At 64.4% G+C, this 54,321-nt stretch carries 47 protein-coding genes, 1 tRNA gene and 2 pseudogenes; 23 read left to right on the plus strand and 27 right to left on the minus strand.

What is annotated here, in order from left to right; translation table 11 throughout:
* Positions 1-142: 142 nt before the first annotated feature.
* On the plus strand, positions 143-1,000 hold the full coding sequence (locus AC5Y49_RS22690; protein ID WP_499891588.1) for an HAD-IB family hydrolase: 858 nt from the start codon (positions 143-145) through the stop codon (positions 998-1,000).
* A 431-nt stretch (positions 1,001-1,431) separates the two neighbouring features.
* On the opposite strand, the gene AC5Y49_RS22695 is transcribed toward AC5Y49_RS22690, so the two are convergent.
* The 5 genes from AC5Y49_RS22695 to AC5Y49_RS22715 all read right to left on the minus strand — a co-directional run bounded on the left by AC5Y49_RS22695 (position 1,432) and on the right by AC5Y49_RS22715 (position 7,157).
* Positions 1,432-2,172, minus strand: a complete 741-nt coding sequence (locus tag AC5Y49_RS22695; RefSeq protein WP_499891509.1) for an oxidoreductase — start codon at positions 2,170-2,172, stop codon at positions 1,432-1,434.
* A 64-nt stretch (positions 2,173-2,236) separates the two neighbouring features.
* Positions 2,237-3,820, minus strand: coding sequence for a dipeptide ABC transporter ATP-binding protein (locus AC5Y49_RS22700; protein ID WP_499891510.1), 1,584 nt, complete (start codon positions 3,818-3,820; stop codon positions 2,237-2,239).
* Positions 3,808-4,638 carry an ABC transporter permease gene (locus AC5Y49_RS22705; protein ID WP_499891511.1) on the minus strand — a complete coding sequence of 277 codons (831 nt, stop codon included), beginning with the start codon at positions 4,636-4,638 and terminating at the stop codon, positions 3,808-3,810. Before AC5Y49_RS22705 ends, AC5Y49_RS22700 begins: the two co-directional genes overlap by 13 nt.
* The gene (locus AC5Y49_RS22710; protein WP_499891513.1) at positions 4,631-5,557 is read right to left on the minus strand and encodes an ABC transporter permease; all 927 of its coding nucleotides are present in this window, start codon (positions 5,555-5,557) and stop codon (positions 4,631-4,633) included. The genes AC5Y49_RS22705 and AC5Y49_RS22710 overlap by 8 nt, the downstream gene beginning before the upstream one ends.
* Position 5,558: 1 nt before the next feature.
* Positions 5,559-7,157: a peptide ABC transporter substrate-binding protein gene (locus AC5Y49_RS22715; protein ID WP_499891515.1), complete on the minus strand. Its 1,599-nt coding sequence runs from the start codon at positions 7,155-7,157 to the stop codon at positions 5,559-5,561.
* Positions 7,158-7,211: 54 nt separating this feature from the next.
* Here AC5Y49_RS22715 and acs point away from each other — a divergent pair, with 54 nt between their 5' ends.
* Positions 7,212-9,170, plus strand: a complete 1,959-nt coding sequence (acs, locus tag AC5Y49_RS22720; RefSeq protein ID WP_499891516.1) for an acetate--CoA ligase — start codon at positions 7,212-7,214, stop codon at positions 9,168-9,170.
* 3 nt (positions 9,171-9,173) lie between these two features.
* On the opposite strand, the gene AC5Y49_RS22725 is transcribed toward acs, so the two are convergent.
* Positions 9,174-9,896 (minus strand): chymotrypsin family serine protease, encoded by a 723-nt coding sequence (locus AC5Y49_RS22725; RefSeq protein WP_499891518.1) that lies wholly within the window; start codon positions 9,894-9,896, stop codon positions 9,174-9,176.
* A 159-nt stretch (positions 9,897-10,055) separates the two neighbouring features.
* On the opposite strand from AC5Y49_RS22725, the gene AC5Y49_RS22730 reads away from it, so the two are divergent.
* Both AC5Y49_RS22730 and AC5Y49_RS22735 read left to right on the plus strand, forming a co-directional pair.
* On the plus strand, positions 10,056-10,595 hold the full coding sequence (locus tag AC5Y49_RS22730; RefSeq protein ID WP_499891520.1) for a phage holin family protein: 540 nt from the start codon (positions 10,056-10,058) through the stop codon (positions 10,593-10,595).
* Entirely contained in the window at positions 10,596-11,561 is a 966-nt protein-coding gene (locus AC5Y49_RS22735; RefSeq protein WP_499891522.1) for an alpha/beta fold hydrolase, read from the plus strand.
* Here AC5Y49_RS22735 and marP read toward each other — a convergent pair.
* Genes marP through nth form a run of 4 tightly spaced genes read right to left on the minus strand, consistent with a single transcriptional unit; the run spans position 11,554 to position 14,928 of the window.
* Positions 11,554-12,744, minus strand: coding sequence for an acid resistance serine protease MarP (marP, locus tag AC5Y49_RS22740; protein WP_499891524.1), 1,191 nt, complete (start codon positions 12,742-12,744; stop codon positions 11,554-11,556). The genes AC5Y49_RS22735 and marP overlap by 8 nt on opposite strands.
* Positions 12,744-13,586, minus strand: a complete 843-nt coding sequence (locus tag AC5Y49_RS22745) for an NUDIX hydrolase (protein ID WP_499891592.1) — start codon at positions 13,584-13,586, stop codon at positions 12,744-12,746. The genes marP and AC5Y49_RS22745 overlap by 1 nt, the downstream gene beginning before the upstream one ends.
* The gene (locus AC5Y49_RS22750) at positions 13,586-14,224 is read right to left on the minus strand and encodes a TlpA family protein disulfide reductase (RefSeq protein ID WP_499891525.1); all 639 of its coding nucleotides are present in this window, start codon (positions 14,222-14,224) and stop codon (positions 13,586-13,588) included. Before AC5Y49_RS22750 ends, AC5Y49_RS22745 begins: the two co-directional genes overlap by 1 nt.
* A 23-nt stretch (positions 14,225-14,247) precedes the next feature.
* On the minus strand, positions 14,248-14,928 hold the full coding sequence (nth, locus tag AC5Y49_RS22755) for an endonuclease III (protein WP_499891596.1): 681 nt from the start codon (positions 14,926-14,928) through the stop codon (positions 14,248-14,250).
* 222 nt (positions 14,929-15,150) lie between these two features.
* On the opposite strand from nth, the gene AC5Y49_RS22760 reads away from it, so the two are divergent.
* Positions 15,151-15,453, plus strand: coding sequence for a hypothetical protein (locus AC5Y49_RS22760; RefSeq protein ID WP_499891599.1), 303 nt, complete (start codon positions 15,151-15,153; stop codon positions 15,451-15,453).
* 126 nt (positions 15,454-15,579) lie between these two features.
* Positions 15,580-16,254 carry a cAMP-activated global transcriptional regulator CRP gene (gene crp / locus AC5Y49_RS22765; RefSeq protein WP_036362963.1) on the plus strand — a complete coding sequence of 225 codons (675 nt, stop codon included), beginning with the start codon at positions 15,580-15,582 and terminating at the stop codon, positions 16,252-16,254.
* Between the two features lie 73 nt (positions 16,255-16,327).
* On the opposite strand, the gene AC5Y49_RS22770 is transcribed toward crp, so the two are convergent.
* The 3 genes from AC5Y49_RS22770 to sp36 are packed head-to-tail and all read right to left on the minus strand — an operon-like array spanning position 16,328 to position 17,719.
* Positions 16,328-17,146: an MBL fold metallo-hydrolase gene (locus AC5Y49_RS22770; protein ID WP_499891528.1), complete on the minus strand. Its 819-nt coding sequence runs from the start codon at positions 17,144-17,146 to the stop codon at positions 16,328-16,330.
* On the minus strand, positions 17,106-17,561 hold the full coding sequence (locus tag AC5Y49_RS22775; RefSeq protein WP_499891530.1) for a RidA family protein: 456 nt from the start codon (positions 17,559-17,561) through the stop codon (positions 17,106-17,108). The genes AC5Y49_RS22770 and AC5Y49_RS22775 overlap by 41 nt, the downstream gene beginning before the upstream one ends.
* Complete coding sequence (gene sp36, locus AC5Y49_RS22780; protein WP_099539648.1) at positions 17,558-17,719, minus strand: Sp36 family protein; 162 nt, start codon at positions 17,717-17,719, stop codon at positions 17,558-17,560. Before sp36 ends, AC5Y49_RS22775 begins: the two co-directional genes overlap by 4 nt.
* Positions 17,720-17,766: 47 nt before the next feature.
* Between sp36 and bagA the strand changes: the two genes are divergently transcribed.
* On the plus strand, positions 17,767-18,792 hold the full coding sequence (bagA, locus tag AC5Y49_RS22785; protein WP_499891532.1) for an ATPase BagA: 1,026 nt from the start codon (positions 17,767-17,769) through the stop codon (positions 18,790-18,792).
* Positions 18,789-19,922, plus strand: coding sequence for an ATPase BagB (gene bagB, locus AC5Y49_RS22790; RefSeq protein ID WP_499891535.1), 1,134 nt, complete (start codon positions 18,789-18,791; stop codon positions 19,920-19,922). The genes bagA and bagB overlap by 4 nt, the downstream gene beginning before the upstream one ends.
* A gap of 43 nt (positions 19,923-19,965) precedes the next feature.
* Here the strand turns inward: bagB and AC5Y49_RS22795 are convergent, their stop codons facing one another.
* On the minus strand, positions 19,966-20,319 hold the full coding sequence (locus AC5Y49_RS22795) for a WhiB family transcriptional regulator (protein WP_499891537.1): 354 nt from the start codon (positions 20,317-20,319) through the stop codon (positions 19,966-19,968).
* A 333-nt stretch (positions 20,320-20,652) separates the two neighbouring features.
* Between AC5Y49_RS22795 and ponA2 the strand changes: the two genes are divergently transcribed.
* From ponA2 to AC5Y49_RS22815, 4 genes are all read left to right on the plus strand, one after another.
* Complete coding sequence (gene ponA2 / locus AC5Y49_RS22800; protein WP_499891540.1) at positions 20,653-23,088, plus strand: transglycosylase/D,D-transpeptidase PonA2; 2,436 nt, start codon at positions 20,653-20,655, stop codon at positions 23,086-23,088.
* Positions 23,089-23,143: 55 nt separating this feature from the next.
* Complete coding sequence (locus tag AC5Y49_RS22805) at positions 23,144-24,103, plus strand: metallophosphoesterase (RefSeq protein ID WP_499891544.1); 960 nt, start codon at positions 23,144-23,146, stop codon at positions 24,101-24,103.
* Complete coding sequence (gene cds1, locus AC5Y49_RS22810) at positions 24,100-25,221, plus strand: L-cysteine desulfhydrase Cds1 (RefSeq protein WP_499891549.1); 1,122 nt, start codon at positions 24,100-24,102, stop codon at positions 25,219-25,221. Before AC5Y49_RS22805 ends, cds1 begins: the two co-directional genes overlap by 4 nt.
* Before the next feature lie 346 nt (positions 25,222-25,567).
* Positions 25,568-25,641: transfer RNA gene (locus tag AC5Y49_RS22815), tRNA-Pro, on the plus strand.
* A gap of 209 nt (positions 25,642-25,850) precedes the next feature.
* On the opposite strand, the pseudogene AC5Y49_RS22820 reads toward AC5Y49_RS22815, so the two are convergent.
* Positions 25,851-26,864, minus strand: a pseudogene (locus AC5Y49_RS22820) (tyrosine-type recombinase/integrase); the annotation flags it as partial.
* Between the two features lie 166 nt (positions 26,865-27,030).
* On the opposite strand from AC5Y49_RS22820, the gene AC5Y49_RS22825 reads away from it, so the two are divergent.
* From AC5Y49_RS22825 to AC5Y49_RS22835, 3 genes are all read left to right on the plus strand, one after another.
* Positions 27,031-27,228, plus strand: coding sequence for a helix-turn-helix transcriptional regulator (locus AC5Y49_RS22825; protein ID WP_499891552.1), 198 nt, complete (start codon positions 27,031-27,033; stop codon positions 27,226-27,228).
* 134 nt (positions 27,229-27,362) lie between these two features.
* Positions 27,363-28,925 carry an AICE element replication initiation protein gene (locus AC5Y49_RS22830; protein ID WP_499891555.1) on the plus strand — a complete coding sequence of 521 codons (1,563 nt, stop codon included), beginning with the start codon at positions 27,363-27,365 and terminating at the stop codon, positions 28,923-28,925.
* A gap of 87 nt (positions 28,926-29,012) precedes the next feature.
* On the plus strand, positions 29,013-29,414 hold the full coding sequence (locus tag AC5Y49_RS22835) for a transposase (protein ID WP_499891557.1): 402 nt from the start codon (positions 29,013-29,015) through the stop codon (positions 29,412-29,414).
* A 1,102-nt stretch (positions 29,415-30,516) separates the two neighbouring features.
* Here AC5Y49_RS22835 and AC5Y49_RS22840 read toward each other — a convergent pair.
* The 3 genes from AC5Y49_RS22840 to AC5Y49_RS22850 all read right to left on the minus strand — a co-directional run bounded on the left by AC5Y49_RS22840 (position 30,517) and on the right by AC5Y49_RS22850 (position 32,956).
* Positions 30,517-31,197 (minus strand): 8-oxoguanine DNA glycosylase OGG fold protein, encoded by a 681-nt coding sequence (locus AC5Y49_RS22840; RefSeq protein WP_499891558.1) that lies wholly within the window; start codon positions 31,195-31,197, stop codon positions 30,517-30,519.
* Between the two features lie 292 nt (positions 31,198-31,489).
* Complete coding sequence (locus AC5Y49_RS22845) at positions 31,490-31,639, minus strand: hypothetical protein (protein WP_499891560.1); 150 nt, start codon at positions 31,637-31,639, stop codon at positions 31,490-31,492.
* Between the two features lie 624 nt (positions 31,640-32,263).
* Positions 32,264-32,956: a TetR/AcrR family transcriptional regulator gene (locus AC5Y49_RS22850; protein WP_499891562.1), complete on the minus strand. Its 693-nt coding sequence runs from the start codon at positions 32,954-32,956 to the stop codon at positions 32,264-32,266.
* Positions 32,957-33,056: 100 nt separating this feature from the next.
* Here AC5Y49_RS22850 and AC5Y49_RS22855 point away from each other — a divergent pair, with 100 nt between their 5' ends.
* From AC5Y49_RS22855 to AC5Y49_RS22865, 3 genes are all read left to right on the plus strand, one after another.
* Positions 33,057-33,572 (plus strand): PaaI family thioesterase, encoded by a 516-nt coding sequence (locus AC5Y49_RS22855; protein WP_013471000.1) that lies wholly within the window; start codon positions 33,057-33,059, stop codon positions 33,570-33,572.
* A complete protein-coding gene (locus tag AC5Y49_RS22860) occupies positions 33,569-34,240 on the plus strand; it encodes a TetR family transcriptional regulator (protein ID WP_499891564.1) in 672 nt (223 codons plus the stop codon). Before AC5Y49_RS22855 ends, AC5Y49_RS22860 begins: the two co-directional genes overlap by 4 nt.
* A gap of 78 nt (positions 34,241-34,318) precedes the next feature.
* Positions 34,319-34,783 (plus strand): DUF6188 family protein, encoded by a 465-nt coding sequence (locus AC5Y49_RS22865; protein ID WP_499891565.1) that lies wholly within the window; start codon positions 34,319-34,321, stop codon positions 34,781-34,783.
* A gap of 48 nt (positions 34,784-34,831) precedes the next feature.
* Here the strand turns inward: AC5Y49_RS22865 and AC5Y49_RS22870 are convergent, their stop codons facing one another.
* Positions 34,832-35,881 carry an LLM class flavin-dependent oxidoreductase gene (locus AC5Y49_RS22870; RefSeq protein ID WP_499891567.1) on the minus strand — a complete coding sequence of 350 codons (1,050 nt, stop codon included), beginning with the start codon at positions 35,879-35,881 and terminating at the stop codon, positions 34,832-34,834.
* Positions 35,878-36,474, minus strand: a complete 597-nt coding sequence (locus tag AC5Y49_RS22875; protein ID WP_064403595.1) for a TetR/AcrR family transcriptional regulator — start codon at positions 36,472-36,474, stop codon at positions 35,878-35,880. The genes AC5Y49_RS22870 and AC5Y49_RS22875 overlap by 4 nt, the downstream gene beginning before the upstream one ends.
* Before the next feature lie 73 nt (positions 36,475-36,547).
* Between AC5Y49_RS22875 and AC5Y49_RS22880 the strand changes: the two genes are divergently transcribed.
* From AC5Y49_RS22880 to AC5Y49_RS22890, 3 genes are all read left to right on the plus strand, one after another.
* Positions 36,548-37,744: a cytochrome P450 gene (locus tag AC5Y49_RS22880; RefSeq protein ID WP_064403594.1), complete on the plus strand. Its 1,197-nt coding sequence runs from the start codon at positions 36,548-36,550 to the stop codon at positions 37,742-37,744.
* 170 nt (positions 37,745-37,914) lie between these two features.
* The gene (locus AC5Y49_RS22885) at positions 37,915-38,367 is read left to right on the plus strand and encodes a PaaI family thioesterase (protein ID WP_064403593.1); all 453 of its coding nucleotides are present in this window, start codon (positions 37,915-37,917) and stop codon (positions 38,365-38,367) included.
* Between the two features lie 58 nt (positions 38,368-38,425).
* Positions 38,426-39,316, plus strand: coding sequence for an alpha/beta fold hydrolase (locus AC5Y49_RS22890; RefSeq protein ID WP_064403592.1), 891 nt, complete (start codon positions 38,426-38,428; stop codon positions 39,314-39,316).
* Positions 39,317-39,446: 130 nt separating this feature from the next.
* Here AC5Y49_RS22890 and AC5Y49_RS22895 read toward each other — a convergent pair whose 3' ends face one another.
* Positions 39,447-40,316, minus strand: a complete 870-nt coding sequence (locus AC5Y49_RS22895) for a metal-dependent hydrolase (protein WP_064403591.1) — start codon at positions 40,314-40,316, stop codon at positions 39,447-39,449.
* Positions 40,317-40,420: 104 nt separating this feature from the next.
* Between AC5Y49_RS22895 and AC5Y49_RS22900 the strand changes: the two genes are divergently transcribed.
* Together AC5Y49_RS22900 and AC5Y49_RS22905 are read left to right on the plus strand one after the other, a co-directional pair.
* Entirely contained in the window at positions 40,421-41,056 is a 636-nt protein-coding gene (locus AC5Y49_RS22900) for a TetR/AcrR family transcriptional regulator (protein ID WP_064403590.1), read from the plus strand.
* A 328-nt stretch (positions 41,057-41,384) separates the two neighbouring features.
* Positions 41,385-44,507, plus strand: a complete 3,123-nt coding sequence (locus tag AC5Y49_RS22905) for an MMPL/RND family transporter (RefSeq protein WP_064403589.1) — start codon at positions 41,385-41,387, stop codon at positions 44,505-44,507.
* A gap of 206 nt (positions 44,508-44,713) precedes the next feature.
* Here AC5Y49_RS22905 and AC5Y49_RS22910 read toward each other — a convergent pair whose 3' ends face one another.
* The 6 genes and pseudogenes from AC5Y49_RS22910 to AC5Y49_RS22935 all read right to left on the minus strand — a co-directional run.
* Positions 44,714-46,684, minus strand: coding sequence for a GmrSD restriction endonuclease domain-containing protein (locus AC5Y49_RS22910; protein WP_499891601.1), 1,971 nt, complete (start codon positions 46,682-46,684; stop codon positions 44,714-44,716).
* A gap of 338 nt (positions 46,685-47,022) precedes the next feature.
* Positions 47,023-47,940, minus strand: coding sequence for a hypothetical protein (locus AC5Y49_RS22915; protein WP_499891574.1), 918 nt, complete (start codon positions 47,938-47,940; stop codon positions 47,023-47,025).
* 180 nt (positions 47,941-48,120) lie between these two features.
* Positions 48,121-48,873 carry a M48 family metallopeptidase gene (locus AC5Y49_RS22920; protein ID WP_499891578.1) on the minus strand — a complete coding sequence of 251 codons (753 nt, stop codon included), beginning with the start codon at positions 48,871-48,873 and terminating at the stop codon, positions 48,121-48,123.
* A complete protein-coding gene (locus AC5Y49_RS22925) occupies positions 48,873-52,148 on the minus strand; it encodes a type I restriction endonuclease subunit R (protein ID WP_499891580.1) in 3,276 nt (1,091 codons plus the stop codon). Before AC5Y49_RS22925 ends, AC5Y49_RS22920 begins: the two co-directional genes overlap by 1 nt.
* A complete protein-coding gene (locus AC5Y49_RS22930; RefSeq protein WP_499891585.1) occupies positions 52,145-53,269 on the minus strand; it encodes a restriction endonuclease subunit S in 1,125 nt (374 codons plus the stop codon). Before AC5Y49_RS22930 ends, AC5Y49_RS22925 begins: the two co-directional genes overlap by 4 nt.
* A gap of 4 nt (positions 53,270-53,273) precedes the next feature.
* Positions 53,274-54,321, minus strand: a pseudogene (locus AC5Y49_RS22935) (SAM-dependent DNA methyltransferase); the annotation flags it as partial.

Genomic DNA, 54,321 nt, shown 5'->3' on the forward strand with positions numbered 1-54,321 from the left:
GATCCGCTTGCAAAAGGAAGCAGGACTTCGAACTAGGCGCCGCGGATTCTGGCCGGTTGTGGCCGCCGATCGCGCCTCGGTTGAGCGGATGTTTTATCCGCAGTTCTCGCGGCGCGGGCGGACGCCGCCCTATGCTGAGCCGGTGACCGTCCCCGACCCGGCCGCCGATCAGCAAACTTCACCGGAAGTGCGGGACAGCTCCGTTCCGCCCGCGCGCACCGCCGCTTTCTTCGACCTCGACAAGACCATCATCGCCAAATCCAGCACCCTGGCGTTCAGTAAACCGTTCTTCAATCAGGGCCTGATCAACCGCCGCGCGGTGCTCAAATCCAGCTACGCCCAGTTCCTATACCTGTTGTCCGGCGCCGACCACGATCAGATGGATCGGATGCGCATCCACCTGACCAACATGTGCACGGGGTGGGACGTCGAGCAGGTCAAGTCGATCGTCAACGAGACGCTGCACGACATCGTGACCCCGCTGGTGTTCGCAGAAGCCGCCGACCTGATTGCCGCCCACAAGTTGTGCGGGCGCGACGTCGTGGTGGTGTCGGCATCCGGCGATGAGTTGGTGGCACCGATCGCCCGCGCGCTGGGAGCCACCCACGCGATGGCCACGCGCATGGTCGTCGAAGACGGCAAGTACACCGGAGAGATTGGCTTCTACTGCTACGGCGACGGCAAGGTCCAAGCCATTCGTGAGTTGGCCGCCCGCGAGGGGTACGTGCTCGACCACTGCTATGCCTACTCGGATTCGATTACCGACATACCGATGCTGGAAGCGGTCGGGCATCCCAGTGTGGTCAATCCCGACCGTGCTCTGCGCAAGGAGGCGGCGGCCCGCGGATGGCCGGTGCTCAGTTTCTCCCGTCCGGTGTCGCTGCGCGATCGCATCCCGGCACCGTCGGGGGCCGCGGTCGCCACGACGGCCGCGGTGGGGGTCAGCGCGCTGGCCGCCGGAGCAGTCACCTATTCGCTGCTGCGGCGTTTCGCTTGGTAGCCCGCCAGCAAACTGATTGCGATTGCTATTTCAAGTTGTTTCAAAGCTTTACCCAATTGGCCCTTGCTGTGATACGGGTCACGTAGTACAAAGGAGTCACGGAAGCCCGGTGAGGCCAAGGTCGATCCGGAAGAGAAGGTTCGATCTCCCAATCCGGGCGCCCAGCACGGTTCCCGGCACCCACGCGGAGTCATAGCCGCGATAATGGCAGAAGTGTTGCGGGCCTGCGTAATTGCGAAAAGCGGACGGCTTCGACGGCCTTTTGGGTAGGGCTGCAACCGCGCGCCTCGCAAGATCGCCGAGGCCACCCACGCAACCCCGAGGATGCACGCTTGGTAACCGAGTGCCGTGCTAGCGGGCGGTGAGCCGAACTTTTCGGATCGCCGCCCGCTTCACATGTTCGACCATTCCCGGCGCCCTCCGCTGGCAATCTACTTGGCAAGCGACTCGGCGATCGAAAAGGCCTCCCGCCCACCGTCCTGCATGGCCCGGCAACACAACTTCAGCCAGCCCGCCATCCCCTCGGTGGTGCCTTCGGCGAAGCCGCGCGCGGCGTCGCGATAGTCGGCGGCGCGACGCATCCACGTCACCTCCGGCACGCCCAGCCCGTGCGGATCCAGCCCGGTGGCGATGGCGATCAGCCGCGACACCGCGCGGGCCACCACGCCGTCCGCACTGCCGAACGGCGCCAGCGCCAACAGCTCGCCGTGCGCGACTGCGGCGACCACCGGAGCCGGCGCCCGCGTGCCGCCGCTCACCACCTCTGCCAACAGCTCGAGACGCGGCCCGACGTCAGCGCCGGCCCGCGGCCGGCCCAGCCGTTCTTCGTCAACCTGATCGGCGGCCGCCAACATGTGCAGCCGCGCCAACGCCTGCAGCGGCGCCCGCCGCCACACCGCCACCAGGTTGGTCTCGCCGCCTTCGAGGGCCTGCGCCACCCGCAGCGCGCCGCCGAACACCGGGTCGCTGGTTGCCGACTCGTCGAGCTGTATGGGCCCACCATCCAAGACCGACGAGGCCCGCGCTGCCCGCAACGCCGCCTCGGCGGCGGTTACCGGCCAGCCCCGCCGGTTGGCCTGATGTCGATGGGCCTGGCCGAGTGCGTCGCGTGCCTGCTCGGCAGCGACGGCGATGCCGGGCAGCTCCATCAGTGGTGCCAGCGGGTCGTTCATAAGCGCCGCTCCTTCTCATCGCTGCGCTCTGCATCGTCGCCGGCGCGTATCACGACCAGTCACCTTAAGCGCCGGGGATCGCCGCCAGCAGCTCACGGGTGTAGTCATGCCGCGGCCGGGTGAACAACTCTTCGGTGGGCGCGTGCTCCACCACCCGCCCGGCGCGCATCACCACGACCTCGCCGGCGATCTGCCGGATCACCGCCAAATCGTGGCTGATGAACACATAGCTCAGCTCGAGCTCGGCCTGCAGCTCGGTGAGCAGATCCAGGATCTGCGCCTGCACGACGACGTCGAGCGCCGACACCGCCTCGTCGCAGACCAGCACCTCGGGGTGCAGCGCCAGCGCCCGGGCAATCGCGACCCGCTGGCGCTGGCCGCCGGACAACTCGCGCGGTCGCCGGTCCAACAGCGAGGACGGCAACGCCACCTGGTCGGCCAGCTCGCGCACCGCCGCGCGGCGGCCGCGACGATCGCCGACCCGGTGAATCCGCAGCGGTTCCTCGATGGCGCGGAACACCGAGTACATCGGATCCAGACTGCTGTACGGGTTCTGGAACACCGGCTGAACCCGGCGGCGAAACGCCAAGGTCGCACGACGGTCCAGTGCGGCGATGTCTTGACCGTCGAAAGTCACCACGCCCGACGTGGGTGGCAGCAGCCCGAGCATCATCCGGGCCAGCGTGGATTTCCCCGATCCCGATTCGCCGGCAATTGCCAGCGTGGACCCGCGCCGCAGCCGAAACGACACATCGTCGACGGCGCGAAATTCCGTCCTGCGCCACGGGGCGCCGTGCGACTGCCGGAAGACTTTGGTCAGTCCGCTGACCACGACCACATCGTCGCTTCCTGCATGGCGGTGCTCGACTGGCCGGTGCATCGACGGGGCGGCGGCCACCAGTCGACGGGTGTAGTCATGCTGCGGAGCTTGCAGGACCGTCTGCGCCGCGCCGACTTCCACAACGAGGCCGCGGTGCATGACGATCAGGTGCTCGGCGCGTTCGGCGGCCAGCGCTAAATCGTGGGTGATCAGCAGCACCGCGGTGCCCAGTTCACCGGTGAGACGTTGCAGGTGATCGAGCACCCGGCGCTGCACGGTGACGTCCAGCGCCGAGGTCGGCTCGTCGGCGATCAGCAGTTGTGGGCGGCCGGCCAGCCCGATCGCGATCAGCGCGCGCTGGCACATGCCACCGGACAGCTGATGCGGATAACTCCTGGCCTGCGTCACGGGATCCGGCATGCCCACCGCTTCGAGCAGCTGTACGGCGTCGGTGTCGTCGACGTCGTTGGCGCGCAGCGCCTCCCGGATCTGAAAGCCCACCTTCCATACCGGGTTCAGGTTGGTCATCGGGTCCTGCGGCACATATCCGATGCCGCTGCCACGGATCGAGCGGATGCGCCGCCGGTCGGCGGCGGTGATGTCGAGACCGTCGAAGACGATGCGGCCTGCGGTGATCCGCCCGCCGCCGGGCAGTAGCCCCAGAATGGCTGCGGCGGTGGTGGACTTTCCTGATCCGGACTCCCCGACGATGGCGACGGTCTGGCCGCGGTGCACCGTCAGATCCACGCCCCCGACCGCCGGAGCATCGTCGTCGAACCTGACTTCCAGGCCCTCAACGCTCAGCAGCGGCGCGGTCATGCTCGCCATGACCGTGAGCCCGGGTCGAGGGCATCCCGCAAGACATCGCCCATCATCATGAACGCCAACACCGTGATCGCCAGCGCGCCCGCGGGATAGAACAGGATCGGCGAGCCAGCCCGCAGCCGGGTCTGGTCGATATTGATATCCCCGCCCCACGACACCACCGAGGGCGGCAGCCCGACTCCCAGGTAGGACAGCGTGGCCTCGGTGACGATGAACATTCCCAACGCGATGGTGGCGACCGCGATGACCGGGCCGATGGCGTTGGGCAGCGCGTGGCGGACGAGGATCGCAAACCTGCCCAGCCCCAACGCTTCTGCGGCCAGAATGTAGTCGCTGTTCCGCACCGCGATCACCGCACCGCGGGCGATCCGGGCCACCTGCGGCCAACCGAACAAAGCCAGGATCGCGATCACGCTCCACACCGTGCGGTGATGCATCACCTGCATCAGCACGATGGCGGCCAGCAGCAACGGGATTCCGAAGAAGACGTCGGCCACCCGAGAGACCACCGCGTCGAGCCAGCGGCCGTAAAAACCGGCCAGCGCCCCCAGTGCCCCGCCGATGACGAACACCGCCGCGGTGGCGCCCAACCCGACGGTGATTGACGCGCGCGCGCCATAGACCGTGCGGGCGTAGATGTCGTGGCCCTGCAGATCGGTGCCGAACCAATGCGCCCCAGACGGCGCCAGCAGGCTCTGGTTCGGATCGGCATAGCCGGGATCGGCAGCGGTGAACAATGCCGGAAACGCCGCCATGACACCGACGAGCAGGATCAGCGCAGCGGCGAGGAGGAATTTCGGCCGACGCCACAGCTCAGCCATAGCGAATCCGGGGGTCCAGCGCGGCGTAGAGCAGATCCACCAACAGATTGGTGATCAGGTAGATGACCACCAGCACCGTCACGATCGACACCACCGTCGGCGCTTCCTGGCGGGTGACCGCCTGATAGAGCACACCGCCGACACCGTGGATGTTGAAGATGCCCTCGGTGACGATCGCGCCACCCATCAGCGCACCAAGGTCAGCGCCGAGGAATGTCACCACCGGGATCAGTGAATTGCGCAGGATGTGCACCGTCACCACTCGGGGCCGGGCCAATCCCTTGGCGGTGGCGGTGCGCACATAATCGGCGTGCGCGTTGGCGGCCACCGCCGAACGGGTCAACCGCACCACGTAGGCGAACGACACCGAACCCAGCACGATGCCGGGTAGCAGCAGTCGACCCAACGTCGCCTGATCGCCCACGGTCACCGGCGCGATGCCCAACCGAACGCCGAACACGAACTGCGCCAAAAAGCCGAGCACGAAAATCGGGACCGCGACGATAACCAGGCTGGCGATCAGCACGCCGGCGTCGAAGATCCCGCCCCGGCGCAACCCGGCGATCACCCCGAACCCGATACCCAGCACCGCCTCGACAGCCAGTGCGATCAGCGCAAGCCGGATGGTTACCGGAAATGCTTGTGCCAGAACGGTACTGACCGGCAGCCCGGAGTAAGCGCGGCCCAGGTCGCCACGCAGGATGCCGCCGAGGTAATGCAAATACTGCAGCACGAACGGGTCGTCGAGATGATATTGGGCGCGCAGCTGCGCGGCCACCGCGGGGCTCAGCGGCCGGTCCCCGCCCAATGCGGCCAGTGGGTCACCGGGCAGCAGGAAAACCATCCCGTAGATCATCAGCGTCGCGCCGAGGAAAACCGGGATCATGACTGCCACCCGACGGGCGATGTACCAACCCATGTCAGGCCTTGACGATGCGTTCGTAGTCGGGCAGACCGTTCCAGGTGAGCGCGACGCTACTGACCGCCGGTGACCTGCCCGCGACGGCGATGGTGTACCACAACGGTACGGTGGGCATGTCGCGCAACAGGATTCGCTGCGCTGCGTTGGTCAGCGCATGCGATTGCGGCAGGGTCGGTGCGGCTTCGGCGTCGGCCAGCGCTGCGTCGAACGCCGGGTTGGAATAGCCCACGTCGTTGGATCCGGCTGCGGTGACGAACAGCGGCTCGAGGAACTGCAGCATCGACGGATAGTCCCCTTGCCAGCCGGCGCGGAAGGCGGTGGTGATCGTGCGACGCGTGATCTGGGTGCGAAACCCCGCGAAGGTGGGCTGCGGCGCACCGGCGGCGTCGATGCCCAGCACGTTCTTGATGCTGTTGGCCACCGCGTCCACCCACTCCTGATGACCGCCGTCGGCGTTGTAGGCGATCGCGTACTGACCCGTCCACGTCGAGATGGCGTCGGCCTGTGACCACAGCCGTCGCGCCCGGTCCGGATCGAAATTCAATGCGTCGCTGCCGTCGATGTTCGGGTCGAATCCAGGCAGCGAACTGGCCGTGAATTCGCGGGCGGGCGAACATGTTCCGGCGAAGAACTGCCGGCAGATCTGCGGGCGGTTGATCGCCGCAGACAGCGCCAGCCGGCGCAGCCGGCCCTCCTCTCCGCCGAAGTGGGCCAACCGTAGCGGCGTGTCGAGAGCCCGGTTGCTTGCCGCCGGCGCGCTGACCGCGCGGTCGCCGAGGTCTTTGCGGTAGACCGGCAGCACACTGGGCGGAATGGTGTCCAGCACATCGAGATTGGCGGACAATAGATCGGCATAGGCGGTGTCGAGATTCGCGTAGAAGACGAAGCGCAGCCCCTTGTTCTGCGGCATGCGGTTGCCGTGGTAGCCGGGGTTGGGCACCAGGTCGAGTTTGACGTTGTGCTGCCAGGCGTATCCGTCGACAAGCCGGTATGGACCGTTGCCGACGGGATGCTGCCCAAAAGCCGCGATGTCGTCGAACGCCGCTTGCGGTAGCGGGTAAAACGGTGAAAACCCAAGCCGCAGTGTGAAGTCGATGGTCGGCGCCTTGAGCCGGACGGTGAATTCGTGGTCGTTGACCACGTGCAGGCCGGACATCGTGGTCGCGGTCGGCGTGTCGGCAGCGACCTCGTCGAAACCTGCGATCGGGCTGAAGAAGCTCTGCTGCAGCTGTGCGTTGGTGGTCAGTGCGCCGTAGTTCCAGGCGTCGACAAAGGAGTGCGCCGTCACCGGGGATCCGTCGGTGAAGGTCCACCCCGGTTTGAGCGTGATGCGGTAGTTGACGTTGTCGGTGGTGTCGACCGACTGGGCAACCTCCAATGACGGTGTGCCCTGGGCGTCGTAGGACATCAGGCCGGCGAACAGCCGGTCGATGATGCGCCCGCCGTTGCTGTCGTTGGTGTTGGTCGGGATCAGCGGGTTCTGCGGCTCGCCGGCGTTGACCATCACCACGTCGGTGCGCACCGTGGGCCCGCCGCAGCCGGTGAGCGCCGCCAGCGCGGCGATGGCCATGAAGAGCGCCGTCGCCGCACGAACCATGACGCCGACCCTAGAGCCTGCGGCTGCGGCGCCAGCGCGATTAGGCTCTCAGGAGTGACCGAAACGCATGCCGAGGCGCCGTCGTCATACCCGCCGCCGGACGAGTTCGCGGCACGCGCGAACGTCGGTGACGACGACTACCGCGAGGCCGAAGAGGACCGGCTGGCGTTCTGGGCCAAGCAGGCCAACCGGCTGTCCTGGGCAACGCCGTTCGAGCAGGTGCTGGACTGGTCGGAAGCGCCGTTCGCCAAGTGGTTCGTCGGCGGCCGGCTCAACGTCGCCTACAACTGCCTGGACCGCCACGTCGACGCCGGCCACGGCGACCGGACCGCTATCTACTGGGAAGGCGAACCGGTCGACGAGAGCCGCGAGCTCACTTACGCAGAGCTGCACGCGCAGGTCTGCAAGGCCGCCAACGCGCTCAGCAAGCTGGGCCTGGTCGCCGGCGACCGCGTCGCGATCTACCTGCCGATGATCCCCGAGGCGATCATCGCGATGTTGGCCTGCGCACGGCTGGGCATCATGCACAGCGTCGTGTTCGCCGGGTTCACTGCCAAGGCGCTGGGCGCCCGGATCGCCGACGCCGAGGCCAAGCTGCTGATCACCGCCGACGGCCAGTTCCGGCGCGGCAAGCCGGCACCGCTGAAGGAGGCGGCCGACGAAGCGATCGGCGCCGACAGCCCCGTCGAGCATGTGCTGGTGGTCCGGCGTACCGGGATCGACGTGCCGTGGACTGAAGATCGGGATCTCTGGTGGCATGACGTCGTCGACTCCGCGGCGGCCGAACATACTCCGGAAGCCTTTGACGCCGAACATCCGCTGTTCTTGCTGTACACCTCGGGCACCACCGGTAAGCCCAAGGGCATCATGCACACCAGCGGAGGGTTCCTCACCCAGACGTCCTACACCCACCACAGCATCTTCGACATCAAGCCCGACACCGACGTGTTCTGGTGCACCGCCGACATCGGCTGGGTCACCGGGCACACCTACAGCGTCTACGGGCCATTGTCCAACGGCGTCAGCCAGGTCATCTACGAAGGCACACCCGACACACCCACCCAGCACCGCCACTTCGAGGTCATCGAAAAGCGCGGAGTCACTATCTATTACGCCGCACCCACGTTGATCCGCACCTTCATGAAGTGGGGCCGCGAGATTCCCGACGCGCATGACCTGTCCAGCCTGCGGCTACTGGGATCGGTCGGCGAGCCGATCAACCCCGAAGCCTGGCGTTGGTACCGCACCGTCATCGGCGCCGACCGCACCCCGGTGGTGGACACCTGGTGGCAGACCGAAACCGGCGCGTCGATGATCTCGCCGCTACCCGGTGTGGCCGCAGCCAAACCGGGTTCGGCGATGACACCGCTGCCGGGCATCTCGGCCAAGATCGTCGACGACGACGGCAACGCGCTCACGCCGCCGTCGACAGACGAAGGCGAGCATGTCACCGGCTATTTGGTGATGGACCAGCCGTGGCCGGGCATGCTGCGCGGCATCTGGGGCGACCCGGACCGCTACCGCGAAACCTACTGGTCCAAGTTCGCCAAACAGGGCTGGTACTTCGCCGGAGACAGCGCTCGCTACGACCCGGATGGCGCCATCTGGGTGGTGGGTCGCATCGACGACGTGATGAATGTGTCCGGACACCGGATCTCCACCGCCGAGGTGGAGTCGGCGTTGGTCGGCCACTCCGGAGTCGCCGAGGCCGCGGTGGTCGGAGCCACCGACGACACCACCGGACAAGCGATTTGCGCTTTCGTCGTACTCCAGGCCGACCAACCCGAAACCGTCGACGAAAAGATCATCGAGGAGCTGCGCGGCGAGGTGGCGCGGACGATCTCGCCGATCGCCCGGCCACGCGAACTTCACGTGGTGCCCGAGTTGCCGAAAACCCGCAGCGGCAAGATCATGCGCCGGTTGCTGCGCGACATCGCCGAGAAGCGGGAACTCGGAGACACCTCGACGCTGCTCGACCCGGACGTGTTCGACGCGATCCGGGCGGCCAAGTAACCGCTAAGCAGCCGGGCTGGCCGAGACGGGGACGAATCCGGCGCCCGGGCGGCCCTTGGCGGCGAGGTCGGCCAACACAGCGTTGATCGACACCACCGTCGCGGGGGTGTGCAGCGGAATGTATTTGATGACGCAGGTCGGCAGGGCTTCGCTGAAGGCGCCGTGGATCATCCCCACCAGCAGATCGTCGACGACGACCGGTGCGCCCGAGTCACCCGGTTGCCCGCACACCTGCATGACCAGGGTGCCCGGATCCTGGCCCGGCCCGAACACGATGCCGCAGGAGTTGCCGGTGGTGCGGCCCTGCTTGCAGGCGATCTGACCGGCGGCCGGATCGGGACCGATGCCATTGATCGTGAACCCGCCGAGGTCGGCGACTGGTATCACCTTGGCCGGATCGAACCGGATGACGGCGTAATCAAGAATGTCGTTGCCGGCCACCATGGTGCCCAACGTGCCGCGATTCTGCGCCGCCTCGGCGGCGACCTGGGCGCCCGGACCACCACAGTGCGCGGAGGTGAAACCGATCAGTGCGCCGGTGTTGTCGTTGCCAATGCTGGTCAACGTGCACAGCGTGCCGCCGTCGATCACGATGCCGGCGCCGCCGCCGATCGGCACCCTGTCGTCGGCCACCGCGCTGGTGGCCCGCAGACCGACCAGGCACAGCAGGGCGGCAACCGCCGCTATGGTCCCCACACGAAGTAGCCGACAATGCGTTGTCTGCAAAGGGCTACTCCTGTCGCGAATCCGGAAGGGCTGCGTCAGTCTAACGTGGTCGGGGCCGTCCAGCGGCTGTCCTGTCCTGACCATCTCGGTTGCGCTCGTCTGGCACCGGGCCGCATGGCAACATGAACCGCGACAACAGCGAACCGGGAGGGACCGTCCGTGAGCAAGCCAGACCGCAAGAAGGCCGGTGGTAACGGCGGCAAGGACGGGGTGCCCAACACCCTCACCACGATTCCGTTGACCGACCCGCATGCGCTGCCCGTCGAGCCGTCAATCGGCGAGCTGGTCAAGGACGCGACAACCCAGATGTCGACGCTGGTACGCGCCGAAGTCGAACTGGCCCGCGCCGAGATCACCCGCGACGTCAAAAAAGGCCTGACCGGCAGCGTCTTCTTCATCTCGGCGCTGGTGGTGCTGTTCTACTCGACCTTCTTTTTCTTCTTCTTCGTCGCCGAACTGCTCGATACCTGGCTATGGCGCTGGGTCGCGTTCCTGGTCGTGTTCGGCATCATGGTCGTCTTCACCGCCCTGCTGGCGCTGTTCGGTTTTCTGAAAGTCCGCCGCATCCGCGGACCGCAGCAGACCATCGAATCGGTCAAGGAAACCCGCGCCGCTTTCACCCCGGGCCACGACAAATCTGACGGCACGACGGGACAGCTCGCGCCGGGCGGCACCCCTGCCGACCCCTCGGGCTGGTAAATGGCAGCACCGGATCCGTCGGTCACCCGTATCGACGGGCCATGGCGCCATCTGGACGTGCACGCCAACGGGATCCGCTTCCACGTCGTCGAGGCAGTCCCGCCCGAGCGCGATGCGGCCACCCCGCAGACTGCGCGGCCGCTGGTGATCATGTTGCACGGCTTCGGCTCGTTCTGGCTGTCCTGGCGGCATCAGTTGCGCGGCTTGACCGGCGTACGCGCGGTCGCCGTGGATCTGCGAGGCTATGGCGGCAGCGACAAACCGCCCCGAGGCTACGACGGTTGGACGCTTGCCGGCGACACGGCCGGGTTGATCCGCGCGCTCGGGCATTCGTCGGCCACCCTGGTCGGCCACGCCGACGGCGGACTGGTCTGCTGGGCCACCTCGGTGCTGCACTCCCGGCTGGTCCGGGCGATCGCAGTAATCAGTTCCCCCCACCCCGCCGCGCTGCGCGCCTCGGCGCTGACCTGCAGAGAGCAAGCTCGCGCGCTGCTGCCGTCGCTGCTGCGTTACCAGGTGCCGATGTGGCCGGAGCGATCGCTGACCCGGCACGACGCCGCCGAGATCGAACACTTGGTGCGCAGCCGCGCCAGCGCCAAATGGACTGCATCCGAAGACTTTTCCGAAACGGTCGGCCACCTGCGGCAGGCGATCCAGATCCCGTCGGCGGCGCACTCCGCGCTGGAGTATCAGCGCTGGGCGGTGCGCAGCCAGCTACGCGACGAGGGCCGGCGGTTCATGAGGTCGATGAGCAGAGGCACCAACGTTCCGCTATTGCACATTCGCGGCGGCACCGATCCCTACGTGCTGGCCGATCCGGTCGAGCGGACCCGGCGCTATGCCCCCCACGGTGGTTACGTAACCGTTTCCGGGGCAGGGCATTTCAGCCATGAAGAGGCGCCGCAGGAAGTCAACAGTCACCTGATGGGGTTTCTGCAGCAGGTGTACGGCAGCGGACTCAGCTGACGCAGGAGCCGGTGCCGACCGGGGCGGTGTCGCCGATCTGAGCGAGCTGACTGCTCACCTCTTTGGCGGTCAGCACGAATCCGGTGTCGTTGTCGTCGACCGCCGCCCCGAAGACGACCCCGAGCACTTTGCCGTTCATGTCGATCAGCGGGCCGCCCGAATTACCTTGCTCCACAGTGGCTCTGATTGTGTACACCTCGCGGTTGACGTTGGCGTCGCGGTAGATGTCCGGGCCGGACAGCTCAATGATCTCGCGGATCCGGGCCGGGGTCGCCACGAAGCCACCCCCGCCGGGGTAGCCCATAACCACGGCGTCAGTGCCACCCTTGGCCGGGGCACTGGCAAAGGCCAGCGGTCCCGGCGGCAGGTTCGGGACCGCCAGAATAGCGATGTCGACGGTGGGGTCGTAGGACACCACCGTGGCATCGTACGGGTTGCCGCTGACCTCCACTGTGACGTTGTTCGCGCCCGCCACCACGTGGGCATTAGTCATGACCCGATCTGGCGAGAGCACGAATCCACTGCCCTCCAACACCTTCTGGCAGCTGGGCGCGATCGCGCGGATCTTGACCACACTGGGCTCGGTTGCGGCCACCACCGGGTTGCCGGCCAGTGCCGCATCGGGCGTCGGGACCGCGACAACCGGGGTTCGACCGAACGGCCCCAGCACTTGCGGAAGACCGGAGGTGTCCAGCAGCGACGACAGCCGCTTGGGCACTGTCTGCAGCCAGGGCGGCGCAACCTGGTTGACTTCGGCCAGCACCCGCGAACCACGCACCGCCGCAGCGAGACTGGGCTGCCCCGACGACGACGTCAGCGGAGTCGCCAGCAGCCAGGCTGCGACGAGCACCACAACCAGCTGCACCGCCACGCCGATGATCGAGTCGAAGAAGCGGATGATGCGGCTGCGGATCGCCCCGCGCACCGCCCGGCCCAGCACTACGCCAGCGACCTCACCGATGACAACCAGCCCGAGGATCAGGCACAGCGCAGCGAACAGCTTGGCGCGCGGAGCCATGATGTAGCTGACAATGTGCGGCGCCAGCAGCACTCCGGCGACCGCGCCGAGCAGCACTCCGACGAACGACAGCAGTGAGCCCAAAGCGCCTGAGCGCCAACCCGAGATAGCCGCGACAAAGGCGATTGCGAGCACGGCGATGTCGATCCACTGTGACGGGGTCATCATGCACCACCCTCATCGCCGACCAGGGCCATCGCCTCGTCGAGTTCGCGGACGTCGCTGGTGTCCCAGGGCTGCGCCCAGCCGGCGACATCCAGCATCGCTGAGATCACCTGGCCAGTGAAGCCCCACACCAGCATTTCGTTCAACAGAAACGCCGGGCCGGCGAAGCGCCGGTGCAACGCGCTGCGATAGACCATCAGCCGGTTGGCCGGATTGACGAAAGCGCGCACCGGGACTCGCGCAACGATTGCAGTTTCGGCCTCGTCGACCACTGCCACCGGGCCGGGGTCGGGAGAATACGCCAACACCGGGACGACGTGAAAACCCGACGGCGCGATAAACGTTCGTTCCAATGTGGCCAGTGGATGCAGTCGGCCGATGTCGATTCCGGTTTCTTCGTGCGCTTCTCGCAAGGCAGTGGCCACCGGTCCGTCGTCGCCGGGATCGGACGCGCCACCGGGAAACGCCGCTTGGCCCGCATGGTGACGCAATGTGGAGGCCCGCACGGTGACCAACAGGTCGGCTTCGTCGGGAAACCTGCCGGCCGGGCCCGATTGCGGGCCGGAGAACAGCACCAGCACCGCGGCTTCGCGCCCGTCACCGCGCAGCGCCGCCGTCGCCTTCGCCGCGGTGACCAGCGCAAGGACGTCGGCGGGCAGCCGGCGCCGGAAGGCCTCCGGTACCTCGCCCACGTTGTCGACCAATGGGCGCAGCCAGGGCGGCCCGAGCTCGGGCGTCAGCGGAACCGCAGCGCTCACCGGCGCCTCCCTGGTGTGGTCCAATCGCCCGGCTCGCCCCCTCAAGCGGGGGGACCCCCGCCTCAGGGCGCCAGCCTGGCTCATCATGCATGATCTCCGACCGCAGCCGCGATTTCGTCGGCGGTGGCGAAAGCCCGCGGCAAGCTCTGGGCAACGCTACCGTCCGCGGCCAGCACCACCGTCGCGGGCATCACATTCGGCACCCGCAACGCGGCCGCGATCCGCCGGCGACCGTCCTGCAGCGTCGGCAACCGCACACCCAACTGCGCCAGCCGCAGCAGGGCCGCCGTCTCGTTCTCGTCCTGGTGCACGGTCACGACCGTTACGGCCGGCCCGACCCGTCGCTGATACTCGGCCATCGCGGGCAGCTCGGCCTTACACGGCTCACACCAATACGCCCACAGGTTCAGCACCACCCGGCGTCCGGCCAGCGCGCGGCCGACATCGACGGCCGAGCCGTCGGCTGCGCATTCCACGGTGACATCACGCAACGCCGGCGGACCGGCGTTGGCACCGGCGGCCGGACACGGGGGCAGATCGGCGCGTTGCCGGGGCCCGGCCAGCGCCGCGGGGGTGTCGGCGTCGCGGTGCTCGCGGCTCGGGCCGCTCGCCGACGGGGCCGGCGGGGCATCGCGGTGATCACGCAATTCGGCGACCAGCGCGACCAGCAGCGCCGCGACCACGACCAGGATCGCGACGGTCCAGCGGGTCCGGGCGGTCATGACGGCGTGGTGGTGTGGCGGGGCTACAACCCGGCCAGCGCCAGCAGATGTTCGGTTTCCGGGCCTTGGACCAAGGGCGCTGCGATCAGCGGGTCGGTCGGACCGGTCCCGAACGAGGGGCAGTCCTTGGCCAGCACACACACACCGCAGGCCGGTTTGCGGGCGTGGCACACCCGTCGGCCGTGAAAGATCACCCGGTGGCTGAGCAGCGTCCACTCGTCGCGCTCGATCAGTTCGCCGACGGCGTGCTCGATTTTCACCGGGTCTTCCTCAGCCGTCCACCGCCACCGCCCCACCAGCCGCTTGAAGTGCGTGTCGACCGTGATGCCGGGGATATCGAAGGCGTTGCCCAGGATGACATTGGCCGTTTTGCGTCCCACCCCGGGCAGGGTGACCAGTTCGGCCATCGTGGCCGGCACCTCGCCGTCGAACCGCTCAACCAGCGCCTGCCCCAGGCCGATCAACGACGAGGTCTTGTTGCGATAGAAGCCGGTCGGACGAATCAGCTCTTCCAGTTCGGTGCGGTCGGCGCGGGCATAATCGAGCGCGGTCTTGTACCGGGCGAACAATGCCGGCGTGGTCAGGTTGACCCGCTTGTCGGTGCTCTGCGCCGAGAGGATGGTGGCCACCGTCAGTTCCAGCGGCGTGGTGAAATCCAGCTCGCAGTAGACATGCGGAAAGGCTTGGGCCAGTTTGCGGTTCATCCGGCGGGCACGTCGAACCAAACCCAGGGGGGTCTCCGCGGCCCACCGCCGGTCCGGGGCGGCGGCGGGCGGCGCAGCGCCGCGTGCGGGCTTGCCCACTGTCACGTCCGACAGAGTACTTGGGTGAATATCCACTGAATTTTGTGATCCCGATGAGACCTTTGCCGTGTTTACTTGCTCCTTGTGTCGTGGTTGCTAGTGGCCTTCATCCCGGGGTTGCTGATGTTGGCGACGTTCGGCTTGCAACGCCTGGAATCGGGCTTGGTCGACGACACACTTACTGCCCGTGACGTCGCGGAGTTTCTCGAGCAGGCCGACGCCGCCGATATGGGCACGTTGGCCCGCGAAGGCATGCCCGAGGCGCTCGACGGCCTGCACCGCCGGCGCGGTGAGCGCATCGACGATCCGGTGCGCGGGTCCAGCGGCGCCGACTATGCCGTCGACCCGTCCGCAAACACCGGCCGCCATCGGCATTCCCGGGCGAATCGGCAATTTGAGCCGCCCCGACATGCCAATCGTGTGTAGCGTTGGCACGTCGAGTTAACGGCTGGCCTCTAGACTCATGTCACTAACCGCATAAGTTGGTACAGCGCCAAGGTGTGAGTCGGGCGCTTGCGCGTAACACAGTAATTCGAACAGCTAAGGGGCAACGTGGACGAGATCCTGGCGAGGGCCGGAATCTTCCAGGGGGTCGAACCCAGCGCCGTCGCAGCGCTGACCAAGCAATTGCAGCCCGTCGACTTCCCCCGCGGGCACACCGTTTTCGCGGAAGGGGAGCCGGGCGACCGGCTGTACATCATCGTTGCCGGGAAGGTCAAGATCGGCCGCCGGTCCCCAGACGGCAGGGAGAACTTGCTGACCATCATGGGCCCGTCCGACATGTTCGGAGAGCTTTCGATCTTCGACCCGGGGCCGCGGACCTCCAGCGCGACAACGATCACCGAGGTGCGGGCGGTGTCGATGGACCGCGACGCGCTGCGGGCCTGGATCGCCGATCGTCCCGAGATCGCCGAGCAGTTGCTGCGGGTACTGGCCCGCCGGTTGCGCCGCACCAACAACAACCTCGCCGACCTCATCTTCACCGACGTGCCGGGCCGGGTCGCCAAGCAGCTGCTGCAGCTCGCTCAGCGGTTCGGCACCCAGGAAGGTGGCGCAATGCGGGTCACCCATGACCTGACGCAAGAAGAGATCGCCCAGCTGGTCGGTGCGTCACGGGAAACGGTGAATAAGGCGCTGGCCGATTTCGCCCACCGGGGCTGGATTCGCCTGGAGGGCAAGAGCGTGCTGATCTCCGACTCGGAGCGATTGGCCAGGCGCGCGCGGTAGTTCCGCGAAGCAGAAGCCAGGGCTGCCGTTGGGCCCAAACCCACGACCGTAGCCTCTGCCTCGCGACAAGCCGCTAACGCCGTAGATAGTCCAGCTGCGCCTGTACGGACCACTCGGCGACATCCCAGAGTTCCTGGTCGACGTCGACGTAGACGTGCTCGACGACCTGACGCAGCGTGGCGTCGTCGCCGAGATCGCGCAGCGCCGCGCGTATTTGCGTCAGCCGCTGCTCTCGGTGGGCGAGATACTCCCCGGCAACCGCCACCAGGTCAGGCAGATCCGGCCCGTGGCCGGGTAGCACGGTGCGGGCGCCCAGGCCTTGTAGCCGCCGCAGCGAGTCGAGGTAGTCAGCGAGGTTGCCGTCTTCCTTGTCGATGACGGTGGTGCCGCGGCCCAGCACGGTGTCCGCGGTGAGCACCGCGTCCTCGAGGACAAACGACACCGAGTCGGCGGTGTGTCCCGGCGTTGCCAATACCTTGATCGTCACGCCGGCAGCCTCGATCACCTCGCCGTCGGTCAGGTGACCGCCGAGGCCGCGCAGGAATCCGCTGCCGACTGAGCGCACCGTCGCACCGGTCGCTTCGACCAGCTTGTCGATGCCGTCGGTGTGGTCGCCGTGTCGGTGGCTGATCAGGACCAGCGCAACCCGGCCGAGCCCCGCGACCCGGCCGATGTGCTCGTCGTCGTCGGGTCCCGGATCGATGACCACCACCTCGTCGCTGCGCGGTCCGCGCAGCACCCAGGTATTGGTGCCCTCCAGCGTCATCTTGCCCGGGTTATCGGCCAACAGCACCGACGCGGTGTCGGTGACCGGCCGCAATTGTCCGTATGCAGGGTGGGTCAACAAGTCGCTACCCGACCTGCACCACCAACTCGACTTCCACCGGCGCATTCAACGGCAGCTCGGAGACCCCGACCGCCGACCGGGCATGCGCGCCGCGGTCCTCGAACACCTCGCCAAGCAGATCCGACGCGCCATTGACGACGCCGGGCTGGCCGTTGAACCCCGGCGCGGAGGCGACGAAGCCGACCACCTTGACGACCTGGGTCACCGAGTCGAGACCCACCAGCGAATTCACCGCGGCCAACGCGTTGAGTGCGCATACCCGCGCCAGCGTCTTGCCCTCCTCCGGACTGACCTCGGCGCCGACCTTGCCGGTCTGCGTCAGCTTGCCGGCCTGCATCGGCAACTGGCCCGAGGTGTAGACCAGGTTGCCGGTGCGCACTGCCGGAACATAGGAGGCCAGCGGCTTCACTACGTCGGGCAGCTCGATACCCAACTGCTCGAGCCGGGCCGAAGCGCTCACTTCGGGCGTTTCAGGTATGCGACGTGTTGCTCACCGGTCGGTCCCGGGAGCACCGACACCAGCTCCCAGCCGTCGGCGCCCCACTGGTCCAGGATTTGTTTGGTGGCGTGCGTCAGCAGCGGGACGGTCGCGTACTCCCAGGCGGTCGGTTGGGTCATAGCCCGAGCTTATCGGTCGGGTGACAACGCCTGTTGGTTAGCATGCTTTGGTGGCGACCACACCGAGCGGCGGGACTTCCATCGGCTGGCCATCGCGCCTGGAGAAGGCCCGGCTGCATTTCGTGACCGGCAAAGGCGGCACCGGCAAGTCGACAATCGCCGCCGCGCTCGCGCTGACGCTGGCGTCCGGCGGGCGCAAGGTGCTGCTTGTCGAAGTCGAAGGGCGCCAAGGGATTGCGCAACTCTTCGACGTTCCTCCGCTGCCCTACAAGGAACTCAAGATCGCGACCGCCGAGCACGGCGGCCAGGTCAATGCGCTGGCGATAGATATCGAGGCGGCATTCCTGGAATACCTGGACATGTTCTACAACCTCGGGATCGCCGGACGGGCAATGCGACGCATCGGCGCCGTCGAGTTCGCGACGACGATCGCGCCGGGCCTGCGTGACGTGCTGCTGACCGGCAAGATCAAGGAGTCGGTGATCCGCATGAACAAGGGCACCAAGAACCCGGTTTATGACGCGATCGTCGTCGACGCACCGCCGACTGGGCGTATCGCGCGCTTCCTGGACGTCACCAAGGCGGTCTCCGATCTGGCCAAGGGCGGACCCGTGCACTCGCAGGCCGACGGCGTGGTCCGGCTGCTGCACTCCGACCAGACCGCGATCCACCTGGTGACGCTGCTGGAGGCGCTGCCGATGCAGGAAACGATGGAGGCGATAGACGAACTGCAGGAGCTGCAGCTGCCGATCGGCAGTGTGATCGTCAACCGAAACATCGCGGCCTACCTGCAGCCCGACGACCTGGCCAAGGCCGCCGAAGGCGACATCGACGCCGACGCCGTGCGATCCGGATTAGCCACGGCTGGAATCAATCTCAGCGACAGCGACTTCGCCGGCCTGCTGACGGAGACCATCCAACACGCCACCCGGATCACCGCCCGCGCCGCGGCCGCGGAGCAACTCGACGAGTTGCAGGTGCCGCGGCTCGAACTCCCGACGATCGCCGACGGCGTCGACCTCGGCAGTCTTTACGAGCTCTCCGAGATACTTGCCGAGCAAGGAGTTCGATGAGTACCACACCACCGACTTTGGATATGGCCACGATCCTGGCCGACACCGCCAATCGGGTGGTGGTGTGCTGCGGGGCCGGGGGGGTCGGCAAGACCACCACCGCCGCGGCGATGGCGCTGCGCGCGGCCGAGTACGGCCGCACGGTGGTGGTGCTGACCATCGACCCGGCCAAACGACTGGCCCAGGCGTTGGGGATCAATGATCTTGGCAACTCGCCGCAACGCGTACCGCTGGCGCCCGAGGTGCCCGGGCAGCTCTACGCCATGATGCTCGACATGCGCCGCACCTTCGACGAAATGGTGCTGCAGTACTCCGGACCCGAACGGGCGCAAGCCATTTTGGACAACCAGTTCTACCAGACAGTCGCTACTTCGCTCGCCGGCACTCAGGAATACATGGCGATGGAAAAGCTCGGCCAGTTGTTGAGCCAGGACCGCTGGGACCTGGTCGTGGTGGACACCCCGCCGTCGCGCAATGCGTTGGACTTCTTGGACGCACCGAAACGGTTGGGCAGCTTCATGGATAGCCGGCTGTGGCGGTTGCTGCTCGCCCCGGGGCGCGGTATCGGGAGATTGGTCACCGGTGCCGTCGGCCTGGCGATGAAGGCGCTGTCGACCGTCCTGGGCTCTCAGATGCTTTCCGATGCCGCGGGATTCGTGCAGTCGCTGGACGCCACCTTCGGTGGCTTCCGGGAGAAAGCGGACCGTACCTATGCGCTGCTGAAGCGGCGCGGCACCCAGTTCGTGGTGGTGTCGGCGGCCGAACCGGACGCGCTGCGCGAAGCGTCGTTCTTCGTCGATCGGCTCTCCGAAGAGCGCATGCCGCTGGCCGGCCTCATCTTGAACCGGACGCATCCGATGTTGTGTTCGTTGCCGGTGGAGCGGGCCATCGACGGCGCCGAGACACTCGAGAGCACACCAGAGGGTAACGACGTTGCCCTCGCCACAGCGGTATTGCGCATCCACGCCGACCGCGCGGCGATCTCCAAGCGGGAAATCCGGTTGTTGTCACGATTTACCGGCGCCAACCCCCACGTGGCGATCGTCGGTGTGCCGTCACTGCCATTCGACGTTTCGGATCTGGAGGCGCTGCGCGCCATCGCCGATCAGATGACGGCGGCAGCCAGCTGACGCGCTAGTTGGCGTCCAAAATCCGGACGTCCAATATCCGGACTTAGCCAGCGCTGCGATGCTTGCGTTGCGCAGCGAAGAAGTCCGCCCACGACACGACGTCCGGGTGCTGCTTGAGGAGCGCCCGCCGCTGGCGTTCGGTCATCCCACCCCAGACGCCGAACTCGACGCGGTTATCCAAGGCATCCGCGCCGCATTCCAGCATGACGGGACAGTGCCGACAGATCACTGCAGCTTTGCGCTGCGCGGCGCCGCGGACGAAAAGCTCGTCCGGGTCGGCGGCCCGGCACAGAGCCTTGGAAACCCAGGCGATCCGTGCCTCGGAATCCGCCCGATAGAGCGACGGTTGACTTGGTACCGTGCTCGTCCTGCGCGCCGTCGTCCGTGTATCCGCCACCAGCGTTCCCCTTCTCGCCGGCCGCCACGACGACGGCCCCCGCTCCCGATACAGATCGTCCTGCGACCTACGCCACACCAAGTCCGCCAGTGTTACCTGTATCTCACTGTCCGTATAAGTTAGGTGGTCAGGTACCAATTGCGCAACAGTCTGATACCGGCTTTTTTGGCACAAGTGTGCCGTCCGATCATGAAAAGCCGATTTGTGCTGGTCGACGGACCCTGAGGGACACCTGAGAGCGGCCTGATAAGGCGCTGAACTGTTACGCCGACGCAACTATTCGCATAGACCACTCCAGATGACACGCGTCGCGGCGCAGCTAGTCTAGTAGCCATGCCGGAGCCCGAGCGACCCCCGACCGCGATGACGGTCGCCAAGCTCGCAGGGTGCTGTCTGCTGGCCGGGGTCCTCGTCGCAGCACTGCTATTTCCACTGGTCGGTGGGGTCGGATTGGCGTCCAATCGGGCGTCGGAGGTCGTTGCCAACGGGTCGGCCCAACTGCTCGAGGGCGACGTCCCCGCGGTGACCACGATGGTCGACGTCAAAGGCAACACCATCGCCTGGTTGTATTCGCAACGCCGCTTCGAAGTAACCAGCGACAAGATCGCCAACACCATGAAGCTGGCAATCGTCTCGATCGAGGACAAGCGGTTTGCCGAACACAACGGCGTGGACTGGCAGGGCACGCTGACCGGGCTGGCCGGCTACGCCTCGGGCGACCTCGACACTCGCGGCGGTTCGACGATCGAGCAACAGTACGTGAAGAACTATCAACTGCTGGTGGTCGCGCAGACCGATGCGGAGAAGCGCGCTGCCGTCGAGACGACGCCGGCACGCAAGCTGCGCGAGATCAGGATGGCGCTCACGCTGGACAAGACCTTCACCAAGTCGGAGATCTTGACCCGCTATCTGAACCTGGTGTCCTTCGGGAACAACGCGTTCGGCGTGCAGGACGCCGCGCAAACCTATTTCGGGGTGAACGCCTCGGAGCTGAACTGGCAACAGGCTGCGCTGTTGGCCGGATTGGTGCAGTCCACCAGCACGCTCAATCCGTATACCAATCCCGATGGCGCGCTGGCCCGGCGGAACTTGGTGTTGGACACCATGATCGAGAACCTGCCCAAAGAAGCTGACGCGTTGCGCGCGGCCAAGGCAGAGCCGTTGGGAATCTTGCCGCAGCCCAACGAGTTACCGCGCGGCTGCATCGCCGCGGGCGATCGAGCGTTCTTCTGTGACTATGTGCAGGCATATCTGGCCCGGGCCGGGATCAGCAAGGAACAGGTGGCCCGGGGCGGCTATCTGATCCGCACCACCCTGGACCCCGACGTGCAGGCCTCGGTCAAGCAGGGGATCGACGCGTCCGCCAGCCCGGACCTCAACGGGATCGCCAGCGTGATGAGCGTGGTCAAGCCGGGCAAAGACTCCCACCGCGTGCTGGCAATGGGCAGCAACCGCAGATATGGGCTGGACACCGACGCCGGGGAGACCATGCGGCCACAGCCCTTTTCTCTGGTCGGTGACGGCGCCGGGTCGATCTTCAAGATCTTCACCACTGCTGCCGCGCTCGAAATGGGCATGGGCATCAACATGCAACTGGAGGTGCCGGGCAGCTTTCAGGCCAAGGGCATGGGCAGCGGCGGCGCCAAGGGCTGCCCCAAGGAAACCTGGTGCGTGGTCAACGCCGGCAACTATCGCTCGCCGATGAACGTGACCGACGCGCTGGCGACCTCGCCGAACACCGCGTTCGCCAAGCTGATCCAGCTGGTGGGGGTGCCGCGCACGGTGGATATGGCGGTCAAACTCGGGTTGCGTTCTTACGCTGATCCCGGAACCGCTCGCGACTACGACCCGGACAGCAACGAGAGCCTGGCCGATTTCATCAAGCGGCAAAACATCGGGTCGTTCACCCTGGGCCCATTCGAGCTGAACGCCCTGGAATTGTCGAATGTCGCGGCGACGCTCGCCTCCAGCGGCAAGTGGTGCCCGGCGAACCCGATCGACAAGCTGATCGACCGCGATGGCAACGAGGTCGCCGTCACCACGGAAGCCTGCGAGCAGGTGGTTCCCGAGGGGCTGGCTAACACCCTTGCCAATGCATTGAGCAAGGACTCGCAGGCCGGCGGTACCGCGTCGGGATCGGCGGGCGCCGCGGGCTGGAATCTGCCGATGTCGGGCAAGACTGGCACGACCGAGGCGCACCGGTCGTCGGGATTTTTGGGCTTCACCAATCAGTACGCGGCGGCCAACTACATCTACGACGACTCGACCTCTCCGTCCGACCTGTGCTCGTCTCCGCTCCGGCGCTGCGGCGACGGCAACTTGTACGGCGGCAATGAGCCAGCCCGCACCTGGTTCACTGCGATGAAACCGATCGCCACCAATTTCGGCGACGTGAAGCTGCCGCCGACCGATCCGCGCTACGTGGACGGTGGTCCCGGCTCACGCGTTCCCAGCGTCGTCGGTCTGGACGTCGATGGGGCGCGACAGCGATTGAAGGAAGCCGGCTTCCAGGTTGCCGATCAACCCGCGTCGGTCAACAGCACGGCCAAGTATGGGGAGGTGGTCGGGACTTCGCCGAACGGCCAGACCATCCCGGGCGCCGTGGTCACCATCCAGACCAGTAACGGCGTCCCGCCGGCGCCCCCGCCACCACCCGAAGGTGCGCCGGTGCCGATCGGCTCACAAGTCATCGAGATCCCGGGATTGCCGCCGATCACCATTCCGCTGCTGGCGCCACCGCCGGGCGAGCCACCACCGCCGCCGCCGTAGCTGCCGAAGCCCCACGGGTCACCACCAGAGGGCCCACCCGCAGTAGGCTTCCGACATGCCTGCTGTTTCGCCTCTCTTGAAAACCACAGGTGCTGTCGCGCTCGGATCGGCCGTCGCCGGGATCGGTTATGCCTCGCTCATCGAGCGCAACGCGTTCGTGCTGCGCGAGCTGACCATGCCGGTGTTGACGCCGGGCTCGTCGCCGCTGCGAGTGCTGCACATCAGCGATCTGCACATGCGGCCGAGCCAGCGCCGCAAGCAAGCGTGGCTGCGCGAGCTGGCCGCCTGGGAGCCTGACTTGGTCGTCAACACCGGCGACAACCTGGCCCATCCCAAGGCGGTGCCCGCGGTGGTGCAAAGCCTGGGCGATCTACTGAGCCTGCCCGGGGTGTTCGTCTTCGGCAGCAACGACTACTTCGGGCCGCGCCCGAAGAACCCGATGAACTATCTGACGAACCCGGGCCATCGCGTACATGGCCAACCGCTGCCCTGGCAGGATCTGCGGGCGGCGTTCACCGAGCGGGGCTGGTTGGACCTCACCCACAACCGTCGCGAATTCGAGGTGGCGGGGCTGCATATCGCGGCGGCCGGCGTGGACGACCCGCACATCGGCCGCGACCGCTACGAGACGATTACCGGTCCGGCCAGCCCGGCGGCCAACCTGCGGCTGGGCCTGACCCATTCGCCGGAGCCCCGCGTATTGGACCGCTTCGCCGCCGACGGCTACCAACTGGTGATGGCCGGCCACACCCACGGGGGGCAACTGTGCCTGCCGTTCTACGGTGCGCTGGTGACCAATTCGGGTCTGGACCGGTCCCGCGCGAAGGGGGCGTCGCGCTGGGGCGCGAGCATGCGATTGCACGTCTCGGCCGGGATCGGTACGTCGCCGTTTGCGCCGGTGCGGTTCTGCTGCCGGCCTGAGGCAACCCTGCTGACGCTGATTGCGGCACCGACCGGCGGCCGCAACTCGCATAGCGACCGAGGCCGGTCACAGCCCAGCTATTCGGTGCGTTGAGCCAACCGGCGCGGGTCGCGGCGCACAGCCGACCACGCGGCTGGACCGACAATGCGATCCGGCTGATCGAGGCCGACGCCCGGCGCAGCGCCGACACTCACCTGCTGCGGTATCCCCTCCCGGCGGCGTGGTGTGACGACGCCGACGTCGCGCTGTATCTCAAAGACGAGACGACCCATATCACCGGCAGCCTCAAGCATCGGCTAGCGCGTTCGCTGTTCCTCTACGCCCTGTGCAATGGCTGGATCGGCGAGGACACCACGGTGGTGGAGGCATCCTCGGGATCGACGGCGGTGTCGGAGGCCTATTTCGCGGCGCTGCTGGGCCTGCCGTTCGTCGCGGTTATGCCGGAGTCGACTAGTGCCTCCAAAATTGCGTTGATCGAATCACAAGGTGGACGTTGCCATTTCGTGCAGCGATCAAGTCAGGTGTACGCCGAGGCCGAGCGGATGGCCCGAGAGACCGGCGGGCACTACCTGGACCAATTCACCAACGCCGAGCGGGCTACCGACTGGCGGGGCAACAACAACATCGCCGAGTCGATTTATGTCCAGATGCGCGACGAGAAGCATCCGATTCCGGATTGGATCGTGGTCGGGGCGGGCACCGGCGGGACCAGCGCGACGATCGGGCGGTACATCCGCTACCGCCGGCATGCCACCCGACTCTGTGTGGTCGACCCGGAGAACTCCGCGTTCTATCCGGCCTACGCCGAAGATCAATACGACGTCGTCATCAGCGCGTCGTCCCGCATCGAAGGGATCGGCCGGCCGCGAGTCGAGCCGTCATTTCTGCCCGGAGTGGTCGACCGGATGGTGTCGGTGCCCGACGCCGCGTCGATCGCGGCGGCACGTCATGCCAGCGCCGTACTGGGGCGACGGGTGGGCGCCTCGACCGGAACCAACTTGTGGGGGGCGTTCGGCCTACTGGCCGAGATGGTCGCCGACGGTCGCTCCGGCTCAGTGGTCACGCTGCTGGCTGACAGCGGAGACCGCTATGCGGACACCTACTTCTGCGATGAATGGGTCAACAGCCAAGAACTCGATCCGACCGAGTTCGCTGAGGTGCTGTCCAAGTTTGAACGCACCTGCCGTTGGGAGTCATCCCACGCCTCTTGAGCTTCGTTCGCCGGAGCGGTCACCAACAGCCACAGCACGCCAAGGGCCAAGAGTCCGCCGAACACCACGGCGCCCAACACCGTCATGATTCTCTCGCTTCCGTTGGACCGAATCGTGCGCTGATTAGTTTGCTTAACGTTACTGACAGGAATGCGTATTCCGCCGCATCCTGTGTGGCACGTCGCTTGCGAGTCGTAATGTGACCTGCGCATCACCAACCCGAGATATCCGTCCGGTGCTGTCGACCGCACCAGGATCGGACGACCATTGAATACCCATCGTTTGCCGCACCCAATCCACTTTGGCGAGCCGCCGCGGCGGTGCGATACGCTGTCGTGGCTTCATGCGGGGTGTGGCGCAGCTTGGTAGCGTGCTTCGTTCGGGACGAAGAGGTCGTGGGTTCGAATCCCGCCACCCCGACTCGCGTCATCGCAGGTGAGAGGCCCTGACTGGTCGTTCTGGTCGGGGCCTTCTTGCATCTCAGTCCGCAGCTGGTCCGCAGCGGCTTTCAACGACTTGCTTCTGGCGGCATCGAGCGCCGCAGAAACCTGCTCCAGGTCGTCCGGGAACAAGTCGGCGTACGTATCCAAAGTTAGGACCGCCGACGCGTGGCCGAGCATCGTCTGAACGGCCTTGACGTTGGCGCCCGCACTGATCGACAAGGACGCCGCGGTATGACGAAGGTCGTGCGGCGTGACAGCTGGAAAAGCCAGATGCTTCTTCTGGAGTCGTTTGACCGCCGCGTTGAAGACCCGTGGTCGCCAGGTGGAGACCCGCAGCACCGATCCCTCGGGCGAGGTGAACACCAGATCCTCGCGCCGCTTGCCGACCATGAGCGCAGCCAGAGGCTCAGCAAGGAACGCCGGGAACGGCACCGAACGACGCTCATGCGACTTCGGCGTAGACCAGACCAGCCGACCCCCGACCTCAGCGACTGCCTGACGAATGTTGAGGCGGCGACGCAGCAAGTCGAATGACTCCAGCCGCAGCGCTGCCATCTCACCCCAGCGCAGCCCGGTGTACGCCAGGAACCGGACGACGGTCGCATAGTCGCCGACCTCCCCAGCCAGGAGTTCCACCTGCTCGTGAGTCAGGTAGCCCCGCGGCCGGTGGTGTCGTCGTGGCGATTTAACGCCCGCGCACGGATTGCGGGATATCCGCTTGTCCTCAACGGCCATCTCCAGGATCTGCCTCAGCACGCTGAGTGCGTTCTCGATGGTCGCCGGCTTCGCACCGCCGACAGCGAGCTCCTGAACCCAAGACCTGATGTCCGATGTCTGCACGTCGGCCACCGAAACCGATGACCACCTGCTTTCCACGTAACCGGACCAGGCAAATGCCCGAGTAGCGACAGTCGTCTCCTTCAAATGACCCTGAGTACCAAGCCATTTGACATGCAACTCACGGAGTGTCACACGCCCGGCTCTTGGTGCCACATATGTTCCAGTCGTTTGGGCGGCCGTGATCTCGTTCAACCACGCCTGCGCATCGACCTTTCGCTCGAAAGAGCGGGTGTTCTCCTGTCCGTGCTCATCGACATAACGTGCCAGCCAGCGGCGTCCCTTGCCTGCACGCGCCGTGGGGCTTCCGTCTGATCGCCGCCAGCGGTCCTCGACACCGGCACGGCGATTGCGTCTTTGCATAGCTACTCCTCTGCCACCGCCAGTTTGGCACCGACCACCGACAGTCGGTGAGAAGAGCCGACCGGCACCAATTTCAGCGTGAATTGCACGCTACTGGTGGACAGATCGATAAAGCCACCAGCAGGGTGAGATCTGTACGGAGAAAGTTTGATCTAGGAGGCTGAACATGGAACTGCTTGGTGCTAAACAGGTGTCGGAGATGATCGGAGTCCCGGTCGGGACGCTGCGGTACTGGCGGCATTCGAATATCGGGCCGGCAAGCTTCACCCTTGGACGCCGGGTCGTCTACCGGCGCGACGAAGTACTGCGGTGGATATCGCAGCGGGAGAATGCAACCCGTCGAGGAGGCGGCTACGCCGTATGACAACCATCCAAGCGAAAAGCCCCGGGGACTAGCCGAGGCCTTTCGTTCGAACCACCCGAACCTCACACACGGAAGTTCCTCATGAGAATAGCTCGTCATGCCTGTCTGCAGAAGCACCACGGGCAGGAAAACCTATGAGCGCCAAAGAAGAAGCGGACAAGCGGTCAGTTGCCGCCCGTCTGGTGGGCATGGCACAGGAACGCTACCTTCTCGGGGTGTCCGAAGAGGGCGAACCGTTTGGCGCCGAACGTACGCGTCCGCATATTGCGATGCTCCTTCGCGGTGGTCGAACCGGGTTACGCGCCGACCTTGCCGCCCGATACTTCGCCGAGACCGGCGCAGTCGCCGGCGGTCAAGCACTCACCGACGCCACGTTGATCCTTGAAGGTCTGGCCGCCGCCCAGGCCCCGGAGAAACTGCACCTGCGCGTTGCCGAGCACCACGGCGCGAGCTATATCGACACCGGACGACCCGACGGCAAGGTCATTCGCGTCGGCTCGGGCCGCTGGACTCTCCTCGACTCGGCTCCGGTGCGGTTCACTCGAACCAGGCTGACCGCAGCCATGCCCCTACCTCTGGCAAATGGTGATCTGGAGCGGCTATGGGATTTCGTCAATGTCGCGGTCGAAGATCGGCCCGTGTTGCTCGCGGTGCTCGTCGCTGCACTGATCCAATGCGATGTGCCGCATCCTGTCTTGGCACTCTTCGCGGAGCAAGGCAGCGCCAAGAGCACGACGACACGCATGCTGGTCGACCTCATTGATCCGTCCCCGGTCCCGCTGCGCCAGGCGCCGCGCGACGCCGACTCCTGGGTGACCGCGGCCTCAGGCTCGTGGGTAGTCGCACTGGACAACCTGTCCGCCATCCCGTCGTGGTTGTCGGACTCGCTGTGCCGCGCCGCCACCGGCGACGGCAACGTCAAACGTGCGCTTTACACCGACGCCGATCTGGCGGTTGTGAAGTTCCGCCGCTGCGTCATCATCAACGGCATCGATGTCGGTGCAGTACGTCCCGACCTCGCAGAGCGACTTGCGACGGTCGACTTGCGACGCATCGATCGCCACATGCGACAACCGGAGGCCACGATGCGACAGATCTGGGTGGAGTCTCTACCAGGCATTTTAGGAGGGCTCCTCGACCTAGCCTGCGCCGTCCATCAGCGCCTGGCGACCATCGTGGTCGACAATGCGCCACGAATGGCGGACTTTGGCCGCACCTTGGCGGCCGTGGACGAGGTCTTGTCGACCCATGGCTTTCGTCGCTACCTGTCGCGCGCCGATCAGCTCTCCGAGGACAGCCTGTCCGCCGACCCGTTCATCGAACAACTGCGCCGGCACACCCGAGAACCACTTGTCGGAAGATCTGGCGGTGATCTCCTCACGATGGTCACCCCGGTCAGCGACCACTGGCGACGGCCCAAAGAATGGCCGAAGAACGGCCGCGATGTCACGGCAATTCTGAGGCGGCACGCGCCGGCATTGCGGAGCCTGGGATGGGTCATCGATGACGACGGTGCACGTAACCATCGGAATGTGTTGCTATGGACCCTCTATCCGCCATACAAAGATGTAGTGGCTGAACAAGCCTCGCAATCCTCGCGTCCCTCGCTGGTGCGGTCGAGCCCCACCACGCTGCGTAACCCTGAGATCCCGGCTGCTCCGGTCGCCGATGAGCGCCGCGAAGACCTACCCGCATAGCGATGCCTCCGTGGTTCTCCGGAATCGCGCATTGTCTTGTCGGTGCCGGAAGGCATCATCAGGACGCACACGGGGAGGCCAGTTGACATGAATCTCGATGAAGATCTGGAGCGGTTGGCCGACGCCGCGGTCACTGATTGGCCGGAGATCGCATTCTCGGGCCGACTCGACGCCGCGATCCGAGACCTCTACCGAACGCATCTGCCGTTCCCTCCGTCCTGGACTCCCGACGACCGCGACGAGTTCATCGCGGAGCACGCCGACATGGACGCGCAGCAGATGATTAGCCGGTTCGACGACCTGATCGACGTCGTGATTGACGGATTCAGCCGGCAGAACGGGTGCCTACCCCACTCCGAGGACGCTTCAGTGATGATCGCTGAAGCGCGAAAGGATGCCGTCTACGAGTTGCAGGCCAGTATTGAGTATCTGTCAATGACCTGGCGCAGCTGGCGATACACACTGCGGGTCGGACCGTCGCGAGTATGACCGGGTGCAGTCCCGCCGGACGGCGTTCCCGGCGGAGGTCGCGACACATGAACCGCTGATCCGCCTGATCTTCTCACCAACTACGGTGTGGATGGACGGCATTGGACAGATCCCGCGCGGCCGTCAGCGTTGCCCGATCCAGTTTCTTGCACCGAGCCCGCTCTGCCACACGTGTGAGCAACTCACACAGCACCCCGGCGTCATCCAGAGCGGTTCCGACGGCATCCACCTGTGAGACGGGCTCGTTGCGTCCGCCCGTCCGCGCAGATAGCTCCTGTGATGCAATGACTTTCGGTACCTCGACGACCCGTATCGGTGCCCCGTGACGCTGCGCGGCCGTACGCGCCGCAGACGCATCACGACGACACGTGTCCGAGCAATACAGCCGGCGACGGCCACGCCGAGGAGCGGCGTCCTCATCAAGCATCACCGCATCGCAACGAACACAACGGGTCGGATCGTGTCCACCGCCAACACCCTCACCGGTTGCACCGCGTGGTACATCCTCTGGCAGTGGATCGACGCTCGAGTCGACGGCCGGGTTCACTGCATCAACAGGTCTCGAACTCGCTACCGCCGAAGCTGTTGAACCCCGTCCGCCCTGATCTCCAGTGCGTGCCCTGCGCAGGGCAGTCTGAATTTCGCGGCCATCCACGCCGACGAGTTCAGCGATCAGGGCGACGGTTTGGCCGCGAGCCCGCATCTGCTCGACGACAGCCTGCAGCCGGCGAAAGTGACCAGCCCGCCTCTTCACCGCATCAGCGCGGATGTTCCCAGCGGCCTGGTCTAGGCGCTTGCGTTCCCAAATATCAACGGCGTCAACTCTATGGAGAATTGCCCGGATCTCCTCGGCACCGGCCGCGTTGGCGCGATCACGGCGAGCCCGTTCCTCTATCTTCTTTCGCTGCACTTCCCATGCCCGGCGCCGCGCAAGAAGCTTCTCATTCGCGCCCATGTCTGCAACCTACGAACCGGGAGCCGCACAAGTCCACCACCAGAGCCACATTCGCGTTGCCATACTTCGGTCGTGGATCTTGATCTCAGGTTAAGTCCATGGAATTAGCACTACTCATTGAGAAGGGCGATGCCTCACCTAATCAGATCACGACCCGAGGGCGAAGATGCGCCGTTCGATCACGTCGGGTTCTGTGGCGAACTCGTAGGCCCAGTCCTTGGCCAGATCCAAGTAGCGAGCGTAGTGCTCAACTGAGGCTTCCCACTGGTGGCCGGTGACCTTGATCAGTCCGTCAATGACGTTGTCGTCCATGATCAGAGGCTGCGAGAGATAAGGTTTCGCGTCGTATCCAGCGAAATACATCAGCTTAGTGAAGTACGACGGGCCGAGGCCTCTAACCCACAGTCGCTTGTGTCTGCTAAGCGCCTTGTACGCACTGATCGGTCCCTCACCGCGTGTGATCTCAATTGCCTGGGTCAGGCGCCCCGCGACATTGGCATCCGCGAACGGCTTGGCCGCACGTGTCGTCGACTGCCCTGGTGGCGCACCCCAGAACGTGATCGCTGCGTGCAACTGCGTGGCTGACCACGGATCGTCGAGTTCGGTTATCACGCGCTGCGCAATCGCGAACACGACGGCGCGGTCGATGCGAATCCGACCGTCGGTATTTGCCGGTAGACGATCGAGTTCCGGCGGCCACATGCGTTCATCGGGTAGCACTGCCCGGCAGTACTCCGGGTTACGCAGAAATCCTTGGGCAAGAACGTATTCGTCGCGCGACGGCGCGGCGTGGCCGTCAAAGAGATCGGGGAGATCGCCGATCGTCATTGCACCTCCGATCAAGAATGACTCCGGTGCGTCGATTTCACATTAGGAGGCGTCCTTCGGAGTTGTACCGAGCAGCAACTCCTCCGTACGCGTATACAACGAGCTGATTGTCATCGACCACTTCAAACGAGTCGAAGGCAGTCGAGCAGTTGACGAGCGTAGCTGGGCCGTAGGGATGCTCCTGGATTCGGAAGCAGCGCATTCCGCTGTCGTACTCCACCTGCATGACCGGCCCCTTCCGCTACCCGACGACCGAACCCTAGCAATGGTCTCGGACAAGTTCAGCGAACGTTCACAGATCAGCGCGATCCGCGTTTTGGTATCGAGCTCGTCGGCCCGACTGCCGGTCGTGGGCCTCGGCCACCGCGTCGCAAACCCCATTGTGGCCGGCCGCGACCTCATCCAGATACCGGTGATTGGCCGATGGTTCTGACTCAACCATGTCATGATCCCTTGCCCCCTGCTGCCGGACGCTAATCGTCGAGTAGCCAGGCATGGCTGACGCCTGCGTCGGTCGGACGGTGGTTACGCCTGATGTTGCTGACGTAGCCAGCGGGGTGCGCGGTGAGCACGTCACGTATGTACATCGTCGTCGCGAAGCTCGTGGGCGTTCATTGCCGCATCTTCCGCCACGCAGCCACACGGTCATTGCACCTCCGACGTTGTCGCGTCACATCAAGTCCCTGCTCAATTTCCAGTCCCACACACCTCTTGCACTCCGGGGCCAGCACGATCACTTAACGACGGACGATATTCGGGTAAAGATCCGCGGCGCGGACACCCCGCGCCCCAAGCAGTGCGAGACCGCGGATGGGAGGAGTTGCCCGCGAGACACCTCACGGACGTAGGGGGAAGAGTTCTCAACGCGGGAAACGGCGGTCCGAACACTGGGGTGGTGCACTCACTTTGCCGGCACGAATCGTCACGCGGATGCCCATGGAATCTGCGCGCACGGCCTCGCCGATGATGGCACCGAACGGTCCTTCGATGCCATCGCCGACGCGATTTGCGAGAAGGCGAAAAGGGTCCGAAGACCAGCCGGCTGGACGCTGTGATTTCGTTCTGCCTAGCGAGCTAAGCGCGCGGGGCGGCCCGTCTTCTTGGTGGCGGTCTTCGACTCTTTGGCGTCGCTGTCGGTCTTGCGGTGGGCGGCCAGAAAGTCATCGACGATGTTCACGCAGTCATTGTGAGTGATGGTGCGAAGCCCGGTCATTCGGGCGAAGGCGAGTGGTCCGACGAGTTGGCAGAGCGCCAGTTCCCGGTCGAAGTCGTCGAGTTGGGCTTGTGCTCTCGGGCTAGTGAGTATGGCGTCAAATGGTTGACGGTATTGGTCAACGACTCGGGCCCGCAGCGCCCCCGATGTGTGGCGGTCATCAGCTTCGTTATTGGAGCCGGTGGGCCCCAATGAGAGCCACGCGAGTGTCGTGACATGCAGCGGTGCGTCGTTGAAGAGTGCGGCTTGGCGGCTGAGCAGTTCGATCAGCTGCTCACGGAGGGGTCCGCTGGTCGGTGCCGGAGTGGTCACTTGTGGGAGTAGGCGTTCGAACGTGGCTGCGAGCAGATGCGACGAACTGTGGAAGTGGCGGTACAGCGTGGTTCGGGCCACTTTGGATGCTTTGGTGACTGCATCAATGGTGACTGCTTCCACCCCACCGGTGCTCAGTAGCGTTGCAGCAGCATCCAGCAGCCGGGTGCGTGACCGGATGCGCCGAGGGTCCACGTCGTCGTCAGGGACTGGCACTGACTGGCTGTCGCTCACTCTTTCACCTCGGCGGTCGATCTTTCACGCGATGCTGTCACAGCAGTCTAGCAGTGTGGTACTAACGGTAGCGCAGCGAAACCGATCGTATTGGAGGGTGATGGTGCCCAAAAGCGTGTTGCCGCCGGAGCGGCTGCCCTCGCACACCACGACCTGCATGGGTTGCGGCCCGGACAACCCTCACGGACTGCGGTTGGTGGTGCATCGCAGCGGCGACGCGGTGTACACCGATGTGAGGTTCGACGAGCGGCATATCGGGGCCCCGGGCCTGGCTCATGGCGGGGCAGTGGCCGCCGCATGTGATGACGTCCTGGGCTTCACGTTGTGGATCGCCGGCACCCCAGCGGTGACCCGCACCCTGACGGTCGAATATTTGCGGCCGGTGCCGCTGCATCAGACCCACCGGATTACTGCCCACATCGTCTCTCGTGAAGGGCGGGCGCTGCATGTCACGGCGACAGGCACGGGTGAGGGTGGGATCGCCCGCTTCACCGCCAGTGCAGTGTTCATTGTCGTCAGCCCTGAGCACTTCGCCGCACACGGCGATGTCAGCGCTTTCGGCGATCTTCTGGAGCAGTTCTCGCGCCGCGGCGGTCTGGACCCGGGGCCGTCATGACTTTCCCTCAGGCGCGCAGCCGCGGGAAAACCCTGCCTTCGGAAGCGAACTCGGTCGCTGCAGAGAAGCGGGCCGCTAACGCGTCGCGTTCACGCGCCTCCGCACGGCGCCGGGAAACGATTCTGGATGCAGCTTTGGCCGTGGCTGCGTCGGGTGGTTACGAGGCGGTTCAGATGCGGACGGTTGCCGAGCGGGTCGGCATCGCCGTCGGCACGCTTTACCGCTATTTCCCGGCGAAAACCCACTTGCTGGTAGCAGCGCTGACGCGCGAGTTCCGTCGACTCGACTCGGCCGGCGACTGGGCGGGTGGTGAGGGCACACCGCTGGAACGGCTCGAACGGCTCACCTCACATCTGCATGACCGCTGGCAGCGCGACCCATGGCTGACGACGGCCATGACACGGGCCTTCGCCGTCGCAGACACCCGCGCCGCCGCGGAACTCGACCGCGCGGCCGATGAGATCCAGATCCTGCTGGCCCGCACGCTCAGGGGCGGCGAGCCCACCCCTACCGATCTGCACGTCGCTGGGGTCATCTCCGACATCTGGTTGGCCAACCTCGTGGCCTTCAGCGGCGACCGCGCGACAGCCGCCGACACCCGCGACCGCATTGACCGAGCCACCAGGCGCGTCGTGACCAGCGCTGCTAGGCCCACCGCCAACCGATAACGATACTACTGATATCGCAGCGCTACTTAGCGTACTCTTTGGGGATACGGCTCAACGATGCGTCGAAAAGAGACTGCCATGTACACCCAATGGATCGAAAACCTTGTTGTACAACGCCTCTCGCTGCATGGCGGCCTGGTTCTGGATTTCGATGACTACAACGAAATCGTCATCTCCTGCCCCCTGCTATTGACCCTTCCTGCCGTCGGCACCTACCCCATCGAGGCGGTGCGTATTGACCCCCTCAGGATCGCGACCCACGAACGCCCACTGCTGAACCTCGCCGGCGCAGTGTGCACCCAGGCCTGTTCCAGCGACGATGGAGGACTACACCTGAGCTTCTCGCGCGGACATCGCATCGATGTCGATCCCGACGCTGAACAGACAGCGTGGGAGTTGTATGGTATGCGCCACGGCTACATGGCCTGCCTACCTCAAGGACGGGTTCGCGTGGTCCGCCATGACCTCCCCGACACCGACGACGCCAACATCGTCAACAGCGCCACGCAATCATCGGCGGGGTCGGCGCGGCAGAGCCACTGATGCGGCCGCGGACGCGGCGACGGGTCGACGTGGGCGGCAATGCGTGGATCAGGTTGAACGTGGACAGGACCGCCCTGGCGACATCGAGGCGGGCGAGCATTCCCGGATGATGCTGGCGAAGTTTTGCTGCACGCGTTCCGCAGCGATGCCGACCGATGGTGAATACAGCATGATGTGGTCGAGGACGCCTTCGTAGCGTCTCAGTTGTTCACGGACTTCGTGTGCCGTCCCGGCGACACCCATGGTGTCGATCATCTCCTCGGACACCGCGGCGAACATCGCCGGGAAATCGCGCTGGGCGAATGCTTCTCGGATGGTTCGGCCTTCGCTGGCGAAGCCGTTCACATCGAGTACCGTCTCGTAGGATTTGACCGAGGAGTAGAACGCAATCTGCTGCGCCAGTTCGCGCCTGGCGACCTCGGTGTCGTCGTGGATGGCGCACATCACCATGGAAATGATTTCCACGTCATTGGGGTCGCGGCCGGTGTGCGCGGCACCCCTGGCGATAGCGGGCCGGACGATCTCCTCGACGTAGGTGGTTGTGAACAGCGGATGTCCGGCCAGGCCGTCGGCCACCCGCCCGGCCGCCTCGCACATCCGGGGCCGGACACCGGCAGTGACGATCGGGATCGGCCGGCTGGAGGGTCCCATGTCGCCGGTCGGGGTGAGATTCATTCTGTAGAAACGGCCCTCGTGATGGATCGGGCCTTCATGCAGGTTCCATATCCGGCGCAGCAGCATCACGAGTTCTTCCATCCGCAGGGCGGGTGCGGAGGTGTCGGGCACGCCGTGCCAGTCGCTCATCATCCGTTTGGTGCCGTTGCCGATGCCGAGTACCAGTCGCCGGTTGGAGAGTTCGTCGAGGTCGCGTGCCTCGGTGGCCAGCACCAGGGGGCTTCGGCCGACGCCGTAGAGAATGGAGGAACCGATCCGACAGTTCTGTGTGCTGTTGGCCATCGCGGCCATGGAGATCGATCCGGACCGAGAGTAGAACTCCGAGGCCCATACGGCGTCGAACCCGGCCGCATCAGCGGCCTGGGCGGTTTGGGCCAGTGACTTCAGATCCCCGCCGAGAACCGACAGGCCGTAGGTGCTCATGACTGGTCTCCTGTGCGCGGGCGCAGGCCGTCGAACATGACGGCGCTGAGGGTGCTGGCGACCACCGTCTCGTCGAGGTGGTTCTCGGTGACCAGGTACATGAGTGCATTGATGGTGACCGCGCCGAACAGCGCAATGGACGTCGATCGTGCATCGGGCTGAGCGACGAGGGATCCGTCGCGGGCCCCTTCGATGAGCAGAGTTTCGACGGGTTGTTGGTAGGCGGTATTGATCATCTCGGCGATGGCCGGCATGCGGGCCGCTCGTCCCAGTTCGCCGATGAGTGCACGGCATACCGCTGGCCGCTGCGCCATTGCCCGCAGTTGTGCGCGGATGACGAGTTCGAGGCGTTCGGCACCGGTGCCGTCGGTGTGCACGATCGCGGTCACGGCATCGGAGATGTCCTTGAGGAGGTCTTCGAGCAGGAAGGCAAGGATGTCCTCTTTGCCGGCGAAGTAGTAGTACAGCGTCGCTTTCGGCACACCGGTCACCGCGGCGACGTCTTCGATCTTGGAGTCGTTGAGCCCCTTCTCGGCGAACAAGTCCGCCGCGGCGGGAAGCCGGTCAGAGATCTGACGTGGAATCTTGCGCATTGCCCCCCTGTCCCGGTCGGCCGGTTTAGACTGCGAGTCTAAACCGTCGTTACTTTGGTGGTCGGAGGTCTTGGTGGTCTCGGTGCAGATTCGTTACGACCCGTTCGACGCCTCGATCCTCAACGACCCCTATCCGACGTATCGGTCGTTGCGTGACACGGCTCCGGTGTACCGCGCCGAGGAGTCCCATACCTGGGTGTTGAGCCGGCACGGCGACGTCCAGGCCGCAGCACTGGATCACGGCACGTACTCCTCGGTGGACGGCATCTTCCCCACCCCGCCGGGATCGGACTTCATCGGCTCGTTCCTGCCGATGATGATCGTGATGGACCCTCCGCGCCACGACCAGTTGCGTGCCCTGGTGAGCCGGGCGTTCACCCCCCGGCGGGTGGCCGGGCTGCAGGGCGCCATCACACAGATGGCCGCGGAGTTGTTCGAGCGCCTCGACGAGGGCTCCGGATCGGCGGACTTCGTGACCGACTTCGCCGCGATCCTGCCCGCCGCGGTGATCGCCGATCTGCTGGGCGTTCCCGCCACCGATCGTGATCAGTTCCGATTGTGGTCGAGCCAACTGGTCCAGGTCGACGTCAACCACGGACAAACCACCGACGCACTGACCGCCGCCACCTCGATCTACGCCTACTTCACCGACTTCCTCGCCGACCGCCGCAAAAACCCCCGCGAGGACCTGATGTCGGCGTTGGCCAACGCCACCGTCGACGGGATCGGACTGACCGACGAGGAAGTCCTCGGCTTCTGCGCGCTGCTGCTCGTCGCGGGCTACGAGACCACCACCAATCTGCTGGGGAACTCCGCGGTCGTACTGGCCCAGCATCGGCAGACCCGCCGACGCCTGGCCGCCGATCGAACACTGTTGGGGCCGGCAGTCGAGGAGTTGCTGCGCTACGACTCACCGGCACAGGGACTTTCACGAACCCTGACCCGCGACGTCATCCTGCATGACACGACGATGCGTCAAGGTGAGAAGGTGCTGCTGTTGTTCGGGTCGGCCAACCGCGACGAGCGTGCCTTCCCTGATCCTGACGTGTTCGACATCGAGCGCACCAGTGAGCACCAGGTCGCCTTCGGTCGCGGCATCCACTTCTGTCTGGGTGCGGCACTGGCGCGGATGGAGGCCCGCATCGCTCTGGATGCTTTGTTGGACAAGGTGCCTGACTGGGAGGTCGATCTTGAATCGGCGCGGCGGCTGCGGTCCGGACCGATCCGCGGCTACACATCGCTGCCCATCACTTGGACCACGCCGGTCTAGCCCGTGCCCCTCTTCGACGACGCGTCGTGTGCTTCACCGCGCGGCCAGGTTCATCGCCGTCGATGTCGAGCACTCCGCGCGCACGGCGACCTCGGCGCATTCGGCGACATGCTCAAACGATTCGCGGGCTCGAACGGTGATCGACCCATGACCGGACAGGAGGCAGGGGCATGGTGGTGGCAGTGACATTCGCGCACTTCGATGAGCAGATCGCCGACCAGCTGCTCAGATCGGCGAACACAGCGGGTGGACTGTCGACGTTTCTGAGCTTTCGGCACACCGAACTCGCCGCCGGTCGGCTGGTGGCAGAGATGGAAACCCGTGCCGAACTGCTCACACCCTTCGGCACCCTGCACGGCGGATGTCTATCGGCGATGGTCGACCACTGTCTCGGAGTCGTGTTCTACCCCGTCATTCCGGCCGGATCATGGGTCGCCACCACCGAATTCAAGCTGAACCTGCTGCGACCCGTGTCCACCGGTGTGTGTGTCGCCGTCACCGACATCGTGTCGCTGGGCAATCGCAGTGGAGTAGCGCGCATCGACATTAGCAACGGCGACAAAGCCGTCTGCGTAGCCCAGGGCACGGTCACGATCGTGAACGCCGCGGGCAACGCACAATGAAGGCGCTTGTAGCCGGTCGCACGCTTCGGGCGGACTCCGATCTCGCCAGGAAGGTGTCATGACCTCCGCCGTGCAGCATCGGGTCCGAACCCAGGACGGGATCACCCTGGCCGCCGACTGCTACGACCACGATGACGCCCGTCCCGTCGTGCTGCTCCTGCACGGCGGCGGCCAGAACCGGCACGCGTGGAGCACTTCAGCGCGTCGTCTCCACGCATGCGGATACACAGTCGTCGCCTACGACACCCGCGGTCACGGCGACAGCGACTGGGACCCAGCCGGCAGGTACGACATCGAGCGACTCGCGACCGATCTCCTCGCCGTGCGTGAGCACTTCAGCGCCGATACCGCCCCTGCCGTCGTAGGTGCATCCCTTGGGGGCATGACCGTGCTCGGCACGCATCTGTTGACATCCGGGGCGTCGTGGACGGCGGTCGTCCTGGTCGACGTCACCCCGCGGCTTGAATTCCAGGGCGCTCGTCGCGTGGTGACGTTCATGGCCGCACATCCCGATGGCTTTGGCACCCTCTCCGACGCCGCCGAGGTGATCGCCGCGTACAACCCCCATCGCTCGCGCCCGGCCAACGTCGACGGCCTGCGCAAGGTGCTACGGCAGCGTCACGACGGCCGCTGGATCTGGCGGTGGGACCCGGCATTCATTCACTCCAACTTCGACTTCCTCCGCGACGAATCGACCACGGGAACGGAGCAATTCGACGCAATCAGCCGCCTGCTGATCGACGGAGCCCGACGGGTCAGCGCCCCAACACTTCTCGTAAGGGGTCTGTTGTCCGACGTGGTCTCCCAAGCCACCGTCGACGAGTTCAAGCAACTGGTTCCCCACGCCGAGACCGTCGACGTATCCGGCACCGGACACATGATCGCCGGCGACGACAACGACGCCTTCGGCTCCGCCGTCACCGAGTTCCTCGGCCGGAGCTTCCTGTAGGTCGCGACGTGATCGAGCACCATCGAGCGGCCAGTAGAAAGGACTGGGCTTGACTTCACTGCGCGCGGAGCGAAGCCCATGAATTGTTCTTCGCTTAGGCCGACTTTGACCGCGACGGGCTCTGGTCGAGCTAGACGTTACTACGCATTTGTTGGCCACCATCGGCGTCGAAGAGTTCCTTGGTCCAGCGTTCGAGGATTTCTGCGCTGTCCCAGTCGTCGGGATGAAATCCGGCGCGGGTGTAGGAACGAAAGCGCTCAATTGCTGCTGGGCTGAATAGCGGGTTATGACGGAAACCTCGAAGGCTGCGCAGCAACCGCACCGGGTTGTAGGCGGCACGGTCACCGGCCAGAGAGCGGGTGGTCTGGATGACCAACTCGCTGAACAAGAGGAGGCTGGCGATCCGCATCCCCCAGACCCTGGTGCGTTCGCTTCCACCGACCGTCTCGTAGACATCGAAAGCGACGGCCTTGTGCTCGCATTCTTCCAGTGCGTGCCAGAGCAGAATAGGCCGCACTTCGGTGTCGCCGATCAATTCTTGAGCTTCGTCGCTGGTGAGAATGATCTCGGCGAATGTCGCTGTGTAGTGCTCGAGGGCGGCCGTCACAGCCAGGCGCATCTTGGGAGAAAAACGCTTCTCAAGTCGGCCAACCAACTTCTTGATATGGCGATCGATCCCCTCGGTGGGATAGCCCATCGCTTGGAGCCGATCGTTGAGCAGCCGATGCTGGTGTCGGTGCGTGGCCTCTTGTGCAATGAATCCCTTGACCGCCTCCTTGAGGTCAGCGTCGCTGATGTGGTCCCGATACTCGCGGACTGACCGGATGAAGAAGTCTTCGCCTTCGGGGAACGTGGCCGACAAGGTGGACACAAAGTGGCTCATCACCAAGTCGCCATCGACGAAGTGCTGCCGACTGGTCCCAGCAGGCATGTCGAATCGAACACGGCGGGGCTTCGGGACGACCCTCGTGGTGGGCCGAGTGAACGAATCGTCGCTCATGTTGTTCTCCCGTTCGTCAAGGGCACGCTGGCAATCTGACTCTAAGCCTTGTCAGAATTAGATGGCAAGCTATCCACGTGGTTTCGGCGCGGGTGTATAGCGGGATGTCCGCCGAGGAGCGTCACCGGAACCGGCGCACCCGTCTCATCGAGGCCGCAACCGAGTTGATCGGCACGCGCGGTGTTGCCGCCGCCACTGTGACTGCCGTCTGCGCTGAATCAGGTGTCACGTCACGCTACTTCTACCAGCACTTCTCCGGCCGAGACGCCCTCCTGCGGGCTGTCTACCAGCAGCTCTATGCCACCTTCCAGGAGGTGATAGTCGACGCGATCCCCGATGCCGGCGAGCCACCGGAGGTGCTGGCGTACGCGCCGATCCACAGGCTGGTCAGCATGATCGACGACGACCCTCGGCTGGGTCGGATCCTGTTCGTGGAATCTGCAACCGAGCCGCTGCTCCGAGAGCTACGCAGCGAACTGATGGCCGGTTTCACCGACCTCGTATTGCGCGAGGCCAGACTCCACCTCGACATCCCCGACTCCGCCGTGGGGGTTGCCCATTTGGCTTCGACCTTGGGCGTGGGAGGGCTATTCGAAGTCTTGCGCCGCCGACTCGACGGAGAACTGGAGTTCACCACCGATGAACTCGTTCAGCACTGCGCAGGTTTCCTGGGCAGCCTAGGCAATTACGTGCTGCTGCAGAACACGGGCCAGTCGGCCACAACCGAAGCGCAAACCTAGAGCTAGCGGCCCCGCTACGCGATGTGGCCGTCCGTGCGCTCGATGTCAACGTCCGAGACCAGCAACAGCAAGACCTGAACAACATCCAAGGCCAATGCCGTCGACTGAACAACGTCGGCCTGGCTTCAGAAGCCAACTGAGTGTTCGACCATTCCCTGCCGGCTGTGACCGGCGGCCGGCGCTGGACTCGATAGCGGCCGCCTGTCCTTCCCCAGTCGCGCATTGCGCGGCCTGGCGTCCTACGACGCCGTCACCACTTGCACTACATGCGGTAGCGTAGCGATACCGACAGTATCGATCGCTACCATTCGCTATCAGTGGAGGTCCAGTGACCGACGGCACTGCAGATTCCCCAAGCCAGGCCACGCGCCGTGACCGGCGGGCCAACGGATCACCCGACCCCGCCGACACCCGCGAGTACAGCGAACGGTTGGCGACGCTCGCCCGATTCACCCTCCGGCACAAAGCCCTGGTCATCGGGGTATGGCTCGGCGCCGCGGTGGTCCTCGCGCTGCTGTTCCCCCAGCTGGAAACCGTGGTGCGCCAACAGTCGGTGGACCTCATTCCTCGCGATGCGCCGTCCTTGCAGACGGTTGACCGCATGAGCGCCGCGTTCGGCGAAGAAGGCTCGAAAACCATGGTGTTCGTCGCCATGGAAGACCCCAATGGGTTGACTCCGACTGCACGGCAGCGCTACGGCGAACTCGTGAGCCGGTTGCAGGCCGAAGGCGACCACGTCCTTCTGGTGCAGGACCTACTGGCCGATCCGATTACCGAAGCCCAGGCGGTCAGCGCCGATCGCAAAGCCTGGTATCTGCCCGTCGGCGTCACCGGCACCCTCGGAGACCCCACGGCCGCCGAATCCGTCAACGCGGTGCGCGACATCGCGGCGGAGGTGTTCACCGGCTCGACCACGACTGTGCAGGTAACGGGACCACCGGCGACCTTCAGCGACATGATCGCCTCCGCCGAGCACGACCTGCTGCTGATCTCAATCGCTACCGCGGGCGTGATCGCCCTGATCCTGCTGATCGTCTACCGGTCGGTGTTCACCGCGCTGTTACCGCTGCTGGTAATCGGGTTGAGCCTGGCAGTCGGGCGCGGCGTGCTGTCCGCCCTCGGCGAGTTGGGCATGCCGGTCTCCCAGTTCACTGTCGCCTTCATGACGGCGATCCTGCTCGGCGCCGGAACCGACTACACCGTGTTCCTGATCAGCCGATACCACGAACAGCGCCGCGCCCAAGTACCCGCCGATCAGGCCATCATCCACGCCACCGCCAGCATCGGGCGCGTCATCCTCGCCTCCGCCGCCACCGTCGCACTCGCGTTCCTGGCCATGGTCTTCGCGCGGCTCAGCGTCTTCGCCGCCCTGGGCCCCGCGTGTGCCATCGCCGTGCTGTTCGGATTTCTGGCCACCGTCACCCTGCTGCCACCGGTGTTGTCGCTAGCCGCCAAACGCGGCATCGGTGAGCCCAAACCCGATCGCACCCGCCGCTACTGGAACAGCGTCGCCGTCGCCGTGGTCCGCCGTCCCGTGCCACTACTGATCGTCAGCCTGGTCATCCTGCTCGCCCTGTCGGCAGCCGCCGCAACCATCAAAATCAGCTACGACGACCGCAAGGGACAACCAGACACCACGGCCAGCAACCAGGGCTACCACCTGCTGGACCGCCACTTCCGCAAAGACGTCGTCATCAGCGAATTCCTCGTCGTGGAAAACCCGACCGACATGCGGACCGGGAAAGGACTGGCCGATCTCGACGAGATGGCCTCCCGCGTCTCCCAGATCCCCGGCGTCACCAAGGTTTCCGGAGTCACCCGCCCCACCGGAGAGCGCCTCGACCAAGCAGAACTGGCCTGGCAGAACGGCCAGATCGGCGACAAAATGGCCGGCGCGGTCGCCGAGGGCAACTCCCGCAAAGACGACCTCGCCAAACTCACCGGCGGCGCCGACCAGCTCGCCGACGGCCTCGCCCAACTCGACAGCACCGTGCGCACCGCCCTCACACCACTGGCCGGAATCCTCACCCAAGCCCAATCCGCAGGAACTCAGGTCAACCAGTTCCGGCCGCTGCTGCAACAACTTTCCGCCACTGCCCCCGCCGTCGACCAAGCCATCCAATCCGGCCCAGGACTACGACCGCTGGCCAACCAAGCCCAAAACGCGATCACCCAACTCGACCCACTCGTCGGCGCCCTCAACACCTCGCCGTGGTGTGCCACCACCCCGCAATGCGCCCAAATCCGCGACCAGGTGCAGATCCTGGTCACTCTGCGCGACAGCGGATTCTTCAACCAGATCGCCGACCTCGGGGACCGCTACGATCCCGCCACCAACGCCACCGTCGGTGGCACCCTCGCCAACGTCCAGAACGCAGTCGCCTCGCTGGACAAGGCATTCGGAGCCCTCGGTGACCCGGCCGACCTGGCCACCAATCTCCGCCGACTACAGGACGGAATCGGACAGCTCGCCTCCGGCGCCCAAGCACTCGCCACCGGCGTCCGCACCCTCGCCGACAGCAACATCGAAATGCTGTCCGGCATGAGCCAGATCGCCACCCAACTACAAAACTCTTCACGCGCAGCGGCCGACTCCGACTCCTCGAGCGGTTTCTACCTGCCCGCCAACGCATTCGAGAACCGGCAATTCACCGACGTCGCCGAACAATTCCTCTCACCGGACGGCAAAACAGCGCGGTTCATGATCGAAAGCAGCCACGACCCATACAGCGTTGAAGCCATGGACCTCGCCAGCCGCATCACCGACACCGCCAACACCGCACGACCCAACACGTCACTCGCCGACGCCACCGTGTCCGTCGCCGGCTTCCCCGCCGTAAACTCCGATATCCAACGACTCCTATGGGCCGACTTCGCACAACTGGCCATGGCCACCATAATCATCGTCGGCGTCATCCTGGTCCTACTGCTGCGAGCGCTCCTAGCACCGCTCTACCTACTAGGCACCGTCGTGCTCAATTACCTCGCCTCGCTCGGCATCGGCGTTGTGGTCTTCCAATGGGGACTGGGCCACGAAATCGCCTGGCCCGTACCGCTGCTGGCGTTCATCATCCTCGTCGCCGTCGGCGCCGACTACAACATGCTGCTCGTCTCACGGCTCCGCGAAGAATCCGGAACCAACATCCGCGTCGGCGTCCTGCGCACCGTGGCAAACACCGGAGCCGTCATCACCTCCGCTGGCCTGATATTCGCCGCCAGCATGTTCGGCCTCATGGTCGGCTCAGTCGCCATCATGATCCAAGCCGGCCTCATCATCGGCTTCGGGCTGCTGCTCGACACCTTCCTCGTGCGCACCCTCACCGTGCCCGCCATCGCCACACTCCTACGCGAAGCCAGCTGGTGGCCGACCAAAGCAACAAACCCGCGACGTGGTCAGACCAACGCAGGAGGCATGAAGGACGCACCTCACGTGCTGGTCCAGGAGAGGTGAGAAGCGAACAGAGCAATACCCGGCGCTACATGCCGACCAGCGTGAGGGCGTATTCACCCCGAATGAATACGACCCCTGCGCCAGTATGGTCCGTCGATTACCGACGGACGAAATTCGATTGAGGCACGCGCGGCAGAACGAGCACGCGAGGGTCGCGAGGGCGGGATGTGTTCTTCGTCTGACGATCTGGGCGGCGCGGAAGATCCCTACGTCACTTCAGAGGGCGCGCTGTCGAGCAGAGCTTCGAGCTCAGGTGGACCGAGGCGTTGCGCTTGCGAGGCCTTGTCGTTGTCATCGAATTCGATGCCCTCGCCGATCAGCATCTCCATTGGATCGCGGGTGTCGGCCGGGTCGTGCCACTGGAACTTGAAGCTGATGGATCCATCACCGCTGAGGACGCGGTACGCATTCGTTACCGCGGGGTCGTGGGCGATGTGATTTGCGGTCGGCTGCGCCGCCGTTCCTGCGAGTTCGGCGAGGTCGCCATAGGACGTCCACGAGCCCGCTGGAAGCGCCGCGACGGCGTCGTCGACGCGCGTCCAGTCGAATCCAGAGCGCGCCGTCACTACCCCCGGCACAGGGGCTGACCATAGCGAGATTGCAGCGTCGGCGAGCACCTGCGAGCGCTGTTGAATCTCATCGACTCCCCATTGCGAAGCGGCGGCGAGATGCTCGTTCAACTTCAGATCCGAATCTTGCAAAATTTCCTGCTTGCGCTCGAATAGCTGATTCGAAAGCTTCGAGTTCCACGCCGTCAGCGTCAGGTTTCCCAGCGCGTGACCAAGCCGCTCGAACACTTCGCGCGGATCATGTCCGGCGTCGACCAGGTGCTTCTTCCAGCCTTCACTGAGGGTTTGCGGCATGACGTGTTCGATCGAGAGCTTGGCAGAGTCGAAGTCGAGATCGACCTCGGCGCGCAGGTGCGACTCGAGGCGCTGCAGAACCAACCGCTGCTGGTGGGCTCGTCCATTGGAGTAGTAGTGCACGGTGGCGATCCCATCGCGGACACGATCGTCGTCGGGCCACCGTTTATCTCGTGACAGCTCCCGGCGCAGCGCCACATCGATGGGTTCGCCCTGGGGTAGGTTGCCAATCACTGCGATGAAGAGCCGGTTCAGGACGTTCGTGGGCACATCAACGACGTAGCGCCTGACTATGAAGGACTCGATGGCTTCGAGGCAGGATTCAGCTTGCACGGCGGTGGCGCGGCCAGCGTCCACTTCGGCGTAGATGTGCAGCAGCAACGGATAGGTCGTGCCTGCACCCCAGCCACGCAGGAATGCCAAGTGCCTCAGCGCATTCTTGCTGAGTCCCAAATCGGATGCCGTGGAGTTCGGGTCTGCTGGTTGGAGGAAGAGTGAGTAGTAGGCGCCTCTTCGCGCGAGCCTCTTGACGTGGTCTTCGAGAAAATCGAGATCAGCTGCTGACGGTTCCAGTCGACTGCGTGCCGCGCGGTAGACATCGCCTTGCTTGATGAAGTCTCCCGTCGATTGGAGGTCGTCCCGAACAAGTCCCTCCAGACCCTCAACTCCTAGTGCCTTTTCAAGTGGACGCCAGTGTTGTGTGTAGACGTTGTTCGAGCGAGGGCCCAACGCCATGAAAAGGTAATTTCGCAACAAGTCGGATTGCGTCAGTCCTACGCCCGTCGCGTTGATGGACTCGAAGATTTTGTGGGGTCGCTCGCCTTCGGACACAGTCACGAAGACGAGCGCCAATCGATCACCGATTGTCGTCGCGAGCCGTTCAGGGACAAGCTCACCGGCTTCGCGGAGAGCATAGATCTTGCGGTGGAAGAATCGGTAGGCGTTCACGATCGCGCTATGTCCGGACACATTGGTTGGGTCGGTCAGCACTGTCCAGTACGGAGCAGCGTCTTCGTCGCCCGGTACAAGACGCGCCCACCTGGCCGAACCCTTTGGCTCCGTGTCGTTAATTAGGTACTTCTTGTTCAGGCGGTCGAACTGCTCGGAATCGTCGAGTGCCGCAACATCACGCAGGGCTGCGAGCGCGACGGACAATGTGGTCAGACGCTGTTGACCGTCGACGACGCGAAACTCGCGGAAGTCATGCAGCGGGTCAGCGTCCTTCTCGACCGCCACGATGCTGCCGATGAAGTGCTTCGGGATCGCGCTACCGTCCGCCAACGCGCGGTCTTGTTCGGCGATGTCTTGCCACAGGTCTTCTTGCTAAGCTGTCTTCCAGCGATAGTGCCGCTGATACAGCGGCACCTGAAACTGGCGGTCCTGCGTCATCAGATCGCGGAAGGTCCCCTCCTTGGCACGCACCTAACGCAGGATAGTCACGCAGTACGACCGCTGGCTACGAATCACGTCCGACTCTGAGGGGCCACTCAGCGGGACGCGATCGGAGCCAATCGCTATGACTGCGGTTCGCGGATGTAACCAATAAGCCGGGCGTCGCGTTGTCCGTCGGCATCGCCGCGTAGCATTCGGACTCTTTTCAAGGCTATCCTCACGCGACCGGACGAGGCGGTGAAGCCGTGGCAGCGGCCCAATTACGTCGTGAACAGCTCCTGCGACCAGGTTGCAATCGTCGGCTCCAGCCGCTCAGGCACATGGCAGTCGGCGGCCCGTTCTCCGCCCGGTACGCGACAGGCAGCCTCGAACAGGCACACAGCACACTCGGTCATGTTGAGCGCGGCGGCGAGTCCGTCAGCAACCATGCCGAAGAGCACCCCACCACGCGCGTAGTCGGTCATCCACGAGTATCCGTGCACGAAGCTGGAACCGTACGAATAGAACGACCGCGCGCCTTGCTCTAGCCCGTGCTCCTTCAGCTCCCCAGTGTCGTGGGACGGCACGTGCTGGTCCACCCATCTCGCCGCCTCAGCGATGGTCTTGGTGAACGAAAGCGGCTTGGCGTACGTATACGCCTCCTTGACCTTTTCACGTAACGCGGCGTGCTTCTCACGGTGGGCGTTATTCTCGTCAATGAGATTCTGCGGACGCGGATTTCGGCCGCTTTGCTCAAAATCCGCTTCGAGTTTCAGGAAGTAGCTCTGCTGCTCCAACTGCTCCATTTCCAAGCTCATGCAGCGGTCCCGACGTTCCTCGCGGGTACAGCCACTCAGCATCCACACTGTGCGGGCGGAGTTCTCCATGGAGGACCGGCACAACTGCATTATGGACGACGCATAAAGGTCACGAGACTTGGTGCGCTCGTCAGCCAGTAGCGCCGCTGCGTACAAGTTTTCCGTGGCGTTCATCATCGGGAACAGGCACTCCTCGGTCACGGCGGCGTCCCCCGCCAGCACCAAGGGGTACGCGATTTTGAATGCCGCGTCGTCGGCTGCCAGCGGACTTCCTGGCTCTGGGTGATGGGGATGAAGCCCCCACTGACGTAATTCGCGTGCACGGTTGGCACGGTTGTCGATGCGGTCGAGCACTCCCCCGCTCGCCGCATTGACCAGCATCTCTAGGAACTTATGAAATGGATTCGTCATTGCTCAGCCCCGTGCGTCGATAAATTGACGCTCACATCATCGCAAGTCACGGGTAGCTGTGGATGGATCTTCCGCCGTTATCCACAACTCGCGCTTCAACCCAGTTGTGGTGTCCGCTCTCCCGACCTTCGTGCGTAGCTTGAGATTGTGCTACACGTCGTTGGCCGCGTGTGAAACGACATTCTCCAGCCGAATGGCACCCATCCATATCGAGGTGCCGGCTTGGGCCAGAGCGCTCTTTCGCTGGTCAAAATCCGGCATTGCTCTGCTGAGGACTTGCCAAAATGCTGGCCCATGGTGTGGCTCCCGAAGGTGTGCGAGCTCATGTGCAAGGACGTACTCAACGAGCGATGGTCGGAGTTGCATTGTCGCCCAGTGAATCCGCACCCGACCATTCGGTAACGCCGAGCCCCACTTATTGCCGAGATCAGCGATCTCAACGGTCTGAGGGTCCACTCGCAAGCGAGTGGACCAGTCCTTCGCGCGCGGCTTGAGCCATGCAAGTCCGGTCGCCCGATACCAATCGATGATCTGCTCGTATCCTTCGCCGACAACTGATCGCGGGAGGACGAGCCTGCCCTTTTGCAGGCGGACCCGACGATCATCGGTGCCGACGACGCGGAGTTGATGACTGCGGCCAAGGTAGAGGAATCCCTCTCCGTCGACGAGTTCCTTGGTGACAGGTTCAGCAGAAAGGGCTTCCTTGTCCGCCAGCTTCCGGTAAATCCAGTCTCGCTTAGAGGCGAGGAACCGCTCCAGTTCGGCCTTTTGAACGTCGGGGGCCGCTTTGAGTTGCAAGCTGCCGTCGCGCTCGATGGTCAGCTTCGCTCTTCGGCTACTTCCACCGGTCAGGACGGGAACGCGCATGCCGTCGAGCTGCAATGTCATCGCGCGCGGGTCCATCACCGTCTCCTGGAAGCGATCAAAGATTGATTCGCTTTAGCAAGCTCCATCAGCTTGTCAGCCAGCGGTGCTTGTTCGTCGAACGGAAAGAGATCACGGTCGTCGAGAGTGTGAATGAGTTGTTTGCGCAGGGTCTCTTGCGCATGGGGGTTGTGCCAAAACCGAACCATGCTGGCGTTCGCATCGACTTGAATGACGATTTCCTGGGCGAGGTGGACGATATCCAGCCGGACTTGTTCGGGCACATCGGCGTCTGTCGCGTATTCGGCTTCCAGCAGACCGTAGAACCGTGCGACGAGCGGATCGTCATGAATAGCGCCTTCGCCCTCGTCGCTCTGCGCCTCACTGAGAAGTTCCGTGAGCGCCAGTACCAACGGGTCCCACTGTCCAGTCAGATTCTTCAGGATGTCGTCGAGCCGTTCCGACAACTTCGTATAGCGAGCAGGGTCCTCGTCGAAGTTCTTTCGAATGTGGTAGCGCAGGGCGTGTTCCATCTCCGAAGCTTTGGCCTTATCAGATGTCAGGCCTTGCACTTTGGCAACGAAGTCGGGATCGGTGATCGACACCGGCGGAATCTTCGTCGCGATGTCGAGCGCGGTGACGTGCTCGTCGATCAGCTTGCGGACCTTCTCGCCATAGAGCGAACTATCAAAGTCACCGAGCCCGTCATCGCGGTAGCGTCGTTTGGCTGCCAGCGAGATAATGCCGAGACGCTTCGCGTCATGCGCAAATGGCAAGGCCTCTGGGCGAGGCATGACAGTGTCCAGCGTCGTAAGGAACTGCTTGAGGAGCGCACCAAACCGTGCCCGAAGGGCTTCATCTGCCAAGACCTGCACGCAGGCTTCGACATCCTCGTCAGTGTCAAAGGTGTCGATACCGGCATGGGCGAAGACGGCAACGACCCGATCATGGCGGTCGCGCAGTTTCGGTAGCTCGTCCTTGATTGAAGCCAGCGCCCCGATGGCATCCTCGGCGTCTTCGGGTGCGTACGCCTTCAACGCCTTTTGCAGGTGTGCACCGACGCCGTAGTAGTCAACCAGTAGCCCAACGGTTTTCCTGCTGGCGGTGCGATTGACTCGGGCAATCGCCTGCAATAATTCGGCGTCCTGGATAGCGCGATCGAGGTAGAGCACCTGCTCGACTGGTGCATCGAAACCGGTTAGGAGCATGGTACGGACGATCAGAAACGCGACCGGGCTGGTCTTCTCACCCGCGAAGCCCAGTTCCTTCTTGAAGTCCTCAATGACGGCATCCTGGCGCGCCTTATCGGTCCACTGCGCCCACGTCGGATCATCGTTGTTGCTGCCGGAAATGACCGGCACGAAGTCCAGTGCCTTCAGCAGTTCGAGCTGATCGGTGGCCTGCACGAGGATCTGTGTCTTGCGGTCGAGCCGGTCGATATCGTCGGGATCGGCGTGGTGCAGATGGTCCGGCAATGCCTCGATTTGAGTCACCAGGTCGTCGCGCGCCGCCAGCAGTGCCTCGCGGTAGCGCACGGTTGCCAGTCGGCTTGATGCGGCCACCTGCGCCTTGAACCCATTCGGCATGACGGTCGACATGTAGTGCCACAGCATCGATTTCGCCTTGGCAGCAATTAGTTTGGGCGCCTCGACGACCGAGCCCGTGGTCGCGTAGCGCGCCTTGAGTTTTTCCAGCTCGGCGTCGCTGAGGTCGGCGAACATGTCCTCGAACAGCTCGTCGAGGTCGCTGCCGCCCGCCACGGCACCTTTGGCAGTGCGTCCCTCATAGAGGATGGGCACGACGGCGCCGTCGGCTTCAGCTTGACGGATGGTGTACTTGTCGATGAATTCGCCGAAGATCGCCTCGGTACGCTTCTTGCCTTCGCGCATGATCGGTGTGCCGGTGAAGCCGATTTTGGCGGCGTTCGGCAAAGCTGCCATCAGGTTGGCGTGCAGGGTCGAGGTCTGCGAGCGGTGCGCCTCGTCCACCAGAATGACGATCGATTCATCAGTGTTAAGGACGCCGAATGACTCGGCTTTTTCGTCGTCGGCGAGGCCGCCGTCGGCCCGGCCAGTATCGGTGTCGCGGTACTTGTGGATCATGGCGAACAGGAGGGCCGGGCCGTGCTCGGCCAGCATGGTTCGTAGTTTGGCCGATTTCCGGGCACGTTGCACCGTCTCGCCAGACAGCTTCGCGGTTGCGGCTAGCTGCTTTTCCAAGTCAGTCCGGTCGGTGATAACAACGACCTTGAAGGCCCGCAGCACCGGTTCCGAGCGCATGGCGCGCACCAAGAAAACCATGGTGAGCGATTTGCCTGATCCCTGAGTGTGCCAGATCAGGCCACCGCGGCGGTCGTGCTCGCCATCCACCTGACGAGTCTTGCCGGTACGCAGCCGGTTGAGCGCCTTGAGAACTGCCCGGTATTGCTGGTACCGGGCGACCAGCTTGATCCGCCGGCCACTGATCTCATTGAACAGGGTGTAATGCCTAACGATGTCAAGCAGATTCGCCGGGGTGAGCATGCCAGCCACCAGGAGCTCTTGCCCAGTGAGTTCAGCGGCCGGTTTGCCGAGCTGGGCGGCCAGTTGATCGCGGCTCAGTGGAGCGGGGTCTTTCCATTCGAGGAAGTGCTCGGCCTCTGAGGTAAAGGTGCCGACTCGGGCCTTGTCTCCATAGGTCGCGACGACGAACTGGTTGGTCCAGAACAGGTGCTCGTTACCTTCGGGCACCCCAAGATCGCGTTGATTTGCGTAGCGGCGCAGCTGGTTGATGCCTTCGGCCATCGGGTCTGTGCTGTAAGGGCTCTTGCATTCGATCACCACCAGGGGGATGCCGTTGACGAACAGAACCACATCGGGCACGACGAACTTCTTGGCTTGTCCGCCGGGTTCGTCGACGCGGAACTGGTTGATCGCGAGGAAATCGTTGCGTTCCGGATGGTCGAAATCGATGAGCTTAATGCGTTGGCTCCGGCCTTGGTTCCAGTCGGGCAAACCTGTCACAGATACGCCTTCGAGCAGCCGCTCGCTCATGCGCTCGTTGATCTCGATCAGCTTGCCGGTCTCGGTACGAGTCAGCGTAGAGACGGCCTCGGCGAGCCGTGAATAGTCAAGCCACGGTTGACTGTCGGGTCCAAGGTTGATCTGCCGCGTCGCCTCGCGCAGGCGGGCCTCAAGGATTGAGGTACGAAACGAGTCCCGTTCCGTAACAGCTGCATCCGATTTCGAACCTTCGATCATTGACCAGCCGAGGCCTACCAACTGATCGAGCAGAGGCTTCTCGGAGTAAGTGTACTCGCTGCCGATGTTCGTCACGCGGCCCTCGCTGGGACTTGGACGCGGCCCGTAAGAAGATCGCTAAGTAAACCGGACGTGATAAGTCGAAGTTTGGCCAGATAGGCCTCTTCCGCTCTAGCTCGTGATGTGAACTTCTTTAGCGCAGAGACGATTTCGTGCTGCTGACTGGGTGTAGGGACCGCGACGCGCAGCGGATGGATCGTGTTCCGGTTAAGGGTAGGTACCGACGTTGCCGCGTCAAATCGTTCTAGCCGCAAAAACTTAAGAAGCAGTGCTATGAACTCGGGATCATTGCCATGGAAGTCTTTGACCCATAGCGACGTGTCATGCGGCCAGAACGGACCATCGCAGTAATAGACACCACCGAGCGATCCTTTTCGACCAGTCACGACACCGGGACCGTTGATCATAAAGCGGTCGTGATAACTAGTAATGCCCGAGGAAGAAATCACGGGATACGGGCCCTCGCGCTGCTCCGCCTGTGTGATATCAAACCCTCTCTGGAGGGTGCAGAAAGTAACAAGATGCCCAGTTCTCCAGCCAGTGGGCAAGCTGGCTGGGGTTGCATCGCTGCCAATCCGCCCGGCGCTGTGCGCTGGGGTCAGCAGCGCATCGGTCATTCCTCGCTCAGCACTGTGGAGCTTCTCGATGATTCGTTCGGTCGATCGGATTTGGGAATCAACCGCGTCGAGGATCTCCGCGATCCGCCGCTGTTCAGTACTCGTCGGCAGTTCGACCATGTACGCCTCTAGGTCGCCACGGGTGACATGTTTCATAGTCGTGCCGTGCGATCTGACGGACAGCCGATCCAGATGGAAGTTGATTAGATGCTTAAGGAAACGGAGGTTAACGTCATTTGCAGCGGTCACCTTGAATAAATGCTGATTCAGGTATGCCGGCCCACGGTCCCAGAAAAGAGCGGCGAGAGTGGCGCTCCAAGAGAATATGAGGTCGCCGTCCTCGATCTTGAAGTCTTGTGCGAGAAGACCGTCGTAACGATCCGGCTCCACTGTTGGGTCGAGGAGCTCGCGTATTCGGACGATAGGTAAACCCTGGTCTCCCCAGTGTCCCGGTTTAAAGGCAAAGCCATTGAGGTAGGTGCCGAGAGAGGCGAGCGAGCGAACCTCCCAATCGGCCATCGGCCTATTCATAACCGAGCCCTCGAAGCAGGTCAGCCAGCTTCGCAGCGGCGTCGTCGCGCTCCGCCTCGAGCGTTGTGAGCGGAGTCTGATATTTGTCCCACCACGTCTCAAGGGCGACGATGATGGCTCGCCGGTGTCGTGTGATTCGATCCTGAGCTTCAGCCAGTAGGTCAGCTTCGAGCGCATCAAGCACGATCTGCCGAGCTGACGAGTCATCGAGCGCTTCGCTTGCTTCTTCAAGCCGCTGCCCGAACACGCCCTTTTCAGCCTTGAGTTTCTTCTTCGTAGCTGTCAGCCCGCTTTTCAGCTTCTTGACGTCCGTCGGGGAGAGAGTGTCCGCGCCTGTTTCGTCGCCCTCGTCGTCATCAGAGGTCGTGGCGGACTTGATCGTGGAATCCAATTCCGCGACCTCAGCCTCAAGAGCGGCGAGCTGGTCGAGGTAGTCCGGCATCAGCGCCGGGGCGACCTTGTGTTCGAGTGGGTTGACCTTCGCCTTCTCTTCCTCCAAGGCGTCAAGCACGGTGGCGGTCCATGCCTCTATCAGTCCCCGGTACCCGAGCGTGGCCAGCGCTTTGAGGTCTGGCAGGCTGATGCCCCACCACGAGGCAATGATTCCATCGACAGCGAAGTGGTCGAAGAGGGGCGTTGTCCCAAGCGCACCGCGGAACGTCTCCATGATCTCTCTGCGAAGCTCCACGAGGTCACTAGCGGACTGCAACTTGTCGAGACGGGTCTCCTGAGACTTCCACCAATGCCTGATCGCGCTAGCGACGTCCATCTCGGCCGCGATGACACCTTCGTCCGCCTCCACCAGGTTTCGGAGATCGCGCCTGTCGGTGACGATGTCGGCGTACTGGAGGTAGTCCTCGTCCTTCGAAACCATCAGGTGTTCAGGCTTCATCCCGTGTGCAGCGAATAGATCAGCCTTGGCGTCGACTTCACCTATTGGGATGCCGCCATGCAGGTGCGCTCGGACGTCCTGTGGTTCAGGTTCGGGTGTGGTGTCGACGTAACGACGGATGTTGAGGTTGTCATCGTTTTCGGCCAGC

It is taken from the genome of Mycobacterium sp. NGS62 (genome assembly GCF_059812285.1).

Coding starts and splice junctions, on each gene's coding strand:
- AC5Y49_RS22695 (WP_499891509.1), bottom strand. CDS start 2,172: ATGAACGACCCGCTGGCACCACTGATGGAGCTGCCCGGCATCGCCGTC.
- AC5Y49_RS22700 (WP_499891510.1), bottom strand. CDS start 3,820: ATGGCGAGCATGACCGCGCCGCTGCTGAGCGTTGAGGGCCTGGAAGTC.
- AC5Y49_RS22705 (WP_499891511.1), bottom strand. CDS start 4,638: ATGGCTGAGCTGTGGCGTCGGCCGAAATTCCTCCTCGCCGCTGCGCTG.
- AC5Y49_RS22710 (WP_499891513.1), bottom strand. CDS start 5,557: ATGGGTTGGTACATCGCCCGTCGGGTGGCAGTCATGATCCCGGTTTTC.
- AC5Y49_RS22715 (WP_499891515.1), bottom strand. CDS start 7,157: ATGGTTCGTGCGGCGACGGCGCTCTTCATGGCCATCGCCGCGCTGGCG.
- AC5Y49_RS22735 (WP_499891522.1), top strand. CDS start 10,596: ATGGCAGCACCGGATCCGTCGGTCACCCGTATCGACGGGCCATGGCGC.
- marP (WP_499891524.1), bottom strand. CDS start 12,744: ATGACCCCGTCACAGTGGATCGACATCGCCGTGCTCGCAATCGCCTTT.
- AC5Y49_RS22745 (WP_499891592.1), bottom strand. CDS start 13,586: ATGAGCCAGGCTGGCGCCCTGAGGCGGGGGTCCCCCCGCTTGAGGGGG.
- AC5Y49_RS22750 (WP_499891525.1), bottom strand. CDS start 14,224: ATGACCGCCCGGACCCGCTGGACCGTCGCGATCCTGGTCGTGGTCGCG.
- nth (WP_499891596.1), bottom strand. CDS start 14,928: ATGAACCGCAAACTGGCCCAAGCCTTTCCGCATGTCTACTGCGAGCTG.
- AC5Y49_RS22760 (WP_499891599.1), top strand. CDS start 15,151: ATGTTGGCGACGTTCGGCTTGCAACGCCTGGAATCGGGCTTGGTCGAC.
- AC5Y49_RS22770 (WP_499891528.1), bottom strand. CDS start 17,146: ATGCGCCGGTGGAAGTCGAGTTGGTGGTGCAGGTCGGGTAGCGACTTG.
- sp36 (WP_099539648.1), bottom strand. CDS start 17,719: ATGACCCAACCGACCGCCTGGGAGTACGCGACCGTCCCGCTGCTGACG.
- bagB (WP_499891535.1), top strand. CDS start 18,789: ATGAGTACCACACCACCGACTTTGGATATGGCCACGATCCTGGCCGAC.
- ponA2 (WP_499891540.1), top strand. CDS start 20,653: ATGCCGGAGCCCGAGCGACCCCCGACCGCGATGACGGTCGCCAAGCTC.
- AC5Y49_RS22805 (WP_499891544.1), top strand. CDS start 23,144: ATGCCTGCTGTTTCGCCTCTCTTGAAAACCACAGGTGCTGTCGCGCTC.
- AC5Y49_RS22825 (WP_499891552.1), top strand. CDS start 27,031: ATGGAACTGCTTGGTGCTAAACAGGTGTCGGAGATGATCGGAGTCCCG.
- AC5Y49_RS22830 (WP_499891555.1), top strand. CDS start 27,363: ATGAGCGCCAAAGAAGAAGCGGACAAGCGGTCAGTTGCCGCCCGTCTG.
- AC5Y49_RS22835 (WP_499891557.1), top strand. CDS start 29,013: ATGAATCTCGATGAAGATCTGGAGCGGTTGGCCGACGCCGCGGTCACT.
- AC5Y49_RS22840 (WP_499891558.1), bottom strand. CDS start 31,197: ATGACGATCGGCGATCTCCCCGATCTCTTTGACGGCCACGCCGCGCCG.
- AC5Y49_RS22845 (WP_499891560.1), bottom strand. CDS start 31,639: ATGGTTGAGTCAGAACCATCGGCCAATCACCGGTATCTGGATGAGGTC.
- AC5Y49_RS22855 (WP_013471000.1), top strand. CDS start 33,057: ATGGTGCCCAAAAGCGTGTTGCCGCCGGAGCGGCTGCCCTCGCACACC.
- AC5Y49_RS22860 (WP_499891564.1), top strand. CDS start 33,569: ATGACTTTCCCTCAGGCGCGCAGCCGCGGGAAAACCCTGCCTTCGGAA.
- AC5Y49_RS22865 (WP_499891565.1), top strand. CDS start 34,319: ATGTACACCCAATGGATCGAAAACCTTGTTGTACAACGCCTCTCGCTG.
- AC5Y49_RS22870 (WP_499891567.1), bottom strand. CDS start 35,881: ATGAGCACCTACGGCCTGTCGGTTCTCGGCGGGGATCTGAAGTCACTG.
- AC5Y49_RS22875 (WP_064403595.1), bottom strand. CDS start 36,474: ATGCGCAAGATTCCACGTCAGATCTCTGACCGGCTTCCCGCCGCGGCG.
- AC5Y49_RS22885 (WP_064403593.1), top strand. CDS start 37,915: ATGGTGGTGGCAGTGACATTCGCGCACTTCGATGAGCAGATCGCCGAC.
- AC5Y49_RS22890 (WP_064403592.1), top strand. CDS start 38,426: ATGACCTCCGCCGTGCAGCATCGGGTCCGAACCCAGGACGGGATCACC.
- AC5Y49_RS22895 (WP_064403591.1), bottom strand. CDS start 40,316: ATGAGCGACGATTCGTTCACTCGGCCCACCACGAGGGTCGTCCCGAAG.
- AC5Y49_RS22900 (WP_064403590.1), top strand. CDS start 40,421: ATGTCCGCCGAGGAGCGTCACCGGAACCGGCGCACCCGTCTCATCGAG.
- AC5Y49_RS22915 (WP_499891574.1), bottom strand. CDS start 47,940: ATGCTGGTCAATGCGGCGAGCGGGGGAGTGCTCGACCGCATCGACAAC.
- AC5Y49_RS22920 (WP_499891578.1), bottom strand. CDS start 48,873: ATGGACCCGCGCGCGATGACATTGCAGCTCGACGGCATGCGCGTTCCC.
- AC5Y49_RS22930 (WP_499891585.1), bottom strand. CDS start 53,269: ATGGCCGATTGGGAGGTTCGCTCGCTCGCCTCTCTCGGCACCTACCTC.